The sequence below is a fragment of the Pseudalkalibacillus sp. R45 genome, assembly GCF_052246725.1.
Lineage (GTDB): Bacteria > Bacillota > Bacilli > Bacillales > Fictibacillaceae > Pseudalkalibacillus.
The window spans coordinates 1,152,190-1,209,860 of the sequence record NZ_JBQQCL010000001.1 but is presented as its reverse complement, the minus strand read 5'-3'; the positions used below and the strand labels follow the sequence as shown (position 1 = coordinate 1,209,860).

The window sequence follows — 57,671 nt, the reverse complement described above, 5'->3', positions numbered from 1 at the left end:
CGTAATTGTGTTCATAATCGCAGTACTCGGTTCACGCAGCTTACAGATGCGGCCTACCGGAATGCAGAACTTCATGGAATGGCTCATCGATTTCGTAAAAGGAATCATTAACAGCACGATGGACTGGAAAACAGGTGGACGCTTCCTGACGCTAGGACTGACGATTATCATGTACATATTCGTCTCCAATATGCTCGGACTTCCATTTGCAATTGCAATCGACCATGAACTCTGGTGGAAATCACCAACAGCTGATCCAACGATCACATTGACACTTGCCATCATGGTTGTGGTACTCACGCACTTTTACGCTATCAAAGTAAAAGGAGCAAAATCATACGGCAGTGATTTCTTCAAGCCGATGAAATTCATGTTCCCGCTAAAAATCATCGAAGAATTCGCAAACACGTTGACGCTCGGTCTTCGTCTTTACGGAAACATCTATGCAGGTGAAGTATTGCTTGCACTATTAGCAGGAGCAGGTGCAGCAGGAATCTTCTCAGGAATCCTCACGTTTGTACCGATGCTCGTATGGCAAGGATTCAGTGTCTTTGTCGGGACCATCCAGGCATTCATCTTTACGATGCTGACTATGGTTTATATGGCTCACAAAGTCAGCGACGAACATTAGGAAGTTTAAAATATTGCGAATGATAAACGGCGTATTTCCGACGCACAGGATGTGCTAGTACTGCCGTTGTCACAGGACGTGACGTATTTAGGCAGTGATTGTTACGCCGCGAACTACTTGTTTCTAATCCGTCACATTTTAAACACTGATTTAAAAGAAGTTTAAAATGCTCACAAATGATGTCGAAATGTATCACAGCATGGCGTCATAAGTGATGTATTGAACAAACATGCAAGTCTTTGATTCTAGGAATAAGCCCATTTATGGGAAGAAATTATAAACTAATCTATATTTCTCAAGGAGGAAATTTAAATGAATTTAATCGCAGCTGCAATTGCAGTAGGTCTAGCGGCAATTGGTGCCGGTGTAGGTAACGGTCTTATCGTAGGACGTACAGTAGAAGGGATCGCTCGTCAACCAGAATTACGCGGAACTCTTCAAACAACAATGTTTATCGGTATCGCATTAGTTGAGGCACTTCCAATCATCGGTGTCGTTATCGCGTTCATCGTACTTGGTGGCTAATTGCCATAACTTTCTGTAGCGTTACCATGTAGTTTTCATAATGGCGAAGTTCTATGTGGACCTCGCCATTCCTTATGTATGACCTATGAAGGGAGGAACCGCTGTGCAATTCTTGAATCCAGACAGTCTTATTTTGGGTGCGGGTGGTTTTTTTGCCGGCGACATATTATTTCAGTTATTAGCGTTTATCGTTCTATTATTCTTGCTGCGTAAATATGCTTGGGGTCCATTGATGGGCATCATGAAAAAACGTGAACAGCATATCGCAAGTGAAATAAATGAAGCTGAAACAAGCCGTAAGGAAGCTCAAGCTTACCTGAAGGACCAAACTGAGGCTTTGAAAGAAGCACGTAAAGAAGCACAAGCACTGATCGAATCAGCTAAAAAGCAAGGTGAGCAACAAGGTGAGAGCATTCTTCAAGCAGCACGTGAAGAAGCTGTTCGTATGAAGGAATCAGCTCTATCTGAAATCGAACGTGAAAAAGAACAAGCTGTACAAACGTTGCGTGATGAAGTCGCAACATTGTCTGTTCAAATCGCGTCTAAGGTGATCGCCAAGGAACTGGATGAGAAGTCCCAGGAAAAACTTGTAGACGATTATCTTAAAGAGGTAGGCGAAGGTCGATGAGTAAGGACAAAGAAGTCGTAGCGAAACGATACGCCGCTGCTCTATTCGAAGTCGTACGGGAGCGTAATGCACTCGACCAGGTCGAAAAAGAGCTTGTCAGCGTAAAAACCGTCATCCAAGAGAATGATCAATTACTTACGATCCTGAACCATCCTAAGATTTCGATTGATGACAAGAAAGCCTTATTATCAAAAATATTTGGTAATCAAGTTTCTGAAGTTGTCCACAATACACTTTTATTGATGGTCGACCGTAAACGCGAAGCTATGATTTCGAGTATGGTCGAACAATATATCCGATTAGCAAATGAAGAACGCGGTGTGGCAGATGCTACTGTCTACTCCGTTCGCATTTTGACTGAAGATGAACAAAAAGCGATTTCCAAAACGTTCGCTGAGCGTCTTAACGTAAAAGAGCTTCGTGTTGAAAATGTGATCGACCAGGATCTTGTCGGTGGCATCAAAGTCAAGATCGGCAACCGTATTTTCGACGGAAGCGTCAGTGGTAAGTTGAACCGAATTCAACGTCAATTAGTCTCCGAGTGAGACGAGTACGATAGGGGTGAAATTCATGAGCATAAAAGCGGAAGAAATTAGTTCGCTGATCAAACAACAAATTGAAAACTATTCTTCTGAAATAGAAGTAAGTGATGTAGGTACCGTTATTCAAGTTGGGGACGGTATCGCACGTGTCCATGGATTAGACAATGTCATGGCTGGTGAGCTCGTTGAATTCTCTAATGGTGTGATGGGTATGGCCCAAAACCTTGAGGAAAACAACGTCGGTATCATCATCCTTGGACCATATGTCGATATCCGTGAAGGAGACGAAGTCAAGCGTACAGGACGTATCATGGAAGTTCCTGTAGGTGAAGAGTTACTCGGACGTGTCGTGAACTCTCTTGGACAACCAGTTGATGGAAAAGGTGCCATTGAAACATCAAAAACTCGTCCAATCGAGAGCGGTGCACCAGGTGTTATGGATCGTAAATCTGTACACGAACCGCTTCAAACAGGAATCAAAGCGATCGACTCTCTGATTCCGATCGGACGTGGTCAACGTGAATTGATCATCGGTGACCGTCAAACAGGTAAAACGGCGATCGCAATCGATACGATCATCAACCAAAAAGACGAAGATATGATTTGTATCTACGTTGCTATTGGACAAAAAGAATCAACTGTTGCAGGTGTTGTTGAAACTCTTCGTGAGCACGGAGCGCTTGATTACACAATCGTCGTAACAGCGAGTGCATCACAACCAGCTCCACTTCTTTACCTTGCTCCATATGCTGGGGTAACGATGGGTGAAGAATTCATGTACAACGGTAAGCATGTACTTGTCATTTATGATGACCTTTCGAAGCAAGCAGCTGCATACCGTGAACTGTCACTACTACTTCGTCGTCCTCCAGGCCGTGAAGCATTCCCAGGGGATGTATTCTACCTTCACTCTCGTTTACTAGAGCGTGCAGCGAAGTTGAGTGATGCTAAAGGCGGCGGTTCATTGACTGCACTTCCATTCATCGAAACACAAGCGGGTGACGTATCGGCTTATATCCCGACAAACGTTATCTCGATTACAGACGGACAGATCTTCTTACAATCAGATCTATTCTTCTCCGGTGTACGTCCAGCGGTTAACGCGGGTCTTTCTGTATCCCGTGTTGGTGGATCCGCACAAATCAAAGCAATGAAGAATGTTTCCGGTACGCTTCGTCTTGACCTTGCGTCTTACCGTGAGCTTGAGGCATTCGCACAATTCGGATCAGATCTGGATAAAGCAACACAGGCGAAGTTGAACCGTGGTGCGCGTACTGTTGAAATATTGAAGCAAGGCCTGCACAAGCCACTTGCTGTTGAAAAGCAGGTTGCCAGCCTTTATGCGCTAACAAAAGGTTTCTTGGATGATATTCCAGTTGAAGATATTCAGCGTTTCGAAGAAGAATACCATACTTGGTTAGAACATAACCGTAAGGAATTGCTTGCTGGAATCCGCGAAACTGGAAAACTTTCTGAAGACGAAGATATGAGAAGCGCGATTAACGAATTCAAGAAAACATTCGTTGTATCTGAGTAACGTTTAACGACATAGTTTTCTTTCGGATCATAATGGGACGGAACCCAGGTCTTCGTCCCTTTAATAAAGGTGGTGAAACGAGTGGCATCGTTACGTGATATTCAAACAAGAATCAACTCTACGAAAAAGACCAAACAAATCACGAAGGCAATGGAGATGGTTTCGGCAGCGAAATTGAACCGTGCTGAAAACAATGCAAAATCCTTCGTAACTTATATGGATAAGATCCAGGAGGTCGTCTCAAGTATTGCGAGTGGCAGTTCGAATGCACGTCATCCAATGCTCCAAAGTCGATCTGTCAAAAAGACTGGTTACCTTGTAATCACTGCTGATAAAGGGCTCGCAGGTCCATATAACAGCAGCGTCCTACGTCATGTCTACCGTACGATTCAGGAACGACATAATTCGAAGGACGAATATACAGTCATCGTAGTCGGAAAAGTCGGTTTGAGTTTCTTCAAGAACCGGAACATGCCAGTTGAAGACAGCATCGTAGGTCTTGCCGATCAACCAGAATTTGCTGATATCAAAGAGATCGCGAGTCAAGCTGTACAGAAATTCGCTGACGAAGTATACGATGAATTGTATATGTATTACAACCACTTTGTGAGTGCGATCCAGCAGGATCTCACAGAAAAGAAGTTGTTGCCACTTACGGATATCGGTGGAGAAGAGAAAGCGAAAAGCTCCTATGAATATGAGCCATCTGAAGAAGAAATTCTTGAAGACCTTCTTCCTCAGTATGCAGAAAGCTTGATTTATGGTGCTTTACTAGATGCAAAAGCTAGTGAACATGCTTCTCGTATGACTGCAATGAAGAGTGCGACTGATAATGCAGAAGATATTATCGGCAGCCTTTCACTTTCATACAACCGAGCTCGTCAGGCCGCAATCACTCAAGAAATCACTGAGATTGTCGGTGGAGCAGCAGCACTTGAATAGACGAATCGACCTTAGGGTCAGAAACATATAGCATCCTCAAAAGGACGTTAGGAGGGAAAAACATGAACAAAGGACGTATCACTCAAGTCATGGGTCCGGTCGTCGACGTACAGTTCGAGAGCGGGAACCTGCCTGAGATTTACAATGCACTTAAAGTTCAAAGCACTGAGGGAGAAAAGTCAATCGATTTGACTCTCGAAGTTTCACTTCACCTTGGTGATGATACTGTTCGTACCGTCGCGATGGCTTCCACCGACGGACTCGTTAGAGGAACGGAAGCGGTAGATACTGGATCACCGATCGCGGTACCAGTCGGTGACGTAACATTAGGTCGTGTTTTCAACGTACTAGGTGAAAAGATCGACCTTGATGAGGAGCTTCAACCAGGCATCCAACGTGACCCGATTCACCGTGAAGCACCGAAATTCGATCAACTTACAACGAAAACGGAGATTCTTGAAACAGGAATCAAAGTCGTTGACCTTCTTGCACCATACGTAAAAGGTGGAAAGATCGGGTTGTTCGGAGGAGCAGGAGTAGGGAAGACCGTATTAATCCAGGAGCTTATCAACAACATCGCACAAGAACACGGTGGTATTTCCGTTTTCGCAGGTGTTGGAGAGCGTACACGTGAAGGTAATGACCTTTACTACGAAATGAAAGACTCCGGAGTAATCAACAAGACAGCGATGGTATTCGGTCAGATGAACGAACCACCAGGAGCTCGTCAACGTGTTGCATTGACTGGATTGACAATGGCGGAATACTTCCGTGATGAGCAAGGACAAGACGTATTGTTCTTTATCGATAACATTTTCCGTTTCACACAAGCAGGTTCTGAGGTATCTGCCCTGTTAGGACGTATGCCTTCAGCGGTTGGTTATCAGCCGACACTTGCTACTGAAATGGGTCAATTGCAAGAACGTATCACATCGACAAAGAAAGGTTCCGTAACGTCTATCCAGGCGATTTACGTACCTGCCGATGACTACACTGACCCAGCACCAGCAACAACGTTCGCTCACTTGGATGCAACGACGAACCTTGAGCGTAAGCTTTCTGAAATGGGGATCTACCCTGCGGTTGACCCGCTTGCTTCAACTTCTCGTGCACTTGCACCTGAAATTGTTGGAGAAGAGCACTATAATGTTGCTCGTCAAGTACAGCAGACGCTTCAACGTTACAAAGAGCTTCAAGATATCATCGCAATCCTTGGTATGGATGAGTTGAGTGACGACGACAAATTGACTGTATCACGCGCACGTCGTATCCAGTTCTTCTTATCTCAAAACTTCCATGTGGCCGAACAGTTCACTGGACAAAAAGGATCTTATGTTCCGGTCAAGGAAACGATTGAAGGATTCAAACAAATCCTCGATGGTAAGCATGATGATATTCCTGAGGACGCATTCCGTCTTGTAGGACGTATTGAAGAAGTACTAGAAAAAGCTAAACAAATGGCATAAATGATCTGTGCGAAAAGAAGGTAAAGCTTTATCTGATTTTTGTACAAAGGCCCGAGGAGGGGTTTCATGAAGACATTCACGGTAAGTGTCGTCACCCCTGATGGCCCTGTGTATGAAGAAACAGGCGCAGAAATGGTCAGCGCGAAAGCCACCAGCGGTGAGCTTGGAATCCTGCCAGGCCACGTTCCGCTTGTAGCACCGTTGACCATCAACGCTGTGCGAATCAAGAAAGACAACAATACACAGATCTTGGCTGTTAGTGGTGGCTTTATAGAAGTACGGCCGGACCAGGTGACAATCCTTGCACAAGCAGCAGAGCTTGCAGCAGACATTAATGTCGATCGTGCAAAAGCTGCAAAAGAACGTGCGGAGAAACGCCTGCAAGGTTCGAAACAAGAAGACATCGATTTCAAACGCGCTCAGTATGCCTTGGACCGCGCAATCAATCGAATCAACGTTACAAGCAGATAATGCTGCTTACGAAAGACCTTTTCAGCTCGGCTTTGAGCTGGGAGGGTCTTTTTTTAGGCTTTGTTAATCTTCGTTGTTGATTTTTAACGAAATTCACTACCTTTCCGTGGGCTGAAGAAAAGCGGAAGCGACCCGCTTAGTCACGTAGGTCACTGGAAAACTGACGATGAGGCTGTTGCCGCCGCAGGAAGTTTGAAGTGATCCAAGTGTCGCTGAGCTGGACATTACTACCTGCAAAAACTTACTTCCGTACTATATCCTCGCTGATACCAAGTTGTACTAACCCGTTAACGGACACAGGAGACCTTATTTGACTGAAATAATGGAATTTTTCAAACTTAGCGGACACCAGGGACCTTATTTCGCAAATATCAGAGGAAATTGGCTGTTTTGTTCACGAATAACGGCTGTGGTGTCCGTTAAATTTCAGAAACAGCGATTTTGTCACAAATAACGGCTCTGATATCATTGCTGTGGGGTCTCGACTGGCCAGCTTTGCCCGCAGGAGTGTCAATTAACAGAACGGTTGTATAAAATCCACAAAAAAGCAGATCACTTCTTTGAAATGACCTGCAGACAAAAAATCTATATCTTGTGTTATGTTCTTGGGATACCGGTTGAATCAGTAGTTTGTATGCACTTGTTATGCCGGATATCTGTTATGATCGCATATAAAATCGAGAGAACAGTCAAGAGTAATAGTACTCCCGAAATTGGGCGAGTAATGAAAAGCGTCAGATCACTATTGGTTGTAATTGCGATTCGTAAGTTTTCTTCTGTCAACGGTCCAAGAATGACACCCAGTATAAATGCAGGTAGTGAAAAGTTGCCTAGCTTCATTAAGTAACCCACAATTCCGAAAAGTAGTAAAACCCAAATGTCAAAAACCCGATTATTGATAGCAAAGCTTCCTAGTGCACACAAAATAATGACCACAGGAATGAGATAATGCATCGGAACGTCATTGATCCTTAGGAAAAATTTGATACCAAAGGATTGGATGATAAGCATGAATATAGCCGAAATAAAGAAAGAGAGAAAGATCCCATAGGCTAAAACTGGTTCAGAGACAAAAAAGTAAGGGCCGGGTTGGATCCCGTGGACTAAAAGAGCCCCCATCATCATTACTGTAACTGCGCTTCCTGGAATTCCTAAAGCAAGTGTAGGTATCAGAGCGCCTCCCTCTGAAGAGTTGTTTGCAGATTCAGCAGCAATAATGCCATCCTGAGTCCCTTTTCCAAATTTACTTGGGTTTCTAGACATTTTTTTAGCAATATCATAGCTAAGGATATTAGCAATACTTGAACCTGCTCCAGGCAGGGCACCGATAAAGGTTCCTACAAAGGATGAGCGGATCACGTTTACCCAAGAGGAAAACATATTTTTCAAGGTCTTGCTGACAGGATAGGATAAACTGATATTCTGATTGAATTCCAGCTTTTCCTTTTTTTCTTTTTTAGCCTCAGATAAGAGTTGAGAGAAAGCAAAGATCCCGATCAAAACAGGTAAAAATGCAAACCCGCTCAGCATTTCCACAGATCCGAAAGTGAAACGCTCAACTCCCATTATGGGATCGGTTCCAATTGTGCCGATAAACATGCCGACCAGACCAGCTATTAACCCTTTTATCAAATTTCCTTCACCTAAACTTGCAATAGCGCTTAAGCCAAAGACCATCAGACTGAAAAATTCCCAGGCTCCGAATTTGATCGCCCATGTCGATAACATCGGAGCAGCCAAAACAAGAATCACTCCACCGATAATCGAACCTATGAAGGAAGACCATAATCCGATAGCTAACGCTTTTCCAGGCTCCCCGTTCTTTACCATAGGATAACCATCAAAGGTCGTGGCCATTGCCGAAGGAGTTCCAGGAATCCCTAATAAGCAGGCAGAAATCAATCCACCGGAAGCACCACCTAGCCAAACTCCCATCATCAATGAAATTCCTGCAAGTGGTTCTAAACCAAAACTAAAAGGTAGGGTTAGCGCTACTGCCATGGTAATTGTAAAGCCGGGGATACATCCGAAGACGATTCCAGCAATGACTCCTATCATCATCAATAGCAGAGTATCCCACTGCATGATGGCTTGAATGCCTAAAAGTAAGTTATCCAATTGTTAACCCTCCTTAGAAAAAGATTCCCTTTGGGAGATAAACGTTCAAGACGTTCTGAAAGATGACTGAAAGGGTAACAGTGATCACTAGTAAACTGACTAATGGGATCACATGGCTTTTTATCGGTCTCTTCTCAGGCAAGATCAGTAGATAAATGATCGCAATGAAAATGAAAGAAGAAATGATGAACCCAAGAAAATCCAAACTTAAGATATAGAGAGCAAAAAGGGTAAAGATGATCCATACGATGCGCTCTTTTTGGTTTTTATCCTTCTTCTTTTCAGTTTTCTTTTCTTTTTTCAAGAACGATTGAATGAGCATTCCAATCGTTAATATGGCAATCAGCCCTAAAAGAAGACGCGGGAAAAATGCTGCTGAAATCTCAGTAAGGTCCTTTACATCGATGAATGTTGATTGATAGTAGAAGAATATACAGAATATAAGCAGTACTGCTCCAGCAATACGGTCTTTAGTCATACGCAGCCCCCATTTCGTTGTTATCTATCTTGGTGTATTAATCGATGACACCTTGACGTTTCAGCATACCACTCAAATAATCGACGTCATCTTGCAGATGCTTTCCGTATTTCTCGTTATCCATATATCTGACCTCTACACCCATTTTTTCCATTTCTTCAACGAACTTAGGGTTTTCAGCAACTTTTTTGACGGCGTCACTTAACGTTTTGACAATCTCTTCCGGCGTCCCTTCCGGTGCGAAGAATCCTCGATTTGTTGCATTTGTAAAATCAATGCCTTGCTCTTTCAATGTCGGTACATCTGGAAGAGCAGGAGTTCTTTCATCAGTAGCAATCCCTAAGATTTTAAGTTGATTGGCTTTCATATATTCCTTAGCAGCAGGAATGGTAGTTGCTCCAAAGTCAAGATGCTGTCCTAACAAAGCTTGTGTACGTTTCGCAGTCCCATCATAGCCAACAATTTTGAATTTGACATCTGCTTTGTCTTGAATACCAAGAGGCACAATGTGTGAAGTGGAACCGATAGATGCCCCGAAACTGATTGATTCCGGATCTTCCTTCAGTTGTTCAACGACATCCTTCATACTGTCCCAAGGGTTGTCCACATGAGTTGCAATCAACTGAGGTGCTGATGTTAGCAAAGAGACAGGTTCGAAGGAAGAATAGTCAAAGTCTGTTTTTCCCATCAATTTTGAAATCCCGATCGAATCATGACCAGCTAGGATGGTATATCCGTCTGGTTCAGCCTTCATCGCTTCCTCAGCACCAATAGAGCCGCTTCCCCCATTGATATTTTGTATCGTTATTTTGGTGTCCAATTCTTTTTCTAAATACTTTACTGCGATCCGGTTGATGACATCCGTATCCCCACCCGCAGACCAAGGAACGATCAGTTTGATATTTTTTTCTGGGTAATTTGATGAATCACCCGAGGATGAACAACCTGCTGGAGCTGTAGCGACCGAAAGAATGAACACGAATGCTAAAAGCATTCTCTTCTTCAATTGTTTCATGTTTACTCCCCCTAGTTATAAAATTGAAAGGAATCAATCCAATTATTAAACATTTGTAAATGTAATTTGACATTTGGATTCCCTTTTGTTGCAAATAAGTATATACAAAATATTTCGACAAGTCTATGAGATGATTAAATTTTCTGATTGTTGTTTTGTTAAAAGCTTTTTGTGCCTATTTATTCAAGGAGAAAAATAGGTTAAAAGTATGAAATTGTAAATAGGTTTGATTGTTTAGTAAATCCATTATCTATATAATAAAGGGAGATAAACTTTACATTTGTGTGGTGAGGGAATGAAAATTGATCAGATTGATAAGAAAATCTTAGAACTGCTTACTCAAAACGGAAGAATGTCGTATGTGGATATAGGCAAAGAACTGAATTTATCCAGAGTCTCTGTGAGAGAAAGAATCAACCAATTATTAAAAAATGGTGTTATTGAAAAGTTCAGTGTCATGATCAATTCAGAAAAAGTAGGAAAGAATGTATCCGCTTTTTTTGAAGTAGATTGTGAACCGAATGCTTTAGTGAAAGTAGCGGAAGCACTAGCAAGCAATCCTAATGTCGCAAGCTGTTATCAAATGACAGGACCAAGTACGTTGCATATGCATGTCTTGGTGAATGATTTCATCGCATTGGAATCATTTATTAACAATGAATTATACGCTCTTGAAGGGATCACACGGGTAGAAAGTCATATTCTCTTAAGAAGGTTCAAGAGTAGAGCGGGGCTTAAGTTATAGATAACCATATAGATTTTACAAAACGGAAATTTAATAGGATTATTTATACATGCCGGAGGAGAAAACGCTTCCCCGGCTTTTTTTATTTGACAAAAAGAAGTATTTTTCGAAATACTTCAATTTTTTTGTATATTTTGTGGATTTTTGTCTGGAGTATCTATATAATCATAAATAATTTAATTGGCCATACATTTGTTAATAGAAAATGGGATATGAATTAACAAATGTAATAAAAATAAATAATTGCTTTTCGAAAAGATATCTATAATTTTCCATCTTCATTATTGAAATTGGGATTATTTTTTCGTTTTTTATTTCGTATGCCGAAATTATTGGAGGTGAAAACATGATTAGTCTTATCTTAAGACGTCTTTTACAGTTGGTTTTATTGCTTTTTGGAATATCCTTTATCGTTTTTATGAGTATGCACATTTCACCAGGTGATCCTGCGAGTATAATCGGCGGACCGACTGCAACGGAATCGGATATTGAAGCAATCAGGGATAATCTCGGTTTGAATGATCCAGTATTGGTCCAATACGGAAATTATATAGCAGGGGTTCTACAAGGAGACCTCGGGTTTTCCTATCAATCAAAAGAATCCGTAAGTGAAGCAATCCTCACCAGGTTTCCCAATACACTGAACCTTGCCATAGCAAGCATGATTGTTGCTGTAGTCATTGGGGTTACAGCAGGGATCATTTCTGCATTGAAGCAAAACTCATGGCTTGATATTTCAAGCACAACGGTTGCGCTTGCCGGGATTTCTATTCCGAATTTTTGGCTCGGGACGATTCTGATTCTGATTTTTGCAGTTAATTTGCAATGGCTGCCTGTTGGAGGGTTAAGTGCTCCTTTTTATACATTCGAGGGGGTGAAACAGCTTATATTGCCTGCAATTACATTAGGGACAGGATCAGCAGCCATGATTGCTCGAATGAGTCGTTCTACAATGTTGGAAGTGATCAGGGCTGATTTTATCCGTACAGCCAGGGCTAAGGGAGTAAAGGAAAAATCAGTTGTTTGGATTCATGCTTTAAGAAATGCGATGATACCAGTCATCACAGTCATTGGTTTGAATTTCGGGTTCCTTTTAGGAGGAACGATCATAACTGAACAAGTCTTTGCCATCAATGGGGTAGGGCGACTGATGATTGAAGCGATCGCAGCAAGAGACTTTCCGATGGTACAAGGGTCAGTCCTGCTTGTTGCAACCCTGTTCGTGCTTGTAAATCTGATCGTCGACATTGTATATGCGTTTATTGATCCACGAATCAGCTACGATTAATCGGTTGAAAGGAGGTTCTCAAATGTCTGGAGAGGCAGTAGCTTCGAATTCAAAACTTGAAAACAGCAATCAAAAGAAAGAGAAAATGGTTTTAGTGATCACAAAACGATTATTAAAGAACAGATTAGCAGTATTTGGTCTGATCATCATTTTCATACAAGCTTTGATGGCTATTTTCGCAGATTGGATCACTACATATGATCCCGTCCACCAATCATTGGCAGAAAGTGAGCTGCCTGTTTTTTCTGAGGGGCATTGGCTAGGTACGGATAATTATGGTCGGGATATGTGGAGCAGGATCGTCTTTGGTGCTAGGATATCTCTGGTTGTCGGTTTCGCATCCGTCATTCTAGGTTTAATCGGTGGAATAACGTTAGGACTTATATCTGGTTATTATAAAAAACTTGATGGAATCATCATGCGATTCGTAGATCTGTTGTTTGCTTTTCCAGGAATTTTATTGGCCATGTTAATCATTGCAATGTTAGGAACAAGTCTTGTGAACGTAATGATTGCAATAAGTATTTGGTCGATTCCGACATGCGCCCGAATTGTAAGGGGAAGTGTCTTATCTGTAAAAAAACAAGAATACATCGTAGCTATGAAATCACTCGGGGCAAGTAATTTCCGTATTCTCATCAAACATATTCTACCAAACTGCATGGCTCCGATCATCGTGTTTGCAACAATGAGAATGGCTACTGCAATTCTTTCAACATCTGCACTTAGTTTTTTGGGACTTGGTGCACAGCCGCCGACTCCGGAGTGGGGCGCTATGATTGCAGCTGGTCAGGATTTTATGTGGACATCACCACATATGACAATAGTGCCAGGGATTGCAATCATGCTAGTTGTGTTTGGGTTTAATGTTTTGGGTGATGGGTTGCGTGATGCGTTGGACCCTAACATGGATTTCAATAACTAAATCAACGGGAGGAAGGTTGAAATGAAAATGAAGCGCTTGAGCACTAGCTTATGGGTTGTCTTCTTAATAGCATCTGTCACATTAGCAGGGTGCAGTGGAGAAGAGTCAGGTAATGGCTCTGGAGGTAACGGGGACGTTCCTCAGGAGCTGACGTACGCGACTACGACAAAGGCGGTCGGTCTATCACCGATCGAAACGAATGATTCTGTTTCATCCCGTGTTATCGAACAAATCTATGAAACTTTGTTCATCAGGGATGAAAAGTCGATGGAAATCGTACCTTACCTTGCAGAATCATATGAAAACCCAGATCAGAAAACCTGGGTTATCAAACTGAAAGAAGGAATCAAGTTCCATGATGGGACTGACTTTAATGCTGAAGCTGTCAAATATACATTCGATAAGTTCAGAGATCCAGAAACTGCGGCGCCTCGAGCATCCTTATTGGAACCGATTGAATCGATCGAGGTGAAAGATGAATATACCGTTGTCATCAAAACGAAAGAACCGTATGGTGCGATGCTTGCAGCTTTATCCCATTCAAATGCGTCAATTGTGAGCCCAACAGCTGATAAAAAGGGGAATTTGAACAAGAAGCCTGTCGGGACCGGCCCTTTCAAATTTGTTGAATGGAAGTCAGGAGACCATATTACACTAGAAGCAAATAAGGATTATTGGCAAGACCCACCTCAACTTGAAAAAGTGACGTTCAAAGTCGTTCCTGAAGTGAATACAGCTGTCTCAATGCTTCAAACTGGAGAGGTTCAATTCATTGATGGACTTACGGCTGAGCATTTGCCACGACTTGAATCGCTTAAAAATGTCGAGATCATGAAAAAAGAAGGGACACCCGTATCGTACCTTGGCTTTAACATGGCTAAAGCTCCGTCAAATGAGCTTCCATTCAGGCAGGCTGTTGCTCATGCATTAGACAGAGAGGCTTATGTTAAAAAATTAAAAGGATTAGGGGTCCGATCCAACAGCATCATTGGGCCAAAAGTTTTTGGTTATGACCAATCAGCCGAAAAATCAGGTTACGCGTATGATCCGGAGAAGGCAAAACAACTCCTTGAAGAGAACGGCTATGTCGGAAAAGAAGTCAAAATGTTGGTTGCAAATACGCCTGTGTATATGAACATGGCTGAAATCGTCCAGGCACAGCTAAAAGAGGTAGGTTTAAAACCTCAAATCGAAACACTAGAATGGGGCACTTTCCTGGATGTGAGTAAAAAAGGTGAATTTGATATCACATTCCTGGGCTGGACAAATTCAACCGCGGATGGAAGTGAGCTTCTTTATCCTAACCTTCATAGCGATAATATTGGTTCATCAAACCGCGTTCAATATTCGAATCCTGAGTTTGATAAATTGGTAGATGAATCACGGAATATTGTCGATCAGGAAGAACGTAAACAGAAACTGGTCGAAGCGAATGAAATCGTCGTAGAAGACATCCCGTGGGTAGTCATGAACCACGGTATTGTAGCAGCGGCATATGATAAATCGGTTAAAGGCTTGGAGATGGATCCTACTGGCCGATGGTCATTATATAACGTACACAGAGAGTAGGGTTAACATGCCAGAACAGTTGCTAAAGGTTGACAACCTCGTAACGAAATTCAAAACGGCTGAAGGAAAGCTTTCAGCCGTCCGCGGGGTTTCATTTTCCGTCAATGAAGGTGAAACGGTGTGTATCGTTGGGGAGTCGGGGTGTGGTAAAAGTATCACCTCTTTATCGATAATGGGATTGCTACCCAATAATGGCGAGATCAGTGAAGGTTCTGTCCAATTTGCCGGTCAGGAACTTACGAAATTATCAAAAGAAGAGTTGCGTAAACTTCGGGGCAACAAGATGTCGATGATTTTCCAAGAACCGATGACTGCTTTGAATCCAGTTTTCACAGTTGGGTTTCAAATCCGGGAACCGTTAATGATCCATAAGAGGTTATCACAACGGCAAGCCCACCGTAAAGGGATCGAGTTATTGAATCAAGTTGGCATCCCTTATCCTGAAAAGAGAATGTCTCAGTATCCCCATGAACTGAGCGGGGGGATGCGACAGAGGATCATGATAGCAATCGCTTTAGCGTGTCGACCATCCCTTTTAATAGCTGATGAACCGACAACGGCACTCGATGTGACGATTCAAGCCCAGATACTCGATCTTATCGATGAGATGAAAGACGAGTTAGGGATGGGTGTGATTATGGTCACGCACGATATGGGAGTTGTAGCGGAGGTGGCTGATCGTGTCATGGTCATGTATGCTGGTGAAAAAATTGAAGAAGCCGATGTTGAAAGTTTGTTTATGAATCCTCAGCACCCGTATACAAAGGGATTGTTGAGATCAGTACCAAATGTAGATGACCGCGACCATCAGTTGGAACCAATCCCTGGCTCTCTTCCTAATTTGAACGAAAAAATAAGTGGATGCCGTTTCCATAACCGGTGTGAATTCGCAACGGAAAAATGCAGGGAACAATCCCCGAAGACCTTTACTGTCAACGAAACGCATACGGTTAGATGCTGGTTACAGGAGGTGGAGCAAAATAATGATGCAGAAACAGCCGCAACCTCTTCTTAAAATCAGCAAAATGAAAAAGTATTATCCAATTAAAGGAGGCATCCTTCAAAGAGTGCAAGGTCATGTAAAGGCGGTTGAAAATGTGACCATCGATGTCTATGAAGGGGAAACACTGGGTGTTGTTGGTGAGTCTGGATGTGGAAAATCAACATTTGGCCGTGCTGTGCTTAGACTTGAACCATTGACAGAAGGGTCGATCCAATTTAAGGGCGAAGAGATCGGGTCGCTCCCTGAATCCAAGCTCAAAAAGTACAAAAGGCAGATGCAGATGATTTTCCAGGATCCTTATGCCTCATTGAACCCCAGACAGCGAATCGGTGATGCGCTTGAAGAGGCTTTTATCATCCATACGTCAATGTCTAAAAAAGAGCGGAAAGAAAAGGTTAGCAGTTTGCTTGAAGAAGTTGGCTTAAAACCAGAACATTATGACCGTTATCCCCATGAATTCAGTGGGGGTCAACGGCAACGTATCGGTATTGCCAGAGCGATTGCATTGAACCCTTCGTTTATCGTTTGTGATGAGGCTGTTTCTGCACTTGATGTATCGGTGCAAGCCCAGGTCATCAAACTTTTAAAAGACATTCAGGATAAACATCAATTGACTTACATGTTCATTTCACATGATCTAGGCGTAGTCCGTCATATCAGTGATCGCGTTCTTGTCATGTATCTCGGGAATACTGCAGAGCTTGCACCAGCTGATCGAATTTACGAGAATCCTCTGCACCCTTATACGAAAGCGCTGTTATCTGCAATCCCTCGTCCAATTCCAGGGAGGAAGCGCAAACGTGTGAAGCTAGAAGGAGATTTGCCGAATCCGGCGAATCCTCCTAAAGGGTGTGCTTTTCATACCAGATGTCCACTGGCAACTGGACAATGTAAAGAAGAAAAACCGGTATGGAGAGAAGTAGAGAAGAATCATTTTGTTGCTTGTCATGAAGTTTAGAAGGGGGAATTGATCATGAGTATAGATACTTTATACAACCCGTATCCATCACAACGAATGACGACTTTTGCGAAAAATGGGATGGTGGCGACCTCGCAGCCGCTCGCTGCACAAGCGGGGGTGGATATCTTGAAAAAAGGCGGCAATGCAGTCGATGCAGCTATCGCTACCGCTGCATGCTTAACCGTTGTTGAACCGACGTCCAACGGGATCGGTGGGGATGCATTTGCGCTCGTTTGGACGAAAGGGAAGCTGCATGGACTGAATGCAAGTGGTCCATCACCACAATCGATTTCAATAGAGGCACTTAAAGAAAAAGGAATTGAAGATATCCCGAAGTATGGCTGGATTCCTGTCACAGTACCTGGTGCACCAGGAGCCTGGGCTGCATTATCGGAACGTTTCGGTAAATTGCCGTTGACGGACGTGCTGGCACCGGCAATCGATTATGCAGCAAATGGTTATCCAGTTTCACCGACGTTAGGGAAGTATTGGAAAGCAGCGGCTGTTCATTTTAAGAAAGTGCTTACCAATGATGAATTCAAGCATTGGTTCGATACATTCGCTCCTGACGGAAAATCACCGGAAGTAGGAGAAGTATGGCGTTCAGAAGGGCATGCATCGACTTTACGCGATATCGCCGAAACAAAAGCGGAATCGTTTTATCGTGGAAAAATCGCTGATGAAATCGACGCATTCTCGAAAAAGTATGACGGGTTTTTACGTAAGGACGATCTAGCAGCCTATCAACCTGAGTGGGTCGATCCGATCGGTGTCGAGTATCGAGGACACAAAGTTTGGGAGATTCCACCGAACGGGCAAGGGATCATCGCATTGATGGCGTTGAACCTATTAAAAGATTCTGAGTATGCCAATAAAGAAGACGTCGAAACGTATCACAAACAGATCGAAGCAATTAAACTCGCATTCACGGACGGTCTCAAATATGTAACAGAAAATAAATCGATGACGACGAGAACGGAAGACCTTTTAAGTGAGGCGTATGCTGCAGAACGGAGAAAACTGATCGGGGAAAAGGCGATGGATCCTACACCTGGAACACCTCCAAAAGGCGGAACCGTCTATCTTGCGACGGCTGATTCAGAAGGCAACATGGTGTCGTTCATCCAGAGCAACTATATGGGATTCGGTTCAGGTCTGGTTGTACCTGGAACGGGAATTGCATTACAGAATAGAGGTCACAATTTTTCGATGGATCCTGAACATGATAATTGTCTTGAAGGCGGTAAGAAAACCTATCACACGATCATCCCGGGCTTTTTGACCAAGGGCGATCAGCCAGTCGGTCCATTCGGTGTAATGGGAGGATTCATGCAGCCGCAAGGGCATCTGCAGGTGATTATGAACACGCTTGATTTCCATCTCAACCCACAAGCTGCACTTGACGCACCAAGATGGCAATGGATGGAAGACAAGAAAGTTTTAGTGGAGCCGAACTTCCCGAACCACATTGCACAAGCTCTTGCACGTAAAGGCCATCAGATCCAGGTCGCTTTGGACGGCGGTCCGTTCGGGAGAGGGCAAATCATTTGGCGAGATCCAGAGACGGGGGTCCTTTCAGGTGGAACGGAATCACGTACAGATGGCAGTGTTGCCGCTTGGTAGGGAGAAGCGAAACAGAGGTAAATCCTCCTAAGACGGTAAAAAAGAAAACCATACACATTCCTTTGTTTCTGGCTTTTTTCCGGGTTGGCATTTTCGGCTATGGAGGGGGTCCTTCCTCCATTCCGCTCGTCCATAAAGAGGTTGTTGAGCATTACGGGTGGTTTACGGATGATGAATTCGGGGATTTGCTTGCTCTCGGGAATACACTCCCTGGGCCGATTGCGACGAAACTTGCTGGCTATATCGGTTACCGGGTCGCAGGCCCAATCGGTATGATCAATGCGGTGGTGGCGACGATTCTACCATCGATCCTGGCCATGATCGCTCTCTTGACGACACTTAGTATGTATAAAGATAAATCCTGGGTGCAAGGAATGACGAAAGCGGTGGTTCCTGTCGTCGGATTCATGCTCGCCCAGTTGACCTGGCAATTCACGAAAAAATCCAAAGCGGGTTTAGGATGGGTTCAGGCACTTGTTATCATCGCACTTTCCTTAGTCCTGATGGAATTCGTCAACGTCCACCCGGGAATCATCATCGGAATTCTTCTACTATATGCCTGGTTCGGAACACGGGAACCCGCTGAAAATGAGGATGAGAAGGCGAGTGGTGCATCATGATCTACTGGCATATCTTTTTAGCGTTTTTCATACCTGGTATCCTTGGCTATGGTGGTGGACCTGCATCGATTCCGTTGGTTGAAAATGAAGTCGTTGACCGATATGGCTGGATGTCGACAGAGGAATTCAGTGAAGTTTTAGCGCTCGGAAATGCTCTACCTGGACCGATCGCGACAAAAATGGCGGGTTACATCGGATATGCACAGGCTGGATGGCTTGGTGCTACGGTTGGAATTTTTGCAACAGTCGCACCATCGCTCATTTTAATGATCATCCTTTTGAAAGTATTGATGAAATATAAGGATTCCGAAAAAGTAAAGCGGATGACGGTCATGGTAAGACCGGCAATCGCTGTGTTGCTCGGTGTGATGGCGTATCAGTTTTTTGTGAGTTCCTATGCAGGTTCTGGAGTCTTACAAACGGTGCTCCTTTTTGCTGCGAGTTATCTGTTCCTGGTCAGACTCCGGATCCATCCGGCATTCGTCATTGCCGGAGCACTCGTCTATGGTGGAATCTTTTTATAGAGCCTTTGATTGGGCTCTTTTTTTCGTGTGTCGTGGTAGAGGTTCTACTAATTTACAAATATAATGAGAGGTCTTATAAAATTACGAGTCGAATTTGCAAAATTATGAGCCTCTTCTTTTGCAAAATTCAGCCCCGATTTTACATGAAAGGAGGGTGCCCTGAGAAACTGTCACAAGAGCACCCACTTCTTCTATATATAGTTAACCCAGCCCATGTTTTCGTTTGTTCGTCTCTCTTAACTGCATCATTTTGAATTCTTTTTCCAGCTCCTTCAGAGTGAGTTCATATAGCTGCCGGTCACTTGATTTGTAGTAACCAGCGTTCAAGAGCTGGCTGATGTAGTGATGTTTAACACGATCAAGACTTTTCCTTAGATATCCGGCCATCGAATACACGCCTCCTTTACAATAATAAAATGGATACCGGAGTCAGAACCGAAATGAAAATCGCTGTCGTTGTCATGCCGACGCTCCCCATTGCACCTTCTTCTTCACCCCATTGCAGGCATTTGCTCGCGCCAAGTGCTTGTGCCGAAGCCCCCATCGCCAAACCTCTCGCTGCCTTGCTTGTAATATTGAAAAGCTCCAGTACTTTTGGACCGCAGATAAATGAAAAGACAGCTGATGACAAGACAAATAAAACAGTTAACGAGGCTTCCCCGCCGATTTTATCTGAAACCGACAAAGCGATGGGTAACGTGGCTGCTTTTGGGGTAAGGGAAGCGAGCATTTCAGCATTGATTTTAAAAAGCCCGGCGAGTGCAAGCGTTGTCGTAAGTCCCGCTAAACTCCCTGAGACGATTGCGATTCCGATTTTCTTGATATCCCGCTTCAACAGAGGCCACTGTTTGAACAATGGAATCGCGAGTGATACGATCGCTGTTTGCATCAAGAACGAAAAGAGATCCACCCCCTCCTGATAGCGCTGGTAATCCACGTGCACTATAGGAAGAAAACAAACGAGAAACAGTGACACGGTATATAAAGGATTAAGCCAGCTTTTTCGCATCGATTTTTCATAAATCTTCAAACCTGCCAAATAGGCAACATAGGTGATAATCGTTGTAAACAAAATCTTCCCAAAAACAACAGTCATTCTTTTTGCCCCCTTCTTAATTTTTCATAGCATTGTACAACTGTACCTGTTGCTAAAATGATGGTGAGACTGCTTAAACCTAGAATCAAGATCAGCTTCCATATTTCTTTTTCGAGTAAGTGGATATACATGACACCACCGATTACAGGGGGAATGAACAATAACGTCATATGCCGTAATTGGAAATTCGCTGCTCTTTCCACCCAATCAAGCTTGATAACACCCGTCAAAAGAAAAATAAGAAGCAGAAACATTCCGGCGATGCTGCCCGGCAAAGGAAGATGGAATAATGAAACGACGAAAGATCCCAGGAGTAAGGCGGATGCAATAAGTGTGAATTGCCAGAGAAACTGGAGAATCATGAACACCACCTTACATCTTTAAATCAAGTTTATAGGGCTTAAAAAGGCATTTCATCAAGGTTGTCAGAAAATATAACAAGGAATTTTTGTTTTCATGTCAGAAAATCTAACATGAATCTTGAAGAGAACGTTTGAAAAGGTATAGTTAAGATAGAAGGGAGTGTTACGAATGTCTGTTGATGAAGGTTCTTATAGAGAAAGAAAAGTGATTGTGATCGGTGTGGTGAAAGAGCTTACGGGGTTAAGTGAACGTCAGATCCGCTATTATGAAGAACGCAAGCTGATTTTTCCTGAAAGAACGGCCAAATGCACTCGTAAATATTCATTTTCAGACGTAGAAACACTTATGGAGATCGCAAATAAAAGAGAGGACGGCGTCCAGACGAACGAAATCAAGAAAGAAATGGTATCGAAGAAAAAGCTGAAAAAGGATCTGGTGAAAGAGGAAATGATCCGCGGGCAGTTGAATGCACACTTCCGTAACAACCGATGACGCTTGGCAAGGGGAGTAATTGAATGAAAGATAGGTAAAAAGAAGCCGAGATTCCAGCATGAAATTTTTCGAGATAAATAAGCTAGAAGTATGGGTCAAGCATAAAAAGTGGATACGCCTCTCATTCCGCAAGAGAGGCGTACATTTCGTGTGGCGAAGAAAGTGGGGATAACTGTCATTCATCGTGTCGACACAAAAATTGGTATTTGGTATAATTGATAGCGATTACAATTTTAAAAAATTTCTAACATCGACCTTAAATAGACAGATGGGGAGGTACATATGGAGCTCTATCACTTGTATCAAAACAACTACCTGGTCGTTTTGATGTTCCTGCTATTAGGCATTCTTTTACCTATTGTCGCTTTGACTGCCGGTAAGATCCTGCGACCGACAAAACCGACGAAAGAAAAACAAACAACCTATGAAAGTGGTATCGAGCCCTTTCATCAAAGCTGGGTGCAATACAATGTCCGTTACTACATATTCGCCTTGCTGTTCGTTATTTTCGATGTAGAAACGGTGTTCTTATATCCATGGGCCGTCGCTTATGATAAGCTCGGGATTTTCGCCCTGATCGAAATGGCGATCTTCATCGTCATGTTGTTGATTGGACTCATCTATGCGTGGAAGAAGAAGGTGTTAAAATGGATGTAAAATTGGAGCAGATTACCCCAGAAGAACGACAAGAGCTCTCCAAAAATGTATTTTTCGTCACACTCGAACAGGTGAAGGCATGGGCAAGAAGCAACTCCCTCTGGCCTTTAACGTTCGGGTTAGCTTGCTGTGCAATTGAAATGATGGGAACCGGTGCGTCGCACTATGACTTGGACCGCTTCGGCTCATTTTTCCGTACTTCCCCTCGGCAATCTGATGTCATGATCGTATCAGGTACGGTTACGAAAAAAATGGCGCCTGTACTGAAGCGTCTCTATGACCAGATGCCAGAGCCGAAATGGGTGATTGCGATGGGCTCTTGCGCAACAGCAGGCGGACCATACATAAAATCGTATGCTGTTGTAAAAGGAGTCGACCAGGTTGTCCCTGTCGATGTCTATATTCCAGGCTGCCCTCCGAACCCAGCGGCATTAATCTATGGAATTAATAAACTACAAGAAAAAATCCGCTATGAAGCTAAGACTGGGAAGCGGGTGACGGATAAATGAGTGATCAAGAGAAACCATTCTCCGAAATGACCGAAGAAGAGAAAGCAGAAGCGAAGCGTAAAGCTGTCGAAGAAGCGAAGCGCAAGGCTGCAGAGAAGAAAGCAGCGAAAGAAGCTGGGAAGGAAGCAGGAGAACCGTCGCCAAAAGCCAGTGCTGCTGAAAAACCATTCTCCGAAATGAGCGAAGAAGAGAAGGCGGAAGCAAAGCGCAAAGCGGTTGAAGAGGCGAAGCGCAAGGCAGCTGAGAAGAAAGCAGCAAAAGAAGCTGGGAAGGAAGCAGGAGAACCGTCCCCAAAAGCTGGTGCTGGTGAAAAACCATTCTCCGAAATGAGCGAAGAAGAGAAAGCGGAAGCGAAACGTATAGCTATCGAAGAGGCAAAACGCAAGGCTGCTGAGAAAAAAGCAGCAAAAGAAGCAGATTCTGCAGAACCGGCTGCGCCAGCCTCCTCAGATGACAAAGCAAAGGCCAAAGCTGCCGCAGCAGCCAAAGCCAAGGCAGCCGCCGCCGCGAAAGCGAAAGCCGCCAAGTCTGGCGGTGGAGCTGGAGATGATGAAAAAGCGAAGGCCGCCGCAGCAGCCAAAGCCAAGGCCGCTGCAGCCGCAAAGGCCAAAGCCGCCGCAGCAGCCAAAGCCAAGGCAGCCGCTGCCGCGAAAGCGAAAGCCGCCAAGTCAGGCAGTGGCGCTGGAGATGATGAAAAAGCGAAGGCGATCGCAGCAGCCAAAGCCAAAGCCGCCGCAGCTGCAAAAGCAAAATCAGCAGCTGGCGGAGCCGGAGCGAAGACCGCTGAACCAGCTGAAGAGAAGCCATCACCAAACCAGCCCCTCCTGGATAAGTATGTGAAGACGATCAAGGATAACCTTGGTGAAGACATTCTGGAAGAGTCCTATATTAACAGACTTGGAAAGGACGTCCCGACCCTCGTCGTCAAACGGGAGAAGTTTTATAAACTAGCAGAATTCCTCAAGCATAATGAACAACTGAATTTTGAATATGTAAGCGAATTGCATGGAACCGATTTTGAAACGCATATGGAAGTCTATACCCATCTTTATTCCTTTAAAAACAATCAGCCGGTTGCGGTGAAAGTGAAACTGGACCGTGACAATCCGGAAGTCGCATCTGTGACACCGGTGTGGCCTGGAGCGAATTGGCCGGAGCGTGAAGCGTATGATCTACTCGGAATCCGTTTTACCGGACACCCGAACTTGACGCGGATCCTGATGCCGGATGATTGGGTCGGATACCCGATGCGAAAAGATTATGAACCATACGATGTGGAGGTGTAACCCATGATTCGTACAGAAGAAATGCTGCTTAATGTTGGACCTCAGCATCCAAGTACCCACGGCGTGTTCCGGATCGTGTTGAAAATCGATGGAGAAATCATCAAGGAAGCGACGCCTGTAATCGGTTACCTCCACCGTGGAACGGAAAAGCTCGCTGAAGACCTGCAATACACACAGATCATTCCGTATACCGACCGGATGGACTATCTATCAGCGATGACGAACAACTATATCCTCTGTCACGCAGTCGAGACGATGATGGACATGGAGATTCCTGAGCGTGCGGACTATTTACGCGTCCTCGTGATGGAGCTGGGTCGTATTGCGAGTCATCTCGTTTGGTTCGGTACATATTTACTTGATATCGGTGCACTGAGCCCGTTCTTATATGCATTCCGTGAACGGGAGATGATCATCAATTTACTTAACGAAATCTCTGGTGCGCGTCTGACATTCAACTACATGCGTGTCGGCGGCGTGAAATGGGACGCGCCGGAAGGCTGGATCGAGAAAGTCGAAGAGTTCATTCCGCACATGCGTAAAGAACTTGCGGGCTACCACGATCTTGTCAGCGGAAACGAAATCTTCCTTAACCGTGTCCGCGGTGTCGGGAAGTATACGAAACAAGAAGCACTCGCTTACTCCTTGAGCGGTGCGAACCTCCGCTGTACCGGCGTCGATTGGGACCTTCGGAAAAAAGAACCTTATTCCATCTACGACCGTTTCGATTTCGATGTCCCTGTATTTGACGGCGGGGATGCCTGGTCCCGTTATAAGTGCCGTCTGGCTGAAATCGAAGAGTCGATCAAAATCGTCGAGCAGGCTGTTGAACAATTCCCGAAAGAAGGGGACATCATGGCGAAGGTTCCGCGAATCATCAAGCCGCCTGCAGGTGAAACCTACGTACGTATTGAATCCCCTAGGGGAGAAATCGGCTGTTATATTTCATCCGAAGGAAAGAAGGAACCGTATCGTCTGAAGTTCAGAAGACCTTCTTTCTATAACCTGCAGATTTTACCGAAGCTGTTGAAGGGTGAGAATATCGCCAACTTGATCACGATCCTTGGCGGTATTGACATCGTACTTGGGGAGGTGGACGGCTGATGATGGAAGAGTTGCTCTACTCATCACCTTCACTGACAAATACACTGATCTTTTTCGGACTCGGTGCGAGCTTGCTCATGATGGTACTCGGATTTGTAACGTATGCGATCTTAGCCGAGCGTAAAGTTATGGGATTCATGCAGCTCCGTATCGGACCGAACCGTGTCGGCGGACCGTTTGGATTGCTCCAAACCGTAGCTGACGTCCTCAAGCTTTTATTGAAAGAGGATACGATTCCGAAAGCGGCAGACAGACCTTTGTTCATTTTGGCTCCGGTCATTGCCTTTGCACCAGCGTTCATGGTACTCGCTGTCATTCCATTTTCAGAGTCACTCCGATTTTCCGACATCGGAATCGGATTGCTTTATTACATCGCGATTTCCGGCATCTCTACGGTCGGTGTCCTGATGGGCGGATGGGCTTCGAATAACAAATATGCGCTGTTAGGTGGTATGCGTTCTGCAGCCCAGATGATTTCCTATGAAGTGCCGCTTGTCATGTCGGTAATCGGGATCATCCTTCTTACAGGAAGTTTGAATCTGATTACGATCGTCGAAGCGCAGGAAAGTCTCGCATTTCTATTCGTACAACCGCTCGCATTCGCAATTTTCATGATCGCATCTGTTGCAGAATTGAACCGGACACCGTTCGACTTACCAGAAGCGGAGTCCGAGCTCGTGGCAGGTTATCACGTCGAATATTCCGGATTCAGATGGGCGTTTTTCATGCTTACTGAATATGTCTATCTGTTTGCGATGGCATCGATTACGACGATTCTTTTCTTAGGTGGATGGAATCCGGTGCCGTACCTTGAATTCATTCCAGGAATCATCTGGTTCGCGCTGAAATTCAGCGTTGTCGTTTTCTTCTTGATCTGGCTGCGTGCCACATTACCACGTATGCGCGCCGATCAGCTCATGTCATTCGGATGGAAAGTACTATTGCCGTTAGCACTGCTTAACATTTTTATAAGCGCGGTGATCAAGGAAATCTGGTTCTAACGGAGGGATTACAATGAAAGGACTCGTAAAAGGGTTAAAATACACACTGAAAAACTTGACCAAACAGAACGTGACGTATTCGTATCCGGATGAACCGCTTGAGATGCCAGATCGTTTCCGAGGAATCCAGAAATTCTATCCGGAAAAATGCATCGTCTGCAACCAATGTGCGAATATCTGTCCAACAGACTGTATTGAACTGACAGGTAAAAAGCACCCGGATCCGAATAAAAAAGGGAAAATCATCGATACGTATGATATCAATTTCGAAATCTGCATCCTGTGTGACCTTTGCACAGAAGTCTGTCCGACAGAAGCGATCGTCATGACGAACAATTTCGAACTGGCGGAGTACAGCCGCGATGAGCTGTTCAAGAATCTTGAATGGCTCGACGAAAACGATACGAACGTAAGAAAGGAGAATAAGGTATGAATGGTGAATTGATCTTATTCTTTGTTCTTGCACTTGTTGCAATCGGTAGCGGTGTACTGATGCTGAACCTGACGAAGGTTGTCCACATGGTGATCGCCCTCGTCTTCACGTTCCTCTCGATTGCGGGATTGTACGTGATGCTGTCAGCGGAATTCGTCGCATTCGTGCAAATCCTCATCTATTCTGGAGCGATCACGATCATCATGCTCTTCGGAATCATGCTGACGCGGCACGATGACAAGACCGAAACGAAGATTGGGACACCGAGGATGATCCTGGTATTGACAGGGATTGTCGCATTCTTCGTCGTCATGTTCTTTCAAATCAATGATCTGAGCTTTGGTGAACAGGCAGCCGATCTGCACGTAGATAATACGGAAAAGATCGGGGTCGCTTTATATTCCAAATACGTCATTCCATTCGAATTGACCTCTGTCTTGCTCCTTGTAGCACTGGTCGGAGCGATCATTTTGGCGAAACGGGATGATGAAAAGGAGGGGGCAGAGGACAATGAGTAGTGTACCTTTATCCGTCTATCTTGTTCTTGCTCTGATCCTCTTTTGTATCGGACTTTTCGGAGCTTTGACGAAACGGAACGCCGTCATCGTCTTGATCTCCATCGAATTGATGTTGAACGCGGTGAACATCAACCTTGTCGCCTTTGCGAAATACGGCATCAATCCTAGTATCACTGGACAAATTTTCTCCTTGTTTACGATTACCGTCGCTGCTGCTGAAGCTGCGGTAGGGCTTGCGATTCTGATCGCTCTCTACCGTAATCGTAAGACTGTAAACGTAGATGAGATGGACATTATGAAACGATAAGGAGGAGGATCGACAATGAACCCAATCATCTGGCTCATACCTGTGTTACCACTTCTATCCTTCGTCCTTCTCTTATTGTTTGGTCGTAGGTTGAAAGAAGCATCAGCACTCGTCGGCTCATTACTGACATTAGGCTCCCTCATTTTGTCTGTCGTCATTTTCATGGGACAGTGGGGCGGAGAACCTGTAAAACAAACCCTTGAATGGCTTGCGATCGGAAACACTGTACTGACGGTTGGTTATGAAATCAATCCATTGAACGCTCTTATGCTCGTCATCGTCTCGCTCGTCAGCTTTCTCATCCAGGTGTATTCCAAGGGTTATATGCATGACGACAATCGTTTTCCTGTCTTTTTTGCATACCTTGGCTTGTTCACATTCGCAATGCTCGGTCTCGTCATTTCACCGAACCTATTACAGCTCTATATCTTCTGGGAGCTTGTCGGTGTCGGTTCATTCTTGTTGATCGGGTACTATTTCTATAAAAATGAAGCACGTGAAGCAGCCAAGAAAGCCTTCATCATGACGCGTATCGGGGATGTCGGCCTATTCATCGGGATGATCTTGCTATTCTGGCAGGTCGGAAGCTTTGAACTCGATGTCATCTTTGATGCAGTCGCAGCAGGAGATATTTCGCAAGGCTGGATTACACTGACTGCGATTTTGATTTTCATCGGGGCAATCGGTAAATCAGGTCAATTCCCATTACATACATGGTTACCGGATGCGATGGAAGGTCCGACACCGGTTTCGGCTTTGATCCACGCAGCAACGATGGTTGCAGCAGGTGTTTACCTGGTTGCCGCTACATTCCCGCTATTCGAAGCATCTGAAACGGCGATGACCACGGTCGCTGTCGTCGGTGGTTTCACGGCGATCTTTGCAGCAACGATCGGTCTTGCGCAGGCAGATATCAAACGTGTTCTTGCGTATTCCACAGTCTCTCAGCTTGGCTATATGATGCTTGCATTAGGATCTTCAGGCTACGTAGCTGGAATCTTCCACTTGACGACGCATGCATTTTTCAAGGCCCTCTTGTTCCTGGCTGCTGGAAGTGTGATTCATGCCGTACATACGCAAAACATCCATGAAATGGGCGGCCTATGGAAGAAGATGAAATGGACAGCACCATTGTTCTTGATCGGTGCGATGGCGATTTCAGGTGTACCTTTGTTGTCTGGCTTTTTCAGTAAAGATGAAATTTTAGCGGCAACTTATGCAGATGGCCGTTATGGACTATTCTGGATCGCAGTTATTGCGGCATTTTTGACCGCATTTTATATGTTCAGACTGTTTTTCCTTGTCTTTACTGGCGAGAACCGCGGTAAAGTGAAAAAAGTCCACGAATCACCGGGTGTCATGGTGTTCCCGATGGTCGTGCTCGGGATTTTGGCAGTGGTGGCTGGTTATATCAATACACCGGTAGCGCAAGTGCTTGGTGATTATCTGGCGAACAATCCTTATGTAGAAATACATCACCATGAGGCACACTGGTGGATCCCTGTTGTCGCAACAGCCGTTTCATTGCTGGGAATTTTCATGGCATGGCTCGTCTATGCAAAGAAAAAAGTGAGAAGGCTATCCGAAGCCTCACCGGATTTCCACTATATTTTATTGAACAAATACTTCATCGATGAAACATACGATTATAGCTTTGTAAAAGGAACGAGAGGATTCAGTTACTTCTGGTATTATATCGATCGCTTCGTCGTCGAAGGTGTCGTCCAGCTTGTTACCGGTGCTGTCGGGTGGTTGAGTAAAATCAGTTCGAAAGCACAGAACGGACAGGTGCAGCTTTATGGATCAGTCGCGTTCGCCGGAATGGCTGTCCTGCTTCTCATCGTTGCTTGGTTAGGGGGGTACTTGACGTAATGAATTCAATTCTACTATCTGCACTTATTTTCTCCCCGATCGTAGGAATACTGGTATTGTTGTTTGTACCGAAAACGGAGGATAGCGCCATCAAGTGGGTCGGATTTTTGGCGACGCTGTTGCCGCTCGTCCTTGCTTTCATCGTTTATTTTGGATTTGACAGTGCGAACGAATCATTACAATTCATCGAGCAATACAAATGGATCAATTTCGATCTTCAAGCCTTGCAGAACGGCGGGGATTTCTCAGTCAACTATGAACTCGGTGTCAATGGGTTGACCGTGCTGCTTTTATTATTGACAGCGATTGTTTCGACCCTTGCTGCAGCAGCATCAGCCTGGATCAAGGAGCAGTCGAAAGGCTACTTCATGCTGTTTCTTCTATTAGAAATCGGCATGCTTGGGGTTTTCGCTTCACAAAACTTGCTGCTTTTCTTCATCTTTTTCGAAATCACATTGATTCCGACATTCTTCTTGATCGGAAAGTGGGGCTATCTCGACAAAGAGAAGGCAGCGTATAGCTTTTTAATCTACAACGGATTAGGTTCTGCGATTTTACTAATCGTGTTCATCATCCTTTATATGAAGGCAGGAACAATGAATTTCACTGGGCTATCCGCGTTCTTGAGCCAACCGCCTGAGTTACTTGAGCGGTTGTACATGGGAGACAACTTTCGGATGGGATTGTTGATTGCCTTATTGGTCGCATTAGGCGTGAAATTGCCAATCGTACCATTGCACTCCTGGATGCTGCAAGTGCACGTCCAAGCACCGCCTTCGATTGTCATGATCCACTCTGGAATCTTGCTCAAGATTGGTGCTTACGGACTTTATCAATTTGGAATCGGGTTCTTCCCAGGGGAGTTTGAGAAGATTGCCTTTTGGATCGCTTTACTCGGAGTGATCAACCTTTTATACGGTGCGTTCATTGCATTCGTACAGATTGACTTTAAAAAGGTCCTCGCATACTCCAGTGTGTCTCATATGGGGATTGTGCTGATCGGACTCGGAAGCTTGACCGATGCTGGTATCCAGGGGGCGATGTTCCAAGTCATCTCCCACGGATTGATCTCAGCGTTGCTGTTTTTCCTAGTCGGATTGATGTATCAACGTACAGGAACGTCGTTGATCACGCATTTAGGTGGAATGGCAAGAGTGATGCCGGTCACCGCTGGATTCTTGCTAGCGGGAGGCCTCGCGTCACTCGGGCTGCCTGGAATGTCCGGTTTTGTCAGTGAATTCATGGCATTCCTCGGATTATTCGAAGTCATGCCGGTGCTAGCAGCAGTCGGGGCGCTGGGAATCATCCTGACAGCGGTTTATATGCTGCGTGCCGTTTTAACGATAACCTTCGGCGAAACGAAAGAACCACTTGTTTCGATTAAAGAAGCGCGGTTCATCGAATGGGTGCCAGCATTGGTACTGACCTTTTTGATTGTTCTGATTGGAGTTTATCCAGCAGTCCTATCTGATATGCTGCAACTTACGATCAACGCCATGATGGCAGGCAGGGGGGCTGTTGTATGACACTAGAAAAATTGTTGAGCTATGACTGGGGTATCATGGCCCCTGAGTTCACGATATTGATTGTAGCGACTTTGCTGTCGTTGATGGATTTGTTCATGCCGAATAAAGCGAGCCGTAAGCCGCTTGCGCTTGTAGGGATTGCGGGTGTAATCATTGCGATCGTTTTTTCGCTCATGCAGATCGGCACAGAACCGACGAGCATCCTTTTTGATACGTATCGCTTCGATTCATTCGCGCTCGCGTTCAAATTATTGTTCCTTGTAGCAACCGGATTGATATTGTTGTTAGCCCTTGATTATGAGGGGAAAACCAAATGGGAGTTCAGAGGAGAATTCTTCTATCTCTTGTTGACGGCATTGCTCGGAGCGATGATGATGGCATCCAGTGCGGACCTCATCACGTTGTTCGTCGGACTTGAATTGTTATCGATTTCTTCCTATATATTAGCGGGGATTCGGAAAACCAATCTACATTCGAACGAAGCGGCATTCAAATATGTCGTCAATGGAGGAATCGCCACTGCCATCACTCTTTTCGGAATGAGCTATATTTACGGTTTGACAGGAGCGACCAATCTGTATGATATCGGTGAGGCATTGACAAACCCCGTTGTTGAACAGAACGCTTTCCTTGTGATCATGGCATTCGTCATGCTGTTTGTCGGACTTTCGTTTAAGATCGCAGCTGCTCCATTCCACATGTGGGCACCTGATGTATACCAGGGCTCTCCGACACCTGTTACGACTTTCTTAAGCGTCGTTTCGAAATCAGCCGGATTTACACTGATTTTAAAAGTATTCCTGATCACGTTCTTATCTGTCCAGGGCTGGCATAACGCGATCATTCTGGAGCTTCAGCCATACATCGCAGTCATTGCCGGTGTTACGATGGTTGTAGGTAATCTGGTTGCTTTGAGACAACGAAACATCAAGCGCATGTTCGCATACTCGAGTATCGCACACGCTGGTTATGTGCTCGTGCCATTCGTCTCATTATCGCTGCTAGTTTTTAAAATGACATGGTTCTATCTACTCGCCTATTTATTGATGAATATCGGTGCGTTCGCTGTCATCCAATTCGTAACCGAACGTGAGAAATCAGAAGACTTCACGGCGTTTGCAGGACTGTATAAACGCGCGCCATGGGTAGCGGTGATGATGGGCGTGTTCATTCTGTCGCTTGCTGGACTTCCATTCACAGCAGGATTTATCGGGAAGTTTGGGATCTTCATGAGCTCCCTTGGTACCGGGCACTATGTACTGGCCTCTGTTATGATCGCCACGACGGTCGTATCTTACGTGTATTATTTCAATGTACTCGTACAGATCTTTTTCCGTAAAGGCGGTGTCGATCCGATGCGACCATCGATCGGGCTGTTGATCGTCATGATCATCTGTACAGCCGGCACCCTCTTGTTCGGTGTCTATCCAAGCGCAGCATACGAGTTTTTCCAAGGATTCGATATGAACGAGCTGTTTGTAAAATAGTATTTACATTTTCGAGAGCGGAACCCCAGTGGTTCGGCTCTTTTTTGTGTACCTTGTTCTTAATTCTGTTTGGAATTAACTTCAACAGTTAATAATTAGAGGACAACTGTTCCGCTAATTGGCAAAAACAACCCTGAGCCTAATTTTTTTCATATTCAAAGCACATAAGGTCTCCGGTGTCCGCTAATTTACGAAAGATGCAGCATTTGGAGCAAATAAGGTCACTGGTGTCCACTATGTTTCGGAAGCTTAGGATTTTAAACCTCTGTGTGTCCGATATATCGGGTGACGATTTGCTGTGTGCTTGGATATGTGGCAGGGAATTGTCGAATATTGCGCGGGAAATAGGCGGATAATTAGGTCTAAAGGTTTATTTTGTAAATTAATGAAGATAACCGAAGGAAAAATGAAAAACTTGTCGAAAAATATAGGTATGCAAATTATTGGAGGTTTAACGTCTTATGCACCCATTTGGAACACAGGCTTTGTTGAATATAATCGTGAGTATCGTTTTTCTCGCTGTATCCTGGTGGGCGTTACAAGCACTCAATTTTGAAAGGTTCATTAAAAGTGGACGTGTCTTTCAAGCACAGTTGTTGATGATTTTACTGACAATCGCGCTTGCGTCACTATTAACATCGTTTTTCATGAATTATCTGTCCTGGTCGACACAGTTGAAATATCTGTTCTAAAAAATAACGAATGAAAAGACGGGAAATGTTAGAGACCAATACATAATGAAGAATGTCGATGGATGAGGTTAGGCTTTGTCGTATCTTGACTACATCTTCCATGTATGAACCTCTCTCTCATGGCAACAATTGTAATGAGGAGAGGAGTGGGGATTCATGAAACAAAAATTTGTACTATTCGGAATGTCGTTGACGATTTTGCTTGCATGTTTTTCAGGTGCGGAGGCGAAACAATCCACATGGTCTGATCAAGAACTAATGGATATAACCCGCGTTATGGAGGAGTCTGACATAACGATCGAAGGTTGGTCTTTTTATGGTAAAAATAAATTTGGTTTTGTTTCAGATTTTACAGGGTATGTATCGTTAGTAGAAAGCCTGCAGGCAAAATCGCCAAACTTCCGGTGGGAGAAGATTGTCGAAACGAAAGAACATTGGAACGTAACAGGGCATTATACGAATCCATATGGTATAGAAGAGAAAGTTTCAGTGTTTGCTTACCCCCACAAAAATCAATACATGGCGTACATTATTTATTATGTTCAGGGGAAGTCCTGGGACCCTGAAAGTTGGAAAGCTTTCAAACCTGAGTATAGGTACAAAGTCCAGCTGTTTCTAGGGGAGAATGCGAAAATATATACTTGTGTTGAAGGCGTAAAGTCTGATAAAATGAGTATTGTTTTGCAAAAATTGGCGAAACAACTCGTTCAGTCATTTGACGCATCCATAATTGAGACATTAAACGAAGAGACATTTCTGTCCCTATCAGCATATACTGACGAATGGAAGCCTTCAATCCTAACAGATCGAAAACGGATGAACCTGCAAATTGGACTCCGGAACAGTGGAATAGGCGGAAAGACAACCATAACAATTGGAACACCGATAATTACGACTGAATATTAATATATAAATTGGACGCGGAGGGGAATTATCTTGGAAAAAATCATCGTCCGTGGTGGTAGGCGGTTAGAAGGCTCCGTCAGAGTAGAAGGGGCAAAGAATGCCGTACTGCCTGTCATCGCAGCATCGATTTTAGCTAGTAAAGGAACAAGCACTATTTCGGAAGTGCCAGCACTTGCCGATGTTTATACGATAAACGAAGTACTACGCCATTTGAATATTGGCGCTGAATACTCGAATAATCAAATAAAAGTAGATGCTACACGCCCATTGAAGACAGAAGCACCTTTTGAATATGTTCGTAAAATGAGAGCATCATTCCTGGTGATGGGCCCATTACTAGCAAGAGTCGGGATCGCACGAATTGCTTTACCAGGAGGCTGTGCAATCGGATCACGTCCGATCGACCAGCATTTAAAAGGCTTTGAAGCCATGGGAGCGGAAGTTAAAATCGGGAACGGTTTTATCGAAGCGAAAAAGGAAGGACGCTTGCAAGGGGCTAAAATCTATTTGGATTTCCCAAGTGTAGGTGCAACTGAAAACATCATGATGGCAGCTGCCTTAGCAGAAGGCACGAGCATCATCGAGAATGTAGCGAAGGAACCTGAAATCGTTTGTCTTGCGAATTACCTGAACGCAATGGGAGCTAAGGTATATGGGGCAGGTACAGGCACACTTCGTATCGAAGGTGTAGAAGAAATGCATGGTGCAGAACATCAAGTCATCGCAGACCGTATTGAAGCTGGAACATTCATGGTTGCTGCTGCAATTACTGGTGGTGATGTGACAATCGAGAACGCACAAAATGAACATTTGACACCACTTGTATCAAAACTTCAGGAAATGGGTGTCTCTATTACTGAAACAGAAAAAGGCGTTCGTATCGTTGGACCTGAAAAGTTGAAGCCGGTTGACATCAAAACGATGCCTCATCCAGGATTTCCAACTGACCTTCAGTCGCAAATGATGTCTTTATTATTAGCCGCCAATGGAACAAGTGTTATTACGGAAACTGTTTTTGAAAATCGTTTCATGCATGTGGAAGAATTCCGTCGTATGAATGGTGATATTAAAATCGAAGGTCGTTCTGCAGTGATCAATGGACCAGCGAAGCTTCAAGGTGCAGAAGTAGCAGCGACAGATCTACGTGCTGGAGCAGCGCTTATCCTTGCAGGTCTTATTGCAGACGGATACACAAGAGTCACAGAACTACAACATTTAGATCGCGGATACGTTGATTTCTCCGGAAAATTAGCAGCACTAGGTGCAGACGTGGAACGCGTGAAAGAAGAAACAGAATCGATCACAAACGAAAATACAACACAAAACTTAAAAGCTAAGGCATAATATATCTACTTATAAGAAAGTCGTCTTCTACAGGGAGGCGGCTTTTTTGGTTGTTGGATTTTCTGCTCTTGTTGCTGCGAAGGTAGCCAAGGTTTTGAGCCTAATTTAAGAATGAACAAATCAATCGGAGGAGTGAACAAAATAATTTACAAAGTGAACAGAATAACCTTGAAAGTGAACAGATTGATCAAGGAGTGACCAGATTATCCGTAAAAGTGGTTAGATTAACTCGAAAAGTGAACATATTACTTCAAAAATGTGAACAGATTAACCTAAGAAGTGAACAGATTGTAATTTAAGTCGTTCATATGACGATCCCTGGAGTGATTTCGTGCATTTATTTTTATTCTTGAGCGATGATCTTCGAAACTTGGGCATGTGAATTTGCGGAAACTTTGTTTGGTTTCTCACTCGTTTCTTCGGGGGTTTTATGAAGAAACTGTTCGCGTTCTTCAGTTCTAAAAGGTTGTCCAAGCCCATAAGCTATACTATAACTGTTGAAATTTATGGGGGGCTGCCAATGAACCAAATCCGATTTGGAACACCATTTTATCTCTTCATAATTGGACTACTTACATTCATACTCTTACTCCCGAGTTTGATCGTCATGCCTTTTAAAAATGATGTTCAGCAAAATGCATCGCCTGGAAAGTTGGAAAAGGCAGAAACCGAAGCGCCGATTGTTTTAAATTCAGAAGTTGATGTCTCTGTTTATAAAACATCTGCTAAAAAAATTGAAACATTACCCCTTGAAGACTATGTAAAAGGGGTTGTCGCGGCTGAGATGCCGGCAGATTTTGAAATCGAGGCACTGAAGGCCCAGGCGTTGACAGCGAGAACGTATATTATAAAAATGCTTCTGAATCCAGCTGATATGAATCTGCCCGAGGGTGCCGACGTGACGGATGCGGTCATCCACCAGGTCTTTAAAAATGATCAAGAACTTCAGAAAGCATGGGGCAAGGATTACGAGTGGAAAATTAAAAAGATTACACAAGCAGTGAAAGAAACGGAAGGAAAGATCATCACCTATGATGGAAAGCCGATCGATGCATTATTCTTTTCGACTAGTAATGGCTTTACGCAAAACTCTGAGGATTATTGGTCGAGTTCGTTTCCGTATTTGCGAAGTGTAGAAAGTCCATGGGATAAAGATTCACCGAAGTATTTCCATCAACAAGCGTTCCCTGTCGATGTCGTCGAATCGAAGCTGAATGTGAAATTGGCGGATGGAGAGGGAGAAGTCGGGAAAGTATTGAGTAGAACCAAAGGAAATTACATTGATACGATTGAAATCAACGGCAAGAAAATGAGTGGAAAAGACATCCGAGTTGGATTGAATCTCAAATCCTCAGATTTTTCGATTCTTAGAAAAGGCGATGAAGTGATTTTTCAAACACGCGGATATGGCCACGGAGTCGGCATGAGCCAATACGGCGCAAATGGAATGGCACAAGATGGCAACAACTATAACCAAATCGTCAAACACTACTACAACGGCGTAGAAATCACCGACACCCAGGCTTACACAAGCAAACTCACCGCATCGAACTAACCGATCTATTCGCTTCGGTGCCAGGCACGACAATTTCACCCTACAGCCCCAACGAGTTTGATTCGGTGCCAGGCACCGAAGCGAACCCCTTGGGGCTGTTGGGGTCTCAAATGGTGCCTGGCACCGTTTTGAATCCCTTGTACTGCAAGGACTTTGAAAGTGTACCAGGCACCGCTACTGTCTTTTGAGGCAGTGGCATTTTTGTGTGGTTTTGCGTGCGGATCATCCAAAGCAACTTGTTACTTTCCCCGGTTTGTCGAAATAATATTCAGAAAAAATTTATCGGAATGTATATATTTTGAAAAATGTGCCAACAATGTTGCTGAGGTGATGCAAAATGAGAGAAGAAGAAAAACAAAAAAATCCTCTTAAGGCAAAGTGGTACAAAAAGAAGCGTTGGGTTTATCCGGCAGTATATCTTGGGTTTGCAGCAGTGATTTTGGCATCTGTTCTTTGGTATCAAAATAGTATTGGAGATAATCTAAATGATGAAGCAGATCCAATCGGTTTTGAAGATCAAGATTCAGTACCAGTAATGTCAGACTCAGAAGTACTTAAGTCACCAGTTTCAGATGGCGTCACAGTTCAAAGAAAGTTCTATGATAGTAAAGCATCTGAAGCAGAACAAGAAGCAGCTCTCGTATTCTATAATAATACCTACTTCCAGAATAAAGGAATCAACTATGCGACTGAGAGCGGTGAACCTTTTGATGTAATGGCAAGCTTGAGTGGTAAAGTTGTAGATGCTGGTCAGGATCCGCTAGTAGGATACTTCGTCCACATCGAACACGATAACGGTGTAACGACTCACTACTCTAGCCTTGAAAACTTACAAGTTGAAAAAGGTGACACTGTGAAGCAAGGTGATGTCCTAGGGACAGCAGGTATGAGCCTTCTTGACAAAGAAGCACAAGTACACGCACACTTTGAAGTACGTAAGGATGGCGTAGCAGTCAACCCAGAAGAGTACTTCAGTAAAACAGTCACTGACATTCCTGCTCAAAAGCAAGAAGTCAACGAAACTCTTACTGATGAAGAAACAGATGCGGACGCAAAAGAAGAAGCTGATGTAGACTCTGATGAAGAGAATGCAAACCCGTCAAGCGAAACCCAAAATGACGACGCTCAACCACAGGAAAACTCTGTCGAGGATGAAGATCAATCAGGCGCTTAAAACCACTAAAGCGTCAAAACAAATAAACACTAGACAAGCTCTGGAGAAACTCCAGAGCTTTTTTTCTTGTTCCCTCGGTGCCACATACCTCGGTGCCAGGCACCTCCAGAGAAGCGTTGGGAGAGAAGGGTTCCGAAAGTGTACCAGGCACCAAACAGGAACCCAAGCGCAGCAAGGGGTTTAAAAATGTACCAGGCACCGAACAGGAATCCAAGCGCAGCAAGGGATTTGAAAGTGTACCAGGCACCGAACAGGAACCCAAGCGCAGCAAGGGGTTTGAAAGTGTACCTGGCACCGATCAGAATGCCTTCTGCGGCAAGGCTTCGTAATCGGTGCCTGGTACAGCCGAAGGTGGAGGTCCACGTTTTTTCTCGGGTGAAAAGGGGAATGGGGTGGACATCGAGAATTACTGGTTAGAGGTTGTGAAGGGAGAGTGTTCGTTCTTGTATACAGGGAAGATTCCGAATGATTTGGTAGCTACGTTTTCTATTGTCGGTTTTGATCCAGAAACAGAAGAGCTAGGTATCGCGGTTCAGTCGAAGTTCATCGGTGTGGGATCTGTTGTGCCATGGGCGAAAGCGGGTGTCGGTGCGGTAGCAACACAGTCATTTGCCAACACGTCTTACGGTCCGAAAGGTCTCGAGCATATGGCGTCGGGCAAGTCTGCTGAAGAAACGATCCGATTATTGACGGAAAAAGATGAGCAGCGGGAGCTTCGCCAGGTCGGAGTCGTTGATGCGAAGGGGAATCCCGCGACTTTTACGGGTGAGGATTGCTATGATTGGGCAGGCGGCCGTACAGGTAAGCATTATGCTGCGCAAGGGAATATTCTCGTCAATCAGGAAACCGTCGATCAGATGGGAGAGGCGTTCGAGAACACCACAGGCACCTTAGCGCATCGCCTTCTCACTGCCCTCAACGCTGGCCAGCATGCCGGTGGGGATAGCCGTGGTAAGCAGTCGGCAGCCCTCTTAATCGTCAAAGATAAAGGCGGTTACGGCGGCTACAATGACCGTGCCATCGATCTTCGTGTCGACGATCACAAGGAACCGATCAAAGAATTGATCCGCATCCATGATCTGCATCAGCTTTATTTTTCACGCTCGAAAGAAGAGAACATCCTCGAGGTTAAGGGAGATGTTTTCCGACAGCTCGCATTTGAGCTTGAGCGCCTTGGCTATCTTGAAAGAAGCGACGAACATTCAGAGGATGCCGTCTTGGACGCCTTGCGCGTACTCATCCATCAGGAGAATTTTGAAGAACGCGAACAGAAGCGAGGCTACATCGACCTTGAGATCCTCGAATTCATGAAAAAAACGCAATAATTAAAAACCAACACAAAAAGCGGAGGGCCGCCAAGCCTTCCGCTGTTTTCATAATCCTTAAGAATCAAGCTGTTACATTTTCCTCTAACGCATAAACACTGACCTTCACATCAAGCTTCTGGACGCCTCCGTGATAAACACCCTTCAATGGGACAATGTCTCCATAATCACGTCCGACTGCGATACGAATATGCTGATCTTTTACAAGGACGTTATTCGTCGGGTCAAAACCGATCCATCCGGCTGTCGGAAGCTTTATTTCGACCCAGGCATGCGTCGCAGCATCTCCGCGCATAGCTGAATTTTCACCGATATACAGATAACCGCTCACATATCGGGCGGGGATTCCGCGTGACCGACATAACGCCAGCATCAAATGGGTGTAATCCTGGCAGACTCCGACCTTATTTTCCAGTGCTTCCGAAGCGGTCGTGGTCACTGTCGTGGATCCAGGCGTGTAGGTGAAGGTATCGTAAATATACTTGTTCACCAGTTTTACGAATTCAAAAGGATCATCGGATTGCTGCCATAACGGATCGGTAATTTCCTTACATATCTCATCAGGAAGCGTCGTGTACTCCGTTTTCATCAAAAATTCGGCATACTGTTCCTTGAACGAATGTGAAAAGAGTGCGTCCCTCATCTGAGAACTGAACGAATAGGCTTCCTTGAAAGCGTAAGGGTCGATCATTACTTCAGATGTAGTCACGAGCAAAAGCTCATCATGGTCCTCCCAGGCATAGAACGTCTCCACGTGGTTGCCCCAATAATCGTAATGGACATACGACGGAACGTTCGGTGTGATTTCTTTTTTAAAAGAAATGCATTCCTGTTTCACGTCATCAATCGGCTTCAGCCGGAATTGATTGATGCTCTGGCTCACTGGTAGCTCGTATGTGTAATGTGTATGCTGGGTGACCCTGTATTTCATACGCCGACTTCTCCAAGATAGTAGGTTTTATTGATCAAACGGCCGAGTTGAAAGCAATCGGACTGGAACTTTTGTAAAAATTGATGGATATCCTCTGTAATGACGTCAATAACAGACATCGTTTTAAAATCCTGGCGCATCTGGGCGATCAATTGATGCAGATCCTCCGAATAATGCTCGATTTTACCATTCTCAAGCTCCTGGAACACATTGTAGACCTGCTCCAAACAGTAATTGATCGAACGTGGAAAAGCCTCATCAAACAACAGAAACTCGATGACACGCTCACCGGTGATGAACGGATGGTGCTTTTTCAAATAAGCCTCGTGCCCGCTGACAGATTGCAGAACCGCGAACCAATGGCGGTAAAGTGATGGATCATTGTGTTCTGGATCCTCAGAACGGTAATAGTAGATATTGAGGATGCGGGACGTTTTTTCGGCACGTTCAATGAATTTCGCCATCTTGATGAACAAATAGGCCTCATCAAACGATAATGTCGCTTCAACCATCCCCTGGAAAAGGGCAGACTGGCGAATGATCATTTGATAAAAATCATCAATCGTATCGACCGTCCAGTTTTCATACTTGTATTGTTTGACTTCCCAATAGAAGGAATTCATCATTTCCCATAATTCCTGTGGGATGATTTCGCGGATCGCACGCGCATCCTCCCGCGCCAATTTTACACAATTCAAGATCGAGTTCGGATTGTCGGTCGAGAACGACATGTAATCCATGACGGACCGAGCATCATACAGATCGTAGCGCTTCTCAAAATCCTCGTTGGCACCGACAATTGATATCAGCTCATCCCAGTGGTTTTCTTTATGCTCGATGCTGCCGATCAGGCGTACAGAAATGAGGCGGGCGGTATTTTCCGCGCGCTCGATATTGCGTGACATCCAGTATAGTGAATTCGAAACTCTGCTAAGCATGCTTGTCCCTCCTTAATCGGTCATGACCCACGTATCTTTACCGCCGCCGCCCTGTGAAGAATTGACGACGACCGAACCTTCCTTCAGGGCAACCCGTGTTAGACCGCCTGGGAAGACGTGTGGATGCTCTCCGTTGAAGATGAATGCGCGAACGTCGATGTGGCAGCCAGCGAATTTTTCCCCTCTAAAAACAGGAAGACGTGAGAGATTGACCATTGGCTGTGCAATGTAGTTGGATGGATTCTTTTCAATCTGGATCCGGTAGTCTTCCCTTTCTTGTTCGGTTGCATGCGGTCCTATCAAGAGATTATAACCGCCTGAACCGTCCGTCTGTTTTACGACGAGTTGATCGAGATTTTCCAGTACATATTTCCGTTGTTCTTCATCTCGTAAAAAATACGTCTCGACATTTCTGATAATCGGCTCTTCGCCAAGGTAGTAGCGGATCATGTTCGGAACATAATGATAGATTGCTTTGTCATCAGCCACACCGTTTCCGATCCCGTTGCTGATCGTCACGTTTCCAGCGCGGTAAGCATCGAGAAGACCGGCTACACCGAGCATAGAATCGGGACGGAACTCGAGCGGATCGAGAAAATCATCGTCAATACGGCGGTAGATGACGTCGACGCGTTTCAGCCCTCTCGTCGTTTTCATATAGACGATACGGTCGCGGACGAGCAGGTCACGTCCTTCAACTAGTTCAATGCCGAGCTGCTGGGCTATGAAACTATGATCAAAATAAGCAGAGTTATAGACACCCGGTGTGAGAAGTACGATGTTCGGATTTGAGACATTGTTCGGCGCGATAGAAGATAGAGCGTCATGGATGTGCGTGAACTGGTTTTCGAGTGAGACAACATCATAGTCCTGGAAAAAGTCAGGGAATACGTGACGCATGACGTAACGGTTCTGGAACACGTAGGATAGTCCGGACGGATTCCTGAGATTGTCCTCAAGGACGCGGAACTCTCCGTTTTCGTCTTTGATCAGATCTATACCAGCCATAAAAATATGGTTTCTTCGTGGAACTTTGATTTTCGTAACCTGGGGGTAAAAGTGTTTACAGGTGACGACGAGCTCTCGGGGAATGAGGCCGTCCTTCAAAATCTGCTGGCCGTTATAGACGTCGTCTAAAAATAGGTTGAGAGCTTTGACACGTTGTATGAGACCCTTTTCGAGCTGCTGCCATTCGTCCTTTGGAATGATGTTCGGGACGAAATCGAAAGGGATCGTACGCTCCGCACCCTGGTCGTCGTTATAGACGGTGAAGGTGATGCCCTGTCTGAGGAAGTTCTGCTGAGCGGCTTCATGGCGGGCTTGCAGTTCATCCTCGGGAAGGGAGGATAATCGATCATAGAGGGTTTGATAATGAGCACGCGGCTTTCCTCTTTCCTGGAGCATTTCATCAAAGAATGAATCGGTTTCATAAGTTTTGAACATTCAATGTCCCCTCCCGTTATTATGTTCTTTTTGTTTTTGGTGTTGGAATTTGGCTCGAATGTTTGGACACGGTTGTGTCTCGTTGCAAGTGAGTCGTATGCAACTATGTAGGCAAGATGTGAGCAGGATAAAATTTATTCGAAAATTCCAACATTTCAAGAATACACTATAGAAATCCCTTTATCAAGGCAAGAAAAACACTAATACTGTCGAACGATGATGAATCATTAAAAGTTTTAACACAAGAGCAAAAAACCTGTATGAAAACCGCAAAAAATGAGGCGAAGGAGGGTTGGGCGTGCCAGGCACCGATCACGAAGCCTTGGCGGAGTAGTGATCCGAATCGGTGCCAGGTACACTTTCAAAAGCCTTGCGGGACAAGGGATAAAAATCGGTGCCAGGTACACTTTCAAAAGCCTTGCGGGACAAGGGATTCAAATCGGTGCCAGGTACACTTTCAAAAGCCTTGCGGGAGAAGGAATCCAAATTAGTGCCAGGTACACTTTCAAAAGCCTTGCCGCACAAGGAATTCCAAAATGTACCTGGCACCATCTCAAAACCGGTGCAGCTCAACGGTGAAATTGTCGTGCCAGGCACTGGACAAATAAAATTTTCTAACTTTTCGTACATTTTATCGGCTTGTTTGTGAGCGGTGGACACTGTGCGCCAAGCGTTTTCGAGGGCTGTTTCAATAAAAAGTAAACAAATTCCCTTGTCCCACTTGACTTTTAGGTATATAACCACATTCCTAATAATAAAATGTTACAAAACGAACTTTAGGGGACCGCGATGAGAAGTCTAAGTAAAGCTGCGTGCGAGCTTAGCAGTCATTTTGTTCATAGGGGGAAGATGACAATTTAACATTTCGCAGCCTAGATATTGAAGTCTCATTTCGCACCTCTTACATCCAATTTAGGGAGGCGAGTGGTGTGCACGATTACATCAAAGAACGAACCATCAAGATAGGCAGGTATATCGTGGAGACAAGAAAAACCGTTCGAATGATCGCGAAGGAATTCGGTGTTTCGAAAAGTACTGTCCACAAAGATTTAACTGAACGATTACCTGAAATCAACCCGGAGCTGGCCAACAGTGTTAAAGAGATTTTGGAGTACCATAAATCGGTACGACATCTCCGCGGGGGAGAAGCTACTCGGGAAAAATACAAAAAATCGACCGAAAAGGTGGTCAATTAATTTTTGGGTAGTGACTAAGTACTATTTTTTGACAAATTCTGTCCCTATTCTACACAAACTATGGTAAACTTATATAATGGATGAACTACATAAATTTAACAAATCATACTACCAATAGATCTAGTCTGAAATAGGGAGGATTTACCGCATGTTTTCTAGAGATGTGGGCATTGATCTGGGTACCGCCAACGTACTCATTTATGTCAAAGGACGGGGGATTGTCCTCGACGAACCATCAGTGGTTGCCATCGATAATAACCTGAATAGGGTATTAGAGGTTGGTGAAGCAGCTCGAAGGATGGTTGGGCGAACTCCTGGAAATATCGTCGCAGATAGACCATTGAAAGATGGGGTGATCGCAGATTTCGAAATGACTGAAGCGATGCTCAAATATTTCTTGGATAAGATTAATGTAAGGGGGCTGATAGGCAAGCCGAGAATCTTGATCTGTACCCCGACCAACATTACGACCGTTGAACAAAAAGCGATCCGTGAAGCTGCTCAAAAAAGTGGAGCAAAACACGTATTTCTTGAAGAGGAGCCGAAAGTTGCTGCGATTGGAGCTGGTATGGACATTTTTCAACCATACGGGAACATGGTCGTTGACATAGGCGGTGGGACATCAGATGTTGCCGTTTTATCCATGGGCGATATCGTCACCGCCTCTTCGATTAAAGTGGCGGGGGACAAGTTCGATCAAGACATCCTTCAATACATAAAACAGAAGTACAAGCTTCTTATCGGAGAACGTACCTCCGAGAGCATCAAGATCCAGGTAGCGACGGTCTTTCCAGGGGCTCGTGACGAAGAAATGGAAATCCGCGGCCGTGACATGGTCAGCGGTTTGCCGCGCAACATCACGATCCGATCTACAGAGATAGAGGAAGCATTGAGTGAATCTGTCCATTCCATTGTGATGGCTGCGAAAAGCGTACTCGAAAAAACACCTCCTGAACTTTCAGCTGACATCATCGACCGAGGAATCATCCTAACGGGCGGCGGTGCACTTTTACATGGAATCGAACAGCTTTTTGCAGAAGAATTGAAGGTGCCGGTCCATGTTGCGGATGACCCGCTGACTTGTGTGGCACGCGGAACAGGCTTGATGCTCGAACATATCGACAAGTTACCGAAGCAAAAAACGTCTTGAATGAGCCACTGAATCTATCAATAGAAACTATCATTTTTTAAAATAGGAAAGCCATTGCATTGAAGTGCTTTTGAAAAACAGAGGAGGAGAGCAGCATGTTTCGAGGTTTTTACACAGCGGCGTCTGGAATGATCTCCCAGCAGAGGCGTCAGGATCTGTTGACGAATAATCTAGCAAATGCCAATACGCCCGGATTCAAAGCGGATCAGGCTTCACTTCGCGCCTTTCCGCAAATGTTGTTGAGCCGACTCGGTGAAACGAACGTAGGAGGGAAAGCGATTCCGACGAGTAAGCAAGTAGGACCGCTTGCGACAGCTGTTTACATGCAGGAAACGATGCCGAATTTCCGTCAGGGTGACCTTCAGGAGACCGGAAACAACCTTGATGTTGCTCTTCTTCAAGGCGTAGTCCCAATCAATGAAGAGACCGGAGTGCAAGGTGCTTTGTTTTTTACCGTACAAAATGAAGAAGGCGCGACCCGCTTGACGCGGAACGGGAATTTTTCACTGGACGCGAACGGAAATCTCGTAACGAGCACCGGTGATTTCGTGCTTGATACGGACGGGAACCGGATCCAGGTCGATGGTTCTGATTTTACGATGGATTCCAATGGCAGGATCATAGAGGCAGGTGAACAGGTGAATGTCGCGTTGATCGAAAATCCGAATCTATTAGAAAAAGAAGGCAACGGCCTTTTCGTGGCAGGTAATGAAGATGCGATCATTCCGGCAGTCGGAAACCCCCAAGTTTCCTATCAATTGAAGCAAGGGTTCGTCGAACGCTCGAACGTGGATGTCGAACAGACGATGGTAGAGATGATGAGTGCCTATCGGACATTCGAAGCTAATCAGAAGGTTTTACAGGCATACGATCGGACGATGGAAAAAGCATCGAATGAGATTGGTAGACTTGGCTGATTTTGATTTTAAAAGATTTAGTATAGCAGGATAGCTTTCAGGAGGTAGAAAAATGAATCGATCGATGATTACGGCTTCTGTATCGATGGGCCAGTTGCAGCGCCAGTTAGACACGATTTCAAATAACCTTTCGAATAGTAATACATATGGATTTAAGAGACGCAATGTTCAATTCGCTGATTTACTTGTCCAGGAGATGAACAACCAGCCGAATCGGAAAGCAGAAGAAGGCCGCTTGACACCGGATGGGATCCGTCTTGGAAGTGGGGCGAGGGTTTCAGGGACAGCTCTTCGCCTGGAACAAGGGGGCGTTGTCGAAACGGGAAGAGCGCTGGATGTTGCCTTGTTAAATCCAAATGTTATGTTTCAAATTGCGAAAAGACTTGAAAATAATGTCGAAATCATTGAATATACAAGAGAAGGGTCTTTTTACGTAACACCAGTAGAAGGAAACCCTGATCAATTACAACTTACTGCTGCGAATGGGGATCGCATCATGGGCGAAGACGGCCCGATCGAGGTGCCTGCAGGTTTCGATTCAATATCGATCAGCGGAAATGGCACGATTCAAGCAAAAATGCCGGATGGTACGGTCGTTGATGCCGGTCGTTTGGCTTTGGCTGAAGTTGTTCGTCCACAGTTGTTGGAATCGTCAGGTGATAACCGATTCAGAGTTGAACCTGGAACCGCGGTTGGACAAGCGATCGCACAAGTGGAGCAGGATGAAGCATTGATCCAGCAAGGTGCGTTGGAACAGTCCAATGTCAATGTCGCGCATGAGATGACACAACTTTTAACGACACAACGTTCGTATCAAATGAATGCCAGAGCGGTTACGATGGCTGATCAGATGATGGGACTTGTGAATACCATTCGATAAGCAGGGTTAATGGGGAGTTAACATGATTCAAAAAAATACAGAAGCCAAAAATGAACGATCTTCTTTAAGACAAGCATTTAAGGCGAGTAAAAATAAATTAATGAAAATCACACCAAAGAAGAACGAGGAAAGCTCGCCTTCTTCACGGGAAGAACGCAAGCAACAGAAAGCCGAAGCGGAAAAGCTGCGCGTGCGACTCGTGCCGATCTGGCTGCGGTTGATCATCGTCATTCTTCTGTTTGCATTGTGCCTTGCAGGCGGACTCGCAATCGGATACAGCGTAGTCGGAGACGGAGAAATGATGGACGTCTTCAAAAAAGACACATGGCAGCACATCATTGACATCGTCAAAAAAGACGCATAGTGGGAAATCTGAAATAAAAGTATGCTAAGAAGCCCGTTGTGAGCGGAATGCCACCGCACCCAACGGGCTTCTATTATATACGCTATATACGCTAAAGACGGTGCCAGGCACCAACTCAGAAGCCTTGCGGGAGAAGGGATTCAGATTGGTGCCAGGCACCAACCAAGAAGCCTTGCAGGAGAAGGCATTCAGATCGGTGCCAGGCACCAACCAAGAAGCCTTGCAGGAGAAGGCATTCAAAATAGTGCCTGGTACAGAAATCATTGGAAGAGGGATTCTTCCTAATAAATAGTTTCCAAATTTATCTATTTGTCGGTATAATGATGGTAGTTCCCACTTTTTTCGACATCTTCTGAAATTCCCTGTAATTCAGCCTCTCAATTGTTGTAAATCCCCAATAATCCAATAGTTAAGGAAAGACGTTATGCCTCGTAAGCCAAGGGTATGGTATCCGGGAGCGGAGTATCATATCACCTCGCGTGGAAATCGAAAGACCCCACTATTTTATGACAATAAAGACCGCCAGAAGTACATGAAAATCCTCAGCGAAGCACGCACTGAATTCACCTTCGACCTCTATTCCTACTGCCTGATGACCAACCACATCCCCCTGCAATTGAAGACCCATTACTCATCAGCTACCCAAATAATGAGAAAGATCCATCATCGGTATGCCCTCTACTTTAACAAGAAATATGAATTCGTCGGCCATGTGTTCCAGGAGCGATATGGCGCAAAGCTCATCGAATCCCCAACCTATCAGATGGATGTCAGCAAATACATCCACCTGAATCCTGTGAAAGCCGATCTGGTCGCAACACCAGGGGCATATGAATGGAGCAGCTACCGGACATATGTCGATTTCCATAGACTCCCCAACGTTAATCCCTATCCTGTCCTCTCTCATTTCCCATATCCCCAGAACATCCAATACCAGAAATTTGTCGAAAACGATCCAACCGCATCGATCACCGGAGACGACCTCGAAAAATCCCTTCAATAGCCACGCCACCCAGGATTTATTTTTCGAAGCGGTTTTGTGCTATGATAGGGAAAAGAATGCACTACATAGGAGGATTTACATATGTTGAACATTGATGAAATCAAAGCGATCATCCCGCACCGCCACCCGGTTTTATTGGTGGACAAGGTACTGGAAGTGGAAGAAGGCAAACGCGCAATCGGACTTAAAAATGTAACCGCTAACGAAGACTTTTTCAACGGACATTTCCCAGAATACCCTGTCATGCCAGGTGTTCTGATTGTCGAAGCGCTTGCTCAAGTCGGAGCGGTCGCCCTTCTTAAAAAAGAAGAAAACCGGGGACGCTTAGCCTTTTTCGCAGGAATCGACAAATGTCGTTTTAAAAGACAAGTGCGACCTGGAGATCAATTACGCCTTGAAGTCGAACTTACACGTGTTCGCGGATCGATGGGGAAAGGGACAGCTGTCGCAACTGTCGATGGCGAAGTCGCTTGTGAAGCGGAAATCATGTTCGCGTTAGGTGACAAGCAAGGATAATAAGCTATTAAAAGGGAGTTTTGCTGATGAAAATTTGGGACATTTCTCAACCATTGAAGGAGGGAGTGCCAACTTGGCCTGGCGATACTCCCTTTTCTTTTAAATTGAACTGGACGAAAGAGGAAACAGGCTCAGTCAATGTTGGGAGCCTGACGTTGAGCACACATACCGGAACGCACGTGGATGCACCGTTCCATTTTGACGACCATGGCAATAAAATGTTGAATTTGCAGCCCGAACTTTATGTTGGTGATGCGCTCGTCGTCCATTTGGAAGGCCGTGAAATAATCAAACCAGAAGACCTTGAAGGCTATGATTTAGGGGTAGTGGAACGATTGCTGATCAAGACTGGTTCCTGGACTGACCGAAGCAAGTTTCCAGAGTCAATCACCTATCTTTCAGAAGAACTTGCGCCATTTTTAAAAGAAAAAGGCATCCGTCTGATCGGGGTAGATGTGCCTTCAGTTGATCAAGTTGATTCAAAGAATTTGGCAGCGCATCACAGCCTGTTGAATAACGACATCCATATTCTCGAAAGCGTCGTGCTCGATGAAATTGATGAAGGAATTTATGAATTGATCGCCTTGCCGCTGCCACTCGAGGAATCCGATGCAAGTCCGGTGAGAGCCATTTTACGAAGAATCCTATAATCCAAAAAATGTTAAGCCTATGTTAGCGTGATGTTAAAAACGTAAGGAAACCTTATGCATTCCGTAAAATCACCCAATTTTTCCGGAAAATGCTCTATATTGTAAGTAGCTGGTACACATACCAGCAAAACTTGCGATACAAGGAGTGGTTACCGTGAACAAAAGTTTTCTCGCTAAACTAGGCTCTGCATTATTCGCAATTATGTTAATAACAGCATGTAACGGAACAGAAGAGGAACCAACGAATGAAGAACCGACCGAAGAAGAAACGAACACTGAAGAAAGTGAAGGTGAATCTTCTGAATGACGGTTCTTGAATATAAATTGAAAACGTAGGCACATGTCCTACCTCCCTACCCCTCATCGGAGCTGCCCCAACGCAGCTCTATTTTTTTGTGCATTTAAATAGAGATTGAAGAGAGTGTACCTGAAGAGAGTGTACCAGGCACGACAATTTCCCCCTTGATACCACTGGGTTCGTGAAAAGTGCCAGGTACCGATTCAAATCCCTTGATACCACTGGATTCGTGAAAAGTGCCAGGCACCGATTCAACCCCCGTGATACCACTGGGTTCGTGAAAAGTGCCAGGCACCGATTCAGACCCCTTGATACCACTGGGTTTGTGAAAAGTGCCAGGCACTCCAATAAGGTCCCGAATAGAAGCTATCTTTTGACTTAGCGGATGGTTATTGCTACTTTTTGAAGTAGAAGGAGGCGGTGGTATGAGCAGTGTTCATGATTTTACTGCTAAGTCGATTACAGGGGAAGAGAAGAAGCTAGACGATTATAAAGGGAAGGTACTGCTGATCGTCAATACAGCAAGCAAATGCGGATTTACGCCACAATACGAAGGATTACAGCGATTGTACGAAACGTATAAAGACGAGGGGTTCGAAGTCCTCGGCTTTCCCAGTAATCAATTCATGAATCAGGAACCCGGTTCTGAAGAAGACATCCAAGAGTTCTGTAAACTCAATTATGGGGTAAGTTTTCCGATGTTCAGTAAAGTGGATGTCAAAGGCAATGAGGCACATCCTTTGTTCAAACACCTAATAAAAGAGGCGCCAGGTATGCTTTCTGATCAGGTTAAGTGGAACTTTACAAAGTTCCTCGTCGATCAAGAGGGCAGAGTGATCAACAGATACGCCCCTCAAACCAAACCTGAAGCTATTGAAGAAGACATTCAAAAATTGTTGAATCGATAAAATGCTGCTGGACGAGTCAACCGTGCTCGTCTTTTTTGTTACAGGACAAGCAACAACCTCAACATTTCCAATACGCGGCATTGGTGAACAGGACCACCCTAAGGCCCCTGCTCCACATCCCTCATCATCTGCTTCCATAAATAAAAAGCTCCTGCAGGATATGCAGGAGCTTTACCAAGAGTCCTTCACCAAATTAGTCTTCTACAATGAATCCCTCTTCAACTTGAGCTACATCATCATCTTGATTAGTGATCCCACTGAAAACAACTTTGTATGTTCCACTTTCAGCATTTTTTCCTAGTTTGTAGTTTTCTCTATATCGCTTACCGGTGACCGCTGGTAATTCAACTTCATCACCACTTGGGGTAACAAGCTTAACGGACCATGTAATCGGTTCAGTTGCCGTTGCTGATATCGAAACAGGCTTCTTCGTGTTTGTGATTTTTTCCGGTGTGACACTTGTTTCATCAATAATAGAAGATTCTCCTTCACGTAACCGGTAGATGTTCACCGTTTGTGTGGTCGTTGCACCAGCTAAATCAACGGTTCGAATTGTAAAAGTATTATTCCCTTCTTGGAGATTCACTTCTTCTTCAAGGTTTAGATCCAATGGAACCGGATGTTCGAAAGAGCTTGGACCAGGGTTGTACTCGATTTCATCATCATTCACGTAGACACGGATAAAATCGTAATTATCTTGAACATGAATGTCTAATTGAGTGGATGTGACGGAATGTTGAACCGCTGCTGGTGCATCTACACTTATTGTTGCAGGTGTCGTATCCACGAAAATAGGTCTTCTGCGGAATTCGGTTTCGTTACCCGCAATATCTACAGCTTTAACCGCAATTTCATAGACATCATCTTCTTCGACGGTCAATTCAGTATCAAATCGGTATCTTTCTTCGTCGAACTCGATCACTCGGTTGAATTCAACGGATTCACCATTTACATAAACGGCTTCGAGAGGAGATTTGTCCCTTACAAAACCTCTTAAGTTGATGGTTTTCGTAGTAAGAATTGTACCGCTTGAAGGAGCCTGTAAGATAACGACTGGATCCGTTTCATCACCACTTGCTACTAGATCAGCTTCTTGTTCTGTGAGGTTTTGACTAAAGTCATAAGCGACTACTTCCACTTCAACACCGTTAGGGACATCCACCTCAGATAAATCATATTCTCTAGCATCGGAAGGCAAAAACGTATCTTCTGGCAGGACGTTCTCTCCATCTACTTTGATAAGGAAATGAGAAAGTCCGATACCTTCACTGTCATTCGCTTCCCAGGTCAATTTTTTTGTCGCGATGTCATAATCAGCCGAAACCTCAGGTTGAATCGTATCAACTACAAAAGGAATCTTTTTACTTTGCCAGTCTGCTTCGCGATGTTTCATATCCACACGGGCTTTGATTTCAAAATAGTATTTACCATCAGGGACAACTTCACCATTCACTTTTCCGTCCCAGCCGCGTTCTGCTAAGTAACCGGTATCTCTTCTGCAAAAACAGCTTGCATAGTGTTTCCTAACATTCTTTTCATTCCGGAGGGTCCGGATTTTGTTCTTATCTTCATCCAAGATATTATATTGGACATCACTAGCATTCCTTAAGAAAGTCACCATAGGCGTGACGATATCATAGACGCCATCACCATTTGGAGAAATAGCATACTTGCTTACGGCATCTTCAAAACCATTGATCGGATCCCATCCAAGGTATCCATCTTTACCAGGTTTATGATAAAGGCCGGCACATGGATTTCCCCAACAAAATTCATAAAAGAATTTATCGTCTATGTGGTTCAAACCGTCAATGATACTAGGACGATCCCAGTCTCCATAAAAACCGAGGTAAGGGACAACAAGGTTGGCTTCTTCACCATCTACATCTTCTAAACGGACAAACCCTTCTATAAAGATGTCTTCTTTTAAGTCGAATCCGTCTTCATTCGGTGACCCGTCTTCATTGTAACCAGGAATCCTTGCATCGGTAAGGTCGATGCTGACTTGAATCTCGACGGACTCGCCAGCTGGTACTGTGACTGTTTCAGGAGCATCAACACTTACATTCTTTAAGGGCTCGCCGCCACGTAAATGAGGGTTCCCTTCAGCTTCTACAGCTGCAGACCAGTTCAAGTCTCCTTCTTCGGTTCTTTGAATGGCATCTGTCAGCACATCCACGTTGACTTCATACGTGACATCTTTATCGTCAGAATCATTGATCGCTTCTACTTTAAAATTGACCGTTTCTTCTACAAAGTCACGCAATTCAACTTTCGCTTCGTTTGTATTTGGGTCCACGACACGAACAGGAGTTATTGTTGCGTTATGGATCTGCATTTGCCCTGCCCCTTGCAAACGAGGGGAGAAGGCATGACCATTCGTCCCTTTGACAACCTCAGCTGTATTCATCAATAACGTTTTTGCTAAATGAGCCTGTTCACTAGAAGATAGGTTTTTATAGTCCTCATGTTCTTTAATGTATTCCATTACGAGAGCAGAGCCTCCAGCAACATGAGGAGCTGCCATGGACGTACCACTCATCCATCCGTACTCATCATCATTGAGTGTAGAGTAGATATTACCACCCGGCGCCATGATTTCCGGTTTAAGATCCAGACTTGGCGTTGATCCCCATGAAGAGAAAGAGGTCGGACGTCCCTGTTGTGGAGATGGTTCAGCAGTATCAACCTCAAAATTAAGGCTTGTGTTCCCATCATTATAGAGATTTTTTAACTGGTCGCCAGTCTCCTTTGTCGTGAGCATGAATGGAATGTCGAAATGCCCTTGATCACGGTAGATGGTTCCGCCTGCGCCAGTGTCTACCACGATAATTCCTACAGCACCCTGTTCAGCTGCAACCGCTGCTTTGTCTATGAATGGAGCTGGGGAACCACCACGTGACACTGCAACAATTTTACCAGAAACATCAATTCCTTCGTAATCAGCCTCGGAACCATATTTACTTCCCAACGAAACAATCTCATATTCTTGATCGCCGAGTTTTTCAAACCAATCATCACTTGAATATCCAAAACCATCAATCGGATTTCCGTTTAAAGATAGATTATAGTTATACCACGTCTGCTTATTTCCAGAAGCAGCAACTTGGATGGAATCATAGGATAGGCCCGGTGCACCAACGACACCGATATCAGGGTTCTCTGCAAATGGCGTTTTCACAGGGTCACCAATATGACGGGAATTGCCGGCAGAAACCGAAACGACGACACCATTATCTACGGCTCTAGTTATTGCAAGGTTTGCAACATCGTCGGGAGAATAGAAAGCAGCCACAGAGCCTAAACTCATATTGATCGCATCTGCTCCTAATTTGATTGAGTCATCGATTGCTGCTATGTAAACATCTGAAAAAGTAGAGGAGTATCCAGGATCGTTACTGAAAACTTTCATCGCCAATAGTTGCGATTCAGGTGCAACCCCTTTTATACCACCATCATCAGGATTACCGTTCGCGCCAACGATACCTGCTACATGCATTCCGTGGTTGGATCCATCTGGCACCAAATCACGGATTTTCGTATTGCGGTCGAAATAGTTATAGCCGTATGGAACTTTTTCAGTAAAATAAGTACCAGATAAATCATGTTCTTCTTTCAAACTATTAACCTCTGATTCTGAGAGATCGGCATCCGTTTCCGGACTAAGAATGAAATCCTTGTGAGATGGATCTACACCTGAATCGATCACAGAAACGACCATTCCTTCACCTTTGTATGTTCCTTCTGTCCATGCTTTATAAGATTGGATGAATTCATGGCTCGTGACCATATTAGGTTCAACAATCGGTCTTTCGTATTCGTTTGATAAGTAAACGTCCTTTACGCCAGGCAGTTTTTCAATATTTTTTATTTCACTGTATTGGACTTCACCACTGAATCCATTAACAACAGTCGTAAAGTTGAATTTATAGTTTATGTTGACCTTCTGATCAGCGATGCTTTGCTTTACTTGCTTTTGTCCAGTCGTTACTTTTTCTTGTAATACTTTTTGCGATGGCTTTGCTAGCTTGGAATAATTTGTTCCTTTTTCCTTTGCCAATTCGATTGCAGCTTTACCATCTAATTCTACAATCACTCTGACTTGATCATTCGCTTTAAATGGCAAATCAGCCTTTACGGTATCTAAAGCTTCTTCTTTTGTTGTTGCATTTTCTGAACTTTGGCTGCCGTTATTCATGTTCGGCGTTGCGGCAAAGGATAAATTAGAAAATGCTAATAGGAAAATAAATAAGAGAGTGACACTTTTCTTGAAATTGTTCAATCTAACCACCTAAAAACCCCTTTTCTCCAAATATCATTCTGACCTTCGATTTCTGACTTTCGCCTCCTTGTTCAATCGTTTTCTGCAGATATTTTTATTTTTAAAATAATCTGTCATTTAAAAGTATCAAAACAATATTTGTCAAACATCTACAAAAAGCCCCATATTACTCGGTAAAAAGTAATCAGGGAGATGTTACCAACTAATATCCAGATAAAATTAAATTTAGCTTATACTGGAAGTTTTTTAACGCGTAAAAGTACTACCTGGACAAAGCAGTTCTAATTCTAACAAGTGTTGAAAGTGCGAATACAAAAGGAAAGACCTTAAGCCTAGGTTATTAGTCCTGTTCGCAACGTAATTACGAATTAATTATGTTATATGATCGGTTGGAACTAGAAAAATTCTGAAAAAACGGGTAATTTTGACTTGGTAAAATATTGTCGAATTCTTGTATAATAAAACTAATTAAAGCAGATAAAGGCAAAGCTATCGAAAGGTAGTGACGCAAAGCTAAAGGGACTAACGGTTTATACCTATGTCAGCCAGTTGCCTAAGGATCAGAATACCTACATAACTTGGAGCCCGTGAGAGGGTCCGGCAGCAAATTCCTGGGTTGAGCGTTACATACAGCCTCGGCAATCTGCTTTTTTTATGGAAAAAAAACAGAGGGGATGGAGAACTTGATCAAAAAATGGATCGCAACGATCAGTGCAGCTTCACTTTTGCTTTTCGGAGCAACACCAGCTGCATTTGCAAACACAGACGAGTCTACACCAACAGTCGACGTGTCTGAGGGATCAACGAATGAAGAAAACACAACTGAAGAAGGTACGGAGGAAGAAACGACAGAAGGCGAAGAGGCTCCTGAAGATGAAGAATCAGCAGAAGAAACCGAAGAGCCATCTCTGCTTCCAGGGGACTTTTTCTACTTTGTAAAAACGATGATCGAGAATGTACGTCTAGCAGTAGCTTCAGATGAATATGAAGAAGCGAAAATTTTAGCAGAGATTGCAGCAAACCGGATCGCTGAAGCGAATGCGCTTTTTGCAGCAGGGCAAGAGGAATTGGCCCAAGAGACGCTTGAAGAAGCGTTGAAAGCGCAAGAAGCTGCCATGGAAAAAGCAGAGGAAGACGAATCTTCAGAAGAAACTGAAGAAGGTACCGAAGAAGAAACGACTTCTGATGAAGAAGTGAATGAGGAAGAACCAACGGATGAAAGTACAGAAGAAGAGTCAACTGAAGATGAGGAATCTACAGAAGATGAGGAAACCACTGAAGAAGATGGGTCCGAGGAGGACGAACTTCAGGCAAAATTATCTCATAACATAGATGCACTTCTAATGGCTCTGACGCATGTGAAAAACCCGAATGCTCAAGCTTCTTTGATGAATAATATCCAAAAAGCTTTTGTTAAACTTGATAAAAAGATTGCAAAACTTGAAGAGAAATACGGAGTAGACGTTGATCAAGAGGAAGAAGCTGAAGGCGAAGAAACTGAAGAGACCGAAACTGAAAAAGAGGCTTCAGCTGAAGAAGAAGAGAAACAACCTGAAAAGGCTGAAGAAGAAGCAGAAAAACAAGCCGAAAAGGCTGAAGAAAAAGCAGAAAAAAAGGCTGAAAAAGCCCAAGAAAAGGCTGAAAAAGCTCAAGAAAAACGAGGAAAAGGTAAGCAAGACCATAACAATGACAAAAAAGATCGTGGACACGGTAAGCAAGATAAAGACCGTGGAAACAAAGGTAAACACGAAAAGGATCGCGGAAAAGGGAACGGACACGGAAGAAATTAACACCGTTCAGCCAGTTAAAAAGAGAGAACTCCACACAAATTGTGGAGTTCTCTTTCATATTATAAGCAACACTAGTCACGTGCCAGGCACCGAACAGAAAGCCAGTGGTACCAAGGGATCTCAAACGGTGCCAGGCACCGAACAAAAAGCCAATGGTACCAAGGGATCTCAAACGGTGCCAGGCACCGAACAGAAAGCCAACGGTACCAAGGGTTCTCAAACGGTGCCAGGCACCGAACAGAAAGTCAATGGTACCAAGGGGTCTCAAATGGTGCCTGGCACCGGGATTTTCATCCATCAAATTCTACACCGATATCCCTCCGCCGGAGAGGGGTTGGTTGAAGCTTGTCCTTTTCACGAAGGTTGCTTTGACTCGTTTTGATTTCAATAAGTATGGGACCAAAACCAGGCATGAGACCAATGAGCCGATTTGCTGTCTATAGGTTTGGGTTTTGATGTATGCAAGCATTTCTTCCGATATCGGAAGTGAGCTGAAGATCCAGTTGGTGATGAATCCATCCGCAATCGAATAAACCGTCACGCCAACTAAGAAGTAAATCATGTATTTCGGAAAAGAAGGACTTCTATTGAACAGCAGCCACAACGCGACAATCGACAAAACCACAATCCCATAATCCACGGCTGCTCCAACGAAAAAGGTAGGTGCAAACCATGCGTGATACATCGGATTGCCTGGTTCCGTCAACATGCTCCAGGCTGGTGTGTCATAGACCGTCACATAGCTTTGATAAAGGGCATAGAGACGAATGATCGGGACGAACAGAAGACCAACAACAATCAAAATCAACCATCCAGCGATTCCTTCGTGTTTAGATCCCATAATGATCTCCTTTCGTTTTCCTTAATCTGCTATTTAATACCCGCAATTTCCCCAAAGGAAACTAGAGCATTCTACCCAAATATTCAAGTTCTTTTATATACCTCATATTTACCGACTTCCTCAAACCCCAGCTTTCGTAAAATCGGTTCTGAGGTGTCTTTCCGGGCTTGCGTGACAATCCAGTTGCTCCCGTATGAACTTGCAAGCTCCATCCGTCTCGATAAAAGCGCACGATAAATGCCTTGCCCACGGTACTCCGGCAAAACGCCGGTTCCTGAGAGATACATCGCGTCACCGTCACTACTG

General features: G+C 44.5%; 60 protein-coding genes and 1 riboswitch (2 of these 61 only partly in view). Of the genes, 47 read left to right on the top strand and 13 right to left on the bottom strand.

The genetic code is table 11. The annotated features are described in order from the left end of the window. The 8 genes from atpB to ACTWQL_RS05580 form a co-directional block, all read left to right on the top strand. A protein-coding gene (gene atpB, locus ACTWQL_RS05615) for a F0F1 ATP synthase subunit A (RefSeq protein ID WP_443141486.1) crosses the window boundary here: on the top strand, nt 1–631 show its 3' portion. The gene continues 80 nt to the left of window position 1, outside the view; 631 of the gene's 711 nt are visible here — the last part of the coding sequence; its start codon lies beyond the left edge, outside the window; it ends in the stop codon at nt 629–631. Nucleotides 632–943: 312 nt separating this feature from the next. Then, nucleotides 944–1,156: a F0F1 ATP synthase subunit C gene (atpE, locus tag ACTWQL_RS05610; RefSeq protein ID WP_226547468.1), complete on the top strand. Its 213-nt coding sequence runs from the start codon at nt 944–946 to the stop codon at nt 1,154–1,156. A 112-nt stretch (nt 1,157–1,268) separates the two neighbouring features. Then, the gene (gene atpF / locus ACTWQL_RS05605; RefSeq protein ID WP_443141485.1) at nt 1,269–1,784 is read left to right on the top strand and encodes a F0F1 ATP synthase subunit B; all 516 of its coding nucleotides are present in this window, start codon (nt 1,269–1,271) and stop codon (nt 1,782–1,784) included. After that, on the top strand, nt 1,781–2,329 hold the full coding sequence (locus tag ACTWQL_RS05600) for a F0F1 ATP synthase subunit delta (RefSeq protein ID WP_443141410.1): 549 nt from the start codon (nt 1,781–1,783) through the stop codon (nt 2,327–2,329). The genes atpF and ACTWQL_RS05600 overlap by 4 nt, the downstream gene beginning before the upstream one ends. A 25-nt stretch (nt 2,330–2,354) precedes the next feature. Then, nucleotides 2,355–3,863, top strand: coding sequence for a F0F1 ATP synthase subunit alpha (gene atpA, locus ACTWQL_RS05595; protein ID WP_443141409.1), 1,509 nt, complete (start codon nt 2,355–2,357; stop codon nt 3,861–3,863). A gap of 81 nt (nt 3,864–3,944) precedes the next feature. After that, a complete protein-coding gene (gene atpG, locus ACTWQL_RS05590; protein ID WP_443141408.1) occupies nt 3,945–4,805 on the top strand; it encodes an ATP synthase F1 subunit gamma in 861 nt (286 codons plus the stop codon). A 62-nt stretch (nt 4,806–4,867) separates the two neighbouring features. Then, nucleotides 4,868–6,271: a F0F1 ATP synthase subunit beta gene (gene atpD / locus ACTWQL_RS05585; RefSeq protein WP_261131048.1), complete on the top strand. Its 1,404-nt coding sequence runs from the start codon at nt 4,868–4,870 to the stop codon at nt 6,269–6,271. Between the two features lie 66 nt (nt 6,272–6,337). Then, nucleotides 6,338–6,742 (top strand): F0F1 ATP synthase subunit epsilon, encoded by a 405-nt coding sequence (locus ACTWQL_RS05580; RefSeq protein WP_443141407.1) that lies wholly within the window; start codon nt 6,338–6,340, stop codon nt 6,740–6,742. A 597-nt stretch (nt 6,743–7,339) separates the two neighbouring features. Here ACTWQL_RS05580 and ACTWQL_RS05575 read toward each other — a convergent pair. Genes ACTWQL_RS05575 through ACTWQL_RS05565 form a run of 3 tightly spaced genes read right to left on the bottom strand, consistent with a single transcriptional unit; the run spans nt 7,340 to nt 10,353 of the window. Continuing rightward, complete coding sequence (locus ACTWQL_RS05575; RefSeq protein WP_443141406.1) at nt 7,340–8,860, bottom strand: tripartite tricarboxylate transporter permease; 1,521 nt, start codon at nt 8,858–8,860, stop codon at nt 7,340–7,342. 13 nt (nt 8,861–8,873) lie between these two features. Further along, nucleotides 8,874–9,338, bottom strand: a complete 465-nt coding sequence (locus tag ACTWQL_RS05570) for a tripartite tricarboxylate transporter TctB family protein (protein WP_443141405.1) — start codon at nt 9,336–9,338, stop codon at nt 8,874–8,876. Between the two features lie 37 nt (nt 9,339–9,375). Beyond that, complete coding sequence (locus tag ACTWQL_RS05565; RefSeq protein WP_443141404.1) at nt 9,376–10,353, bottom strand: tripartite tricarboxylate transporter substrate binding protein; 978 nt, start codon at nt 10,351–10,353, stop codon at nt 9,376–9,378. Between the two features lie 295 nt (nt 10,354–10,648). Between ACTWQL_RS05565 and ACTWQL_RS05560 the strand changes: the two genes are divergently transcribed. From ACTWQL_RS05560 to ACTWQL_RS05520, 9 genes are all read left to right on the top strand, one after another. Beyond that, nucleotides 10,649–11,098 carry an Lrp/AsnC family transcriptional regulator gene (locus ACTWQL_RS05560; RefSeq protein ID WP_221567293.1) on the top strand — a complete coding sequence of 150 codons (450 nt, stop codon included), beginning with the start codon at nt 10,649–10,651 and terminating at the stop codon, nt 11,096–11,098. A gap of 346 nt (nt 11,099–11,444) precedes the next feature. Beyond that, nucleotides 11,445–12,386: a nickel ABC transporter permease gene (nikB, locus tag ACTWQL_RS05555; protein ID WP_443141403.1), complete on the top strand. Its 942-nt coding sequence runs from the start codon at nt 11,445–11,447 to the stop codon at nt 12,384–12,386. A gap of 22 nt (nt 12,387–12,408) precedes the next feature. Then, on the top strand, nt 12,409–13,311 hold the full coding sequence (locus ACTWQL_RS05550) for an ABC transporter permease (protein WP_443141402.1): 903 nt from the start codon (nt 12,409–12,411) through the stop codon (nt 13,309–13,311). Nucleotides 13,312–13,332: 21 nt separating this feature from the next. Further along, nucleotides 13,333–14,880 carry a glutathione ABC transporter substrate-binding protein gene (locus ACTWQL_RS05545; RefSeq protein WP_443141401.1) on the top strand — a complete coding sequence of 516 codons (1,548 nt, stop codon included), beginning with the start codon at nt 13,333–13,335 and terminating at the stop codon, nt 14,878–14,880. Nucleotides 14,881–14,887: 7 nt separating this feature from the next. Further along, entirely contained in the window at nt 14,888–15,895 is a 1,008-nt protein-coding gene (locus ACTWQL_RS05540) for an ABC transporter ATP-binding protein (protein ID WP_443141400.1), read from the top strand. Further along, complete coding sequence (locus tag ACTWQL_RS05535; protein ID WP_443141484.1) at nt 15,867–16,841, top strand: ABC transporter ATP-binding protein; 975 nt, start codon at nt 15,867–15,869, stop codon at nt 16,839–16,841. The genes ACTWQL_RS05540 and ACTWQL_RS05535 overlap by 29 nt, the downstream gene beginning before the upstream one ends. A 15-nt stretch (nt 16,842–16,856) precedes the next feature. After that, nucleotides 16,857–18,467: a gamma-glutamyltransferase family protein gene (locus ACTWQL_RS05530; protein ID WP_443141399.1), complete on the top strand. Its 1,611-nt coding sequence runs from the start codon at nt 16,857–16,859 to the stop codon at nt 18,465–18,467. A 50-nt stretch (nt 18,468–18,517) separates the two neighbouring features. Continuing rightward, nucleotides 18,518–19,087, top strand: coding sequence for a chromate transporter (locus ACTWQL_RS05525; RefSeq protein WP_443141483.1), 570 nt, complete (start codon nt 18,518–18,520; stop codon nt 19,085–19,087). After that, the gene (locus ACTWQL_RS05520; protein ID WP_443141398.1) at nt 19,084–19,611 is read left to right on the top strand and encodes a chromate transporter; all 528 of its coding nucleotides are present in this window, start codon (nt 19,084–19,086) and stop codon (nt 19,609–19,611) included. The genes ACTWQL_RS05525 and ACTWQL_RS05520 overlap by 4 nt, the downstream gene beginning before the upstream one ends. Before the next feature lie 201 nt (nt 19,612–19,812). Here ACTWQL_RS05520 and ACTWQL_RS05515 read toward each other — a convergent pair whose 3' ends face one another. From ACTWQL_RS05515 to ACTWQL_RS05505, 3 genes are read right to left on the bottom strand one after another with little or no spacing between them, the layout of a single operon-like run. Continuing rightward, complete coding sequence (locus ACTWQL_RS05515) at nt 19,813–19,998, bottom strand: Fur-regulated basic protein FbpA (RefSeq protein ID WP_443141397.1); 186 nt, start codon at nt 19,996–19,998, stop codon at nt 19,813–19,815. 16 nt (nt 19,999–20,014) lie between these two features. Continuing rightward, a complete protein-coding gene (locus tag ACTWQL_RS05510) occupies nt 20,015–20,707 on the bottom strand; it encodes an LrgB family protein (RefSeq protein ID WP_443141396.1) in 693 nt (230 codons plus the stop codon). Then, entirely contained in the window at nt 20,704–21,069 is a 366-nt protein-coding gene (locus ACTWQL_RS05505; RefSeq protein ID WP_443141395.1) for a CidA/LrgA family protein, read from the bottom strand. Before ACTWQL_RS05505 ends, ACTWQL_RS05510 begins: the two co-directional genes overlap by 4 nt. Before the next feature lie 169 nt (nt 21,070–21,238). On the opposite strand from ACTWQL_RS05505, the gene ACTWQL_RS05500 reads away from it, so the two are divergent. The 18 genes from ACTWQL_RS05500 (at nt 21,239) to ACTWQL_RS05415 (ending at nt 39,258) form a co-directional block, all read left to right on the top strand. After that, entirely contained in the window at nt 21,239–21,562 is a 324-nt protein-coding gene (locus tag ACTWQL_RS05500; protein ID WP_443141394.1) for a MerR family transcriptional regulator, read from the top strand. Nucleotides 21,563–21,844: 282 nt separating this feature from the next. After that, nucleotides 21,845–22,219: an NADH-quinone oxidoreductase subunit A gene (locus tag ACTWQL_RS05495; RefSeq protein ID WP_443141393.1), complete on the top strand. Its 375-nt coding sequence runs from the start codon at nt 21,845–21,847 to the stop codon at nt 22,217–22,219. After that, complete coding sequence (locus ACTWQL_RS05490) at nt 22,210–22,728, top strand: NuoB/complex I 20 kDa subunit family protein (RefSeq protein ID WP_236314324.1); 519 nt, start codon at nt 22,210–22,212, stop codon at nt 22,726–22,728. Before ACTWQL_RS05495 ends, ACTWQL_RS05490 begins: the two co-directional genes overlap by 10 nt. Then, a complete protein-coding gene (locus ACTWQL_RS05485; protein WP_443141392.1) occupies nt 22,725–24,014 on the top strand; it encodes an NADH-quinone oxidoreductase subunit C in 1,290 nt (429 codons plus the stop codon). Before ACTWQL_RS05490 ends, ACTWQL_RS05485 begins: the two co-directional genes overlap by 4 nt. Before the next feature lie 3 nt (nt 24,015–24,017). Beyond that, the gene (locus tag ACTWQL_RS05480; protein WP_443141391.1) at nt 24,018–25,118 is read left to right on the top strand and encodes an NADH-quinone oxidoreductase subunit D; all 1,101 of its coding nucleotides are present in this window, start codon (nt 24,018–24,020) and stop codon (nt 25,116–25,118) included. Beyond that, the gene (gene nuoH, locus ACTWQL_RS05475; protein WP_443141390.1) at nt 25,118–26,119 is read left to right on the top strand and encodes an NADH-quinone oxidoreductase subunit NuoH; all 1,002 of its coding nucleotides are present in this window, start codon (nt 25,118–25,120) and stop codon (nt 26,117–26,119) included. The genes ACTWQL_RS05480 and nuoH overlap by 1 nt, the downstream gene beginning before the upstream one ends. 13 nt (nt 26,120–26,132) lie before the next feature. Beyond that, nucleotides 26,133–26,552, top strand: coding sequence for an NADH-quinone oxidoreductase subunit NuoI (nuoI, locus tag ACTWQL_RS05470; RefSeq protein ID WP_221567277.1), 420 nt, complete (start codon nt 26,133–26,135; stop codon nt 26,550–26,552). Then, nucleotides 26,549–27,070, top strand: coding sequence for an NADH-quinone oxidoreductase subunit J (locus ACTWQL_RS05465; protein WP_443141389.1), 522 nt, complete (start codon nt 26,549–26,551; stop codon nt 27,068–27,070). The genes nuoI and ACTWQL_RS05465 overlap by 4 nt, the downstream gene beginning before the upstream one ends. Continuing rightward, nucleotides 27,063–27,377, top strand: a complete 315-nt coding sequence (gene nuoK / locus ACTWQL_RS05460; RefSeq protein WP_221567275.1) for an NADH-quinone oxidoreductase subunit NuoK — start codon at nt 27,063–27,065, stop codon at nt 27,375–27,377. The genes ACTWQL_RS05465 and nuoK overlap by 8 nt, the downstream gene beginning before the upstream one ends. A gap of 15 nt (nt 27,378–27,392) precedes the next feature. Then, nucleotides 27,393–29,249, top strand: a complete 1,857-nt coding sequence (nuoL, locus tag ACTWQL_RS05455; protein WP_443141388.1) for an NADH-quinone oxidoreductase subunit L — start codon at nt 27,393–27,395, stop codon at nt 29,247–29,249. After that, entirely contained in the window at nt 29,249–30,775 is a 1,527-nt protein-coding gene (locus tag ACTWQL_RS05450) for a complex I subunit 4 family protein (RefSeq protein WP_443141387.1), read from the top strand. Before nuoL ends, ACTWQL_RS05450 begins: the two co-directional genes overlap by 1 nt. Further along, entirely contained in the window at nt 30,772–32,262 is a 1,491-nt protein-coding gene (nuoN, locus tag ACTWQL_RS05445) for an NADH-quinone oxidoreductase subunit NuoN (RefSeq protein ID WP_443141386.1), read from the top strand. The genes ACTWQL_RS05450 and nuoN overlap by 4 nt, the downstream gene beginning before the upstream one ends. Before the next feature lie 461 nt (nt 32,263–32,723). Then, nucleotides 32,724–32,954 carry a DUF1146 family protein gene (locus tag ACTWQL_RS05440; RefSeq protein WP_221567271.1) on the top strand — a complete coding sequence of 77 codons (231 nt, stop codon included), beginning with the start codon at nt 32,724–32,726 and terminating at the stop codon, nt 32,952–32,954. A gap of 156 nt (nt 32,955–33,110) precedes the next feature. Next, nucleotides 33,111–33,860, top strand: coding sequence for a YwmB family TATA-box binding protein (locus ACTWQL_RS05435; protein WP_443141385.1), 750 nt, complete (start codon nt 33,111–33,113; stop codon nt 33,858–33,860). Between the two features lie 30 nt (nt 33,861–33,890). Continuing rightward, nucleotides 33,891–35,204: a UDP-N-acetylglucosamine 1-carboxyvinyltransferase gene (murA, locus tag ACTWQL_RS05430; protein WP_443141384.1), complete on the top strand. Its 1,314-nt coding sequence runs from the start codon at nt 33,891–33,893 to the stop codon at nt 35,202–35,204. 520 nt (nt 35,205–35,724) lie between these two features. Continuing rightward, nucleotides 35,725–36,759, top strand: coding sequence for a stage II sporulation protein D (spoIID, locus tag ACTWQL_RS05425; RefSeq protein ID WP_443141383.1), 1,035 nt, complete (start codon nt 35,725–35,727; stop codon nt 36,757–36,759). A 337-nt stretch (nt 36,760–37,096) separates the two neighbouring features. Further along, nucleotides 37,097–37,933: a peptidoglycan DD-metalloendopeptidase family protein gene (locus ACTWQL_RS05420; protein WP_443141382.1), complete on the top strand. Its 837-nt coding sequence runs from the start codon at nt 37,097–37,099 to the stop codon at nt 37,931–37,933. Between the two features lie 443 nt (nt 37,934–38,376). After that, nucleotides 38,377–39,258, top strand: a complete 882-nt coding sequence (locus ACTWQL_RS05415) for a DUF1028 domain-containing protein (protein ID WP_443141482.1) — start codon at nt 38,377–38,379, stop codon at nt 39,256–39,258. 64 nt (nt 39,259–39,322) lie between these two features. On the opposite strand, the gene ACTWQL_RS05410 is transcribed toward ACTWQL_RS05415, so the two are convergent. The 4 genes from ACTWQL_RS05410 to ACTWQL_RS05395 form a co-directional block, all read right to left on the bottom strand. Then, nucleotides 39,323–40,189 carry a transglutaminase family protein gene (locus ACTWQL_RS05410; protein WP_443141381.1) on the bottom strand — a complete coding sequence of 289 codons (867 nt, stop codon included), beginning with the start codon at nt 40,187–40,189 and terminating at the stop codon, nt 39,323–39,325. Continuing rightward, entirely contained in the window at nt 40,186–41,127 is a 942-nt protein-coding gene (locus ACTWQL_RS05405; RefSeq protein ID WP_443141380.1) for an alpha-E domain-containing protein, read from the bottom strand. The genes ACTWQL_RS05410 and ACTWQL_RS05405 overlap by 4 nt, the downstream gene beginning before the upstream one ends. Nucleotides 41,128–41,139: 12 nt before the next feature. Next, nucleotides 41,140–42,570, bottom strand: coding sequence for a circularly permuted type 2 ATP-grasp protein (locus ACTWQL_RS05400; protein ID WP_443141379.1), 1,431 nt, complete (start codon nt 42,568–42,570; stop codon nt 41,140–41,142). A gap of 312 nt (nt 42,571–42,882) precedes the next feature. Next, nucleotides 42,883–43,314 carry a hypothetical protein gene (locus ACTWQL_RS05395; protein WP_443141378.1) on the bottom strand — a complete coding sequence of 144 codons (432 nt, stop codon included), beginning with the start codon at nt 43,312–43,314 and terminating at the stop codon, nt 42,883–42,885. Nucleotides 43,315–43,499: 185 nt separating this feature from the next. Here ACTWQL_RS05395 and spoIIID point away from each other — a divergent pair, with 185 nt between their 5' ends. The 11 genes from spoIIID (at nt 43,500) to ACTWQL_RS05340 (ending at nt 50,452) form a co-directional block, all read left to right on the top strand. Then, complete coding sequence (gene spoIIID / locus ACTWQL_RS05390; RefSeq protein WP_221567262.1) at nt 43,500–43,766, top strand: sporulation transcriptional regulator SpoIIID; 267 nt, start codon at nt 43,500–43,502, stop codon at nt 43,764–43,766. 148 nt (nt 43,767–43,914) lie between these two features. Further along, complete coding sequence (locus tag ACTWQL_RS05385) at nt 43,915–44,916, top strand: rod shape-determining protein (protein ID WP_443141377.1); 1,002 nt, start codon at nt 43,915–43,917, stop codon at nt 44,914–44,916. Nucleotides 44,917–45,011: 95 nt separating this feature from the next. Then, the gene (locus ACTWQL_RS05380) at nt 45,012–45,833 is read left to right on the top strand and encodes a flagellar hook-basal body protein (protein WP_443141376.1); all 822 of its coding nucleotides are present in this window, start codon (nt 45,012–45,014) and stop codon (nt 45,831–45,833) included. 52 nt (nt 45,834–45,885) lie between these two features. Then, nucleotides 45,886–46,713: a flagellar hook-basal body protein gene (locus tag ACTWQL_RS05375; protein ID WP_443141375.1), complete on the top strand. Its 828-nt coding sequence runs from the start codon at nt 45,886–45,888 to the stop codon at nt 46,711–46,713. Between the two features lie 22 nt (nt 46,714–46,735). Next, nucleotides 46,736–47,077: a DNA-directed RNA polymerase subunit beta gene (locus ACTWQL_RS05370; RefSeq protein WP_443141374.1), complete on the top strand. Its 342-nt coding sequence runs from the start codon at nt 46,736–46,738 to the stop codon at nt 47,075–47,077. Between the two features lie 145 nt (nt 47,078–47,222). Then, a complete protein-coding gene (locus ACTWQL_RS05365; protein WP_443141373.1) occupies nt 47,223–47,369 on the top strand; it encodes a hypothetical protein in 147 nt (48 codons plus the stop codon). Between the two features lie 132 nt (nt 47,370–47,501). Next, on the top strand, nt 47,502–48,080 hold the full coding sequence (locus ACTWQL_RS05360; RefSeq protein ID WP_443141372.1) for a transposase: 579 nt from the start codon (nt 47,502–47,504) through the stop codon (nt 48,078–48,080). Nucleotides 48,081–48,161: 81 nt separating this feature from the next. Then, nucleotides 48,162–48,596 (top strand): 3-hydroxyacyl-ACP dehydratase FabZ, encoded by a 435-nt coding sequence (gene fabZ / locus ACTWQL_RS05355; RefSeq protein ID WP_443141371.1) that lies wholly within the window; start codon nt 48,162–48,164, stop codon nt 48,594–48,596. 26 nt (nt 48,597–48,622) lie between these two features. After that, the gene (kynB, locus tag ACTWQL_RS05350) at nt 48,623–49,246 is read left to right on the top strand and encodes an arylformamidase (protein WP_443141370.1); all 624 of its coding nucleotides are present in this window, start codon (nt 48,623–48,625) and stop codon (nt 49,244–49,246) included. Nucleotides 49,247–49,400: 154 nt separating this feature from the next. Further along, nucleotides 49,401–49,553 carry a hypothetical protein gene (locus ACTWQL_RS05345; protein ID WP_443141369.1) on the top strand — a complete coding sequence of 51 codons (153 nt, stop codon included), beginning with the start codon at nt 49,401–49,403 and terminating at the stop codon, nt 49,551–49,553. A gap of 416 nt (nt 49,554–49,969) precedes the next feature. Next, nucleotides 49,970–50,452 carry a glutathione peroxidase gene (locus ACTWQL_RS05340; RefSeq protein WP_443141368.1) on the top strand — a complete coding sequence of 161 codons (483 nt, stop codon included), beginning with the start codon at nt 49,970–49,972 and terminating at the stop codon, nt 50,450–50,452. A 193-nt stretch (nt 50,453–50,645) separates the two neighbouring features. Here the strand turns inward: ACTWQL_RS05340 and ACTWQL_RS05335 are convergent, their stop codons facing one another. Beyond that, on the bottom strand, nt 50,646–54,734 hold the full coding sequence (locus ACTWQL_RS05335) for a S8 family serine peptidase (protein WP_443141367.1): 4,089 nt from the start codon (nt 54,732–54,734) through the stop codon (nt 50,646–50,648). A gap of 472 nt (nt 54,735–55,206) precedes the next feature. Beyond that, a riboswitch (cyclic di-GMP riboswitch) is annotated at nt 55,207–55,291 on the top strand. A 126-nt stretch (nt 55,292–55,417) separates the two neighbouring features. Between ACTWQL_RS05335 and ACTWQL_RS05330 the strand changes: the two genes are divergently transcribed. Then, nucleotides 55,418–56,524 (top strand): DUF5667 domain-containing protein, encoded by a 1,107-nt coding sequence (locus ACTWQL_RS05330; protein ID WP_443141366.1) that lies wholly within the window; start codon nt 55,418–55,420, stop codon nt 56,522–56,524. 304 nt (nt 56,525–56,828) lie between these two features. On the opposite strand, the gene ACTWQL_RS05325 is transcribed toward ACTWQL_RS05330, so the two are convergent. Further along, nucleotides 56,829–57,365, bottom strand: a complete 537-nt coding sequence (locus ACTWQL_RS05325) for a DUF2569 domain-containing protein (protein WP_443141365.1) — start codon at nt 57,363–57,365, stop codon at nt 56,829–56,831. A gap of 83 nt (nt 57,366–57,448) precedes the next feature. Continuing rightward, nucleotides 57,449–57,671, bottom strand: partial view of a GNAT family N-acetyltransferase gene (locus tag ACTWQL_RS05320; RefSeq protein WP_443141364.1) — the 3' end only. Its footprint extends 362 nt past the window's final position; 223 of the gene's 585 nt are visible here — the last part of the coding sequence; the start codon falls outside the window, past its right edge; the stop codon is at nt 57,449–57,451.

Excerpts from the sequence above, each read along its gene's own strand:
- atpE (WP_226547468.1), top strand. The coding sequence starts at position 944 with ATGAATTTAATCGCAGCTGCAATTGCAGTAGGTCTAGCGGCAATTGGT.
- ACTWQL_RS05600 (WP_443141410.1), top strand. The coding sequence starts at position 1,781 with ATGAGTAAGGACAAAGAAGTCGTAGCGAAACGATACGCCGCTGCTCTA.
- atpA (WP_443141409.1), top strand. The coding sequence starts at position 2,355 with ATGAGCATAAAAGCGGAAGAAATTAGTTCGCTGATCAAACAACAAATT.
- atpD (WP_261131048.1), top strand. The coding sequence starts at position 4,868 with ATGAACAAAGGACGTATCACTCAAGTCATGGGTCCGGTCGTCGACGTA.
- ACTWQL_RS05580 (WP_443141407.1), top strand. The coding sequence starts at position 6,338 with ATGAAGACATTCACGGTAAGTGTCGTCACCCCTGATGGCCCTGTGTAT.
- ACTWQL_RS05570 (WP_443141405.1), bottom strand. The coding sequence starts at position 9,338 with ATGACTAAAGACCGTATTGCTGGAGCAGTACTGCTTATATTCTGTATA.
- ACTWQL_RS05565 (WP_443141404.1), bottom strand. The coding sequence starts at position 10,353 with ATGAAACAATTGAAGAAGAGAATGCTTTTAGCATTCGTGTTCATTCTT.
- ACTWQL_RS05560 (WP_221567293.1), top strand. The coding sequence starts at position 10,649 with ATGAAAATTGATCAGATTGATAAGAAAATCTTAGAACTGCTTACTCAA.
- nikB (WP_443141403.1), top strand. The coding sequence starts at position 11,445 with ATGATTAGTCTTATCTTAAGACGTCTTTTACAGTTGGTTTTATTGCTT.
- ACTWQL_RS05550 (WP_443141402.1), top strand. The coding sequence starts at position 12,409 with ATGTCTGGAGAGGCAGTAGCTTCGAATTCAAAACTTGAAAACAGCAAT.
- ACTWQL_RS05545 (WP_443141401.1), top strand. The coding sequence starts at position 13,333 with ATGAAAATGAAGCGCTTGAGCACTAGCTTATGGGTTGTCTTCTTAATA.
- ACTWQL_RS05540 (WP_443141400.1), top strand. The coding sequence starts at position 14,888 with ATGCCAGAACAGTTGCTAAAGGTTGACAACCTCGTAACGAAATTCAAA.
- ACTWQL_RS05535 (WP_443141484.1), top strand. The coding sequence starts at position 15,867 with ATGCAGAAACAGCCGCAACCTCTTCTTAAAATCAGCAAAATGAAAAAG.
- ACTWQL_RS05530 (WP_443141399.1), top strand. The coding sequence starts at position 16,857 with ATGAGTATAGATACTTTATACAACCCGTATCCATCACAACGAATGACG.
- ACTWQL_RS05520 (WP_443141398.1), top strand. The coding sequence starts at position 19,084 with ATGATCTACTGGCATATCTTTTTAGCGTTTTTCATACCTGGTATCCTT.
- ACTWQL_RS05515 (WP_443141397.1), bottom strand. The coding sequence starts at position 19,998 with ATGGCCGGATATCTAAGGAAAAGTCTTGATCGTGTTAAACATCACTAC.
- ACTWQL_RS05510 (WP_443141396.1), bottom strand. The coding sequence starts at position 20,707 with ATGACTGTTGTTTTTGGGAAGATTTTGTTTACAACGATTATCACCTAT.
- ACTWQL_RS05505 (WP_443141395.1), bottom strand. The coding sequence starts at position 21,069 with ATGATTCTCCAGTTTCTCTGGCAATTCACACTTATTGCATCCGCCTTA.
- ACTWQL_RS05500 (WP_443141394.1), top strand. The coding sequence starts at position 21,239 with ATGTCTGTTGATGAAGGTTCTTATAGAGAAAGAAAAGTGATTGTGATC.
- ACTWQL_RS05495 (WP_443141393.1), top strand. The coding sequence starts at position 21,845 with ATGGAGCTCTATCACTTGTATCAAAACAACTACCTGGTCGTTTTGATG.
- ACTWQL_RS05490 (WP_236314324.1), top strand. The coding sequence starts at position 22,210 with ATGGATGTAAAATTGGAGCAGATTACCCCAGAAGAACGACAAGAGCTC.
- ACTWQL_RS05485 (WP_443141392.1), top strand. The coding sequence starts at position 22,725 with ATGAGTGATCAAGAGAAACCATTCTCCGAAATGACCGAAGAAGAGAAA.
- ACTWQL_RS05480 (WP_443141391.1), top strand. The coding sequence starts at position 24,018 with ATGATTCGTACAGAAGAAATGCTGCTTAATGTTGGACCTCAGCATCCA.
- nuoH (WP_443141390.1), top strand. The coding sequence starts at position 25,118 with ATGATGGAAGAGTTGCTCTACTCATCACCTTCACTGACAAATACACTG.
- nuoI (WP_221567277.1), top strand. The coding sequence starts at position 26,133 with ATGAAAGGACTCGTAAAAGGGTTAAAATACACACTGAAAAACTTGACC.
- ACTWQL_RS05465 (WP_443141389.1), top strand. The coding sequence starts at position 26,549 with ATGAATGGTGAATTGATCTTATTCTTTGTTCTTGCACTTGTTGCAATC.
- nuoK (WP_221567275.1), top strand. The coding sequence starts at position 27,063 with ATGAGTAGTGTACCTTTATCCGTCTATCTTGTTCTTGCTCTGATCCTC.
- nuoL (WP_443141388.1), top strand. The coding sequence starts at position 27,393 with ATGAACCCAATCATCTGGCTCATACCTGTGTTACCACTTCTATCCTTC.
- ACTWQL_RS05450 (WP_443141387.1), top strand. The coding sequence starts at position 29,249 with ATGAATTCAATTCTACTATCTGCACTTATTTTCTCCCCGATCGTAGGA.
- nuoN (WP_443141386.1), top strand. The coding sequence starts at position 30,772 with ATGACACTAGAAAAATTGTTGAGCTATGACTGGGGTATCATGGCCCCT.
- ACTWQL_RS05440 (WP_221567271.1), top strand. The coding sequence starts at position 32,724 with ATGCACCCATTTGGAACACAGGCTTTGTTGAATATAATCGTGAGTATC.
- ACTWQL_RS05435 (WP_443141385.1), top strand. The coding sequence starts at position 33,111 with ATGAAACAAAAATTTGTACTATTCGGAATGTCGTTGACGATTTTGCTT.
- spoIID (WP_443141383.1), top strand. The coding sequence starts at position 35,725 with ATGAACCAAATCCGATTTGGAACACCATTTTATCTCTTCATAATTGGA.
- ACTWQL_RS05420 (WP_443141382.1), top strand. The coding sequence starts at position 37,097 with ATGAGAGAAGAAGAAAAACAAAAAAATCCTCTTAAGGCAAAGTGGTAC.
- ACTWQL_RS05410 (WP_443141381.1), bottom strand. The coding sequence starts at position 40,189 with ATGAAATACAGGGTCACCCAGCATACACATTACACATACGAGCTACCA.
- ACTWQL_RS05405 (WP_443141380.1), bottom strand. The coding sequence starts at position 41,127 with ATGCTTAGCAGAGTTTCGAATTCACTATACTGGATGTCACGCAATATC.
- ACTWQL_RS05400 (WP_443141379.1), bottom strand. The coding sequence starts at position 42,570 with ATGTTCAAAACTTATGAAACCGATTCATTCTTTGATGAAATGCTCCAG.
- ACTWQL_RS05385 (WP_443141377.1), top strand. The coding sequence starts at position 43,915 with ATGTTTTCTAGAGATGTGGGCATTGATCTGGGTACCGCCAACGTACTC.
- ACTWQL_RS05380 (WP_443141376.1), top strand. The coding sequence starts at position 45,012 with ATGTTTCGAGGTTTTTACACAGCGGCGTCTGGAATGATCTCCCAGCAG.
- ACTWQL_RS05375 (WP_443141375.1), top strand. The coding sequence starts at position 45,886 with ATGAATCGATCGATGATTACGGCTTCTGTATCGATGGGCCAGTTGCAG.
- ACTWQL_RS05370 (WP_443141374.1), top strand. The coding sequence starts at position 46,736 with ATGATTCAAAAAAATACAGAAGCCAAAAATGAACGATCTTCTTTAAGA.
- ACTWQL_RS05360 (WP_443141372.1), top strand. The coding sequence starts at position 47,502 with ATGCCTCGTAAGCCAAGGGTATGGTATCCGGGAGCGGAGTATCATATC.
- fabZ (WP_443141371.1), top strand. The coding sequence starts at position 48,162 with ATGTTGAACATTGATGAAATCAAAGCGATCATCCCGCACCGCCACCCG.
- kynB (WP_443141370.1), top strand. The coding sequence starts at position 48,623 with ATGAAAATTTGGGACATTTCTCAACCATTGAAGGAGGGAGTGCCAACT.
- ACTWQL_RS05340 (WP_443141368.1), top strand. The coding sequence starts at position 49,970 with ATGAGCAGTGTTCATGATTTTACTGCTAAGTCGATTACAGGGGAAGAG.
- ACTWQL_RS05325 (WP_443141365.1), bottom strand. The coding sequence starts at position 57,365 with ATGGGATCTAAACACGAAGGAATCGCTGGATGGTTGATTTTGATTGTT.